At 71.2% G+C, this 52,902-nt stretch carries 42 protein-coding genes, 3 tRNA genes and 1 CRISPR repeat array (1 of these 46 cut by a window edge); of the genes, 17 read left to right on the top strand and 28 right to left on the bottom strand.

The genetic code is table 11. The features are described from left to right. Nucleotides 1–17 precede the first annotated feature (17 nt). From cas2e (ACIA5F_RS22895) to cas2e (ACIA5F_RS22855), 9 genes are all read right to left on the bottom strand, one after another. A complete protein-coding gene (gene cas2e, locus ACIA5F_RS22895; RefSeq protein ID WP_399355800.1) occupies nt 18–326 on the bottom strand; it encodes a type I-E CRISPR-associated endoribonuclease Cas2e in 309 nt (102 codons plus the stop codon). Continuing rightward, entirely contained in the window at nt 323–1,330 is a 1,008-nt protein-coding gene (gene cas1e, locus ACIA5F_RS22890) for a type I-E CRISPR-associated endonuclease Cas1e (protein ID WP_399355798.1), read from the bottom strand. Before cas1e ends, cas2e (ACIA5F_RS22895) begins: the two co-directional genes overlap by 4 nt. A 6-nt stretch (nt 1,331–1,336) precedes the next feature. Continuing rightward, nucleotides 1,337–2,089 (bottom strand): type I-E CRISPR-associated protein Cas6/Cse3/CasE, encoded by a 753-nt coding sequence (cas6e, locus tag ACIA5F_RS22885; protein ID WP_399355796.1) that lies wholly within the window; start codon nt 2,087–2,089, stop codon nt 1,337–1,339. Between the two features lie 5 nt (nt 2,090–2,094). Then, the gene (gene cas5e, locus ACIA5F_RS22880; protein ID WP_399355794.1) at nt 2,095–2,892 is read right to left on the bottom strand and encodes a type I-E CRISPR-associated protein Cas5/CasD; all 798 of its coding nucleotides are present in this window, start codon (nt 2,890–2,892) and stop codon (nt 2,095–2,097) included. Next, the gene (gene cas7e, locus ACIA5F_RS22875; protein WP_399355792.1) at nt 2,889–4,043 is read right to left on the bottom strand and encodes a type I-E CRISPR-associated protein Cas7/Cse4/CasC; all 1,155 of its coding nucleotides are present in this window, start codon (nt 4,041–4,043) and stop codon (nt 2,889–2,891) included. The genes cas5e and cas7e overlap by 4 nt, the downstream gene beginning before the upstream one ends. Nucleotides 4,044–4,190: 147 nt before the next feature. Then, complete coding sequence (gene casB, locus ACIA5F_RS22870) at nt 4,191–4,796, bottom strand: type I-E CRISPR-associated protein Cse2/CasB (protein WP_399355790.1); 606 nt, start codon at nt 4,794–4,796, stop codon at nt 4,191–4,193. A 129-nt stretch (nt 4,797–4,925) separates the two neighbouring features. Continuing rightward, entirely contained in the window at nt 4,926–6,632 is a 1,707-nt protein-coding gene (gene casA, locus ACIA5F_RS22865; protein ID WP_399355788.1) for a type I-E CRISPR-associated protein Cse1/CasA, read from the bottom strand. A gap of 293 nt (nt 6,633–6,925) precedes the next feature. Further along, nucleotides 6,926–9,814 carry a CRISPR-associated helicase Cas3' gene (gene cas3, locus ACIA5F_RS22860; protein ID WP_399355786.1) on the bottom strand — a complete coding sequence of 963 codons (2,889 nt, stop codon included), beginning with the start codon at nt 9,812–9,814 and terminating at the stop codon, nt 6,926–6,928. A 202-nt stretch (nt 9,815–10,016) separates the two neighbouring features. After that, nucleotides 10,017–11,205: a CRISPR direct-repeat array (repeat unit 28 nt; unit sequence GGACCATCCCCGCAGGTGCGGGGTCGAC). A gap of 18 nt (nt 11,206–11,223) precedes the next feature. Then, nucleotides 11,224–11,538, bottom strand: coding sequence for a type I-E CRISPR-associated endoribonuclease Cas2e (gene cas2e, locus ACIA5F_RS22855; protein WP_399355784.1), 315 nt, complete (start codon nt 11,536–11,538; stop codon nt 11,224–11,226). A gap of 982 nt (nt 11,539–12,520) precedes the next feature. Between cas2e (ACIA5F_RS22855) and aspS the strand changes: the two genes are divergently transcribed. Then, nucleotides 12,521–13,837, top strand: a complete 1,317-nt coding sequence (gene aspS / locus ACIA5F_RS22850) for an aspartate--tRNA(Asn) ligase (RefSeq protein ID WP_399355782.1) — start codon at nt 12,521–12,523, stop codon at nt 13,835–13,837. 61 nt (nt 13,838–13,898) lie between these two features. On the opposite strand, the gene ACIA5F_RS22845 is transcribed toward aspS, so the two are convergent. From ACIA5F_RS22845 to ACIA5F_RS22825, 5 genes are all read right to left on the bottom strand, one after another. Further along, complete coding sequence (locus tag ACIA5F_RS22845) at nt 13,899–14,681, bottom strand: hypothetical protein (protein WP_399355780.1); 783 nt, start codon at nt 14,679–14,681, stop codon at nt 13,899–13,901. Between the two features lie 14 nt (nt 14,682–14,695). Beyond that, entirely contained in the window at nt 14,696–15,574 is an 879-nt protein-coding gene (locus tag ACIA5F_RS22840) for a radical SAM protein (RefSeq protein ID WP_399355778.1), read from the bottom strand. Further along, on the bottom strand, nt 15,571–16,872 hold the full coding sequence (locus ACIA5F_RS22835; RefSeq protein ID WP_399355776.1) for a radical SAM protein: 1,302 nt from the start codon (nt 16,870–16,872) through the stop codon (nt 15,571–15,573). The genes ACIA5F_RS22840 and ACIA5F_RS22835 overlap by 4 nt, the downstream gene beginning before the upstream one ends. Nucleotides 16,873–16,876: 4 nt before the next feature. Beyond that, complete coding sequence (locus ACIA5F_RS22830; RefSeq protein WP_399355774.1) at nt 16,877–17,236, bottom strand: hypothetical protein; 360 nt, start codon at nt 17,234–17,236, stop codon at nt 16,877–16,879. A 437-nt stretch (nt 17,237–17,673) separates the two neighbouring features. Next, entirely contained in the window at nt 17,674–17,889 is a 216-nt protein-coding gene (locus ACIA5F_RS22825) for a hypothetical protein (RefSeq protein WP_399355772.1), read from the bottom strand. A 238-nt stretch (nt 17,890–18,127) separates the two neighbouring features. Here ACIA5F_RS22825 and ACIA5F_RS22820 point away from each other — a divergent pair, with 238 nt between their 5' ends. Then, nucleotides 18,128–19,450, top strand: a complete 1,323-nt coding sequence (locus ACIA5F_RS22820; protein WP_399355770.1) for a DNA-binding protein — start codon at nt 18,128–18,130, stop codon at nt 19,448–19,450. 23 nt (nt 19,451–19,473) lie between these two features. Here ACIA5F_RS22820 and ACIA5F_RS22815 read toward each other — a convergent pair whose 3' ends face one another. The 4 genes from ACIA5F_RS22815 to ACIA5F_RS22800 all read right to left on the bottom strand — a co-directional run bounded on the left by ACIA5F_RS22815 (nt 19,474) and on the right by ACIA5F_RS22800 (nt 21,273). Continuing rightward, entirely contained in the window at nt 19,474–20,484 is a 1,011-nt protein-coding gene (locus ACIA5F_RS22815) for an NAD-dependent epimerase/dehydratase family protein (RefSeq protein ID WP_399355768.1), read from the bottom strand. A gap of 381 nt (nt 20,485–20,865) precedes the next feature. Continuing rightward, nucleotides 20,866–20,939 (bottom strand) — tRNA-Ile (locus tag ACIA5F_RS22810). A gap of 183 nt (nt 20,940–21,122) precedes the next feature. After that, nucleotides 21,123–21,195, bottom strand: a tRNA-Asn gene (locus tag ACIA5F_RS22805). Nucleotides 21,196–21,200: 5 nt separating this feature from the next. Next, nucleotides 21,201–21,273 (bottom strand) — tRNA-Asn (locus tag ACIA5F_RS22800). Between the two features lie 145 nt (nt 21,274–21,418). Here ACIA5F_RS22800 and ACIA5F_RS22795 point away from each other — a divergent pair. The 4 genes from ACIA5F_RS22795 to ACIA5F_RS22780 all read left to right on the top strand — a co-directional run bounded on the left by ACIA5F_RS22795 (nt 21,419) and on the right by ACIA5F_RS22780 (nt 27,126). After that, nucleotides 21,419–21,718, top strand: coding sequence for a YtxH domain-containing protein (locus tag ACIA5F_RS22795; protein ID WP_399355766.1), 300 nt, complete (start codon nt 21,419–21,421; stop codon nt 21,716–21,718). A 94-nt stretch (nt 21,719–21,812) separates the two neighbouring features. Continuing rightward, complete coding sequence (locus ACIA5F_RS22790) at nt 21,813–23,276, top strand: FGGY family carbohydrate kinase (protein WP_399355764.1); 1,464 nt, start codon at nt 21,813–21,815, stop codon at nt 23,274–23,276. A 197-nt stretch (nt 23,277–23,473) separates the two neighbouring features. After that, nucleotides 23,474–25,207, top strand: coding sequence for an ABC transporter ATP-binding protein (locus ACIA5F_RS22785; RefSeq protein WP_399355762.1), 1,734 nt, complete (start codon nt 23,474–23,476; stop codon nt 25,205–25,207). Then, a complete protein-coding gene (locus ACIA5F_RS22780) occupies nt 25,204–27,126 on the top strand; it encodes an ABC transporter ATP-binding protein (protein WP_399355760.1) in 1,923 nt (640 codons plus the stop codon). Before ACIA5F_RS22785 ends, ACIA5F_RS22780 begins: the two co-directional genes overlap by 4 nt. Before the next feature lie 72 nt (nt 27,127–27,198). Here the strand turns inward: ACIA5F_RS22780 and ACIA5F_RS22775 are convergent, their stop codons facing one another. Together ACIA5F_RS22775 and ACIA5F_RS22770 are read right to left on the bottom strand one after the other, a co-directional pair. Continuing rightward, nucleotides 27,199–28,395 carry an RNA polymerase sigma factor gene (locus tag ACIA5F_RS22775; protein WP_399355808.1) on the bottom strand — a complete coding sequence of 399 codons (1,197 nt, stop codon included), beginning with the start codon at nt 28,393–28,395 and terminating at the stop codon, nt 27,199–27,201. Between the two features lie 133 nt (nt 28,396–28,528). Further along, nucleotides 28,529–29,236, bottom strand: a complete 708-nt coding sequence (locus ACIA5F_RS22770; RefSeq protein WP_399355758.1) for a vancomycin high temperature exclusion protein — start codon at nt 29,234–29,236, stop codon at nt 28,529–28,531. A 276-nt stretch (nt 29,237–29,512) separates the two neighbouring features. On the opposite strand from ACIA5F_RS22770, the gene ACIA5F_RS22765 reads away from it, so the two are divergent. The 3 genes from ACIA5F_RS22765 (at nt 29,513) to dnaG (ending at nt 34,125) form a co-directional block, all read left to right on the top strand. Beyond that, nucleotides 29,513–30,820, top strand: a complete 1,308-nt coding sequence (locus ACIA5F_RS22765; protein WP_399355806.1) for a deoxyguanosinetriphosphate triphosphohydrolase — start codon at nt 29,513–29,515, stop codon at nt 30,818–30,820. A 94-nt stretch (nt 30,821–30,914) separates the two neighbouring features. Beyond that, nucleotides 30,915–32,189, top strand: a complete 1,275-nt coding sequence (locus tag ACIA5F_RS22760) for an NAD(P)/FAD-dependent oxidoreductase (RefSeq protein WP_399355756.1) — start codon at nt 30,915–30,917, stop codon at nt 32,187–32,189. A gap of 34 nt (nt 32,190–32,223) precedes the next feature. Continuing rightward, nucleotides 32,224–34,125 carry a DNA primase gene (gene dnaG, locus ACIA5F_RS22755; RefSeq protein ID WP_399355755.1) on the top strand — a complete coding sequence of 634 codons (1,902 nt, stop codon included), beginning with the start codon at nt 32,224–32,226 and terminating at the stop codon, nt 34,123–34,125. 87 nt (nt 34,126–34,212) lie between these two features. Here the strand turns inward: dnaG and ACIA5F_RS22750 are convergent, their stop codons facing one another. Beyond that, nucleotides 34,213–34,656: a gamma-glutamylcyclotransferase family protein gene (locus tag ACIA5F_RS22750; protein WP_399355753.1), complete on the bottom strand. Its 444-nt coding sequence runs from the start codon at nt 34,654–34,656 to the stop codon at nt 34,213–34,215. Between the two features lie 311 nt (nt 34,657–34,967). Here ACIA5F_RS22750 and ACIA5F_RS22745 point away from each other — a divergent pair, with 311 nt between their 5' ends. Beyond that, entirely contained in the window at nt 34,968–35,498 is a 531-nt protein-coding gene (locus ACIA5F_RS22745; protein ID WP_399355751.1) for a hypothetical protein, read from the top strand. A 171-nt stretch (nt 35,499–35,669) separates the two neighbouring features. Here ACIA5F_RS22745 and ACIA5F_RS22740 read toward each other — a convergent pair whose 3' ends face one another. From ACIA5F_RS22740 to dusB, 5 genes are all read right to left on the bottom strand, one after another. Then, the gene (locus tag ACIA5F_RS22740) at nt 35,670–36,446 is read right to left on the bottom strand and encodes a sulfite exporter TauE/SafE family protein (protein WP_399355749.1); all 777 of its coding nucleotides are present in this window, start codon (nt 36,444–36,446) and stop codon (nt 35,670–35,672) included. Nucleotides 36,447–36,903: 457 nt separating this feature from the next. Further along, nucleotides 36,904–38,199, bottom strand: a complete 1,296-nt coding sequence (locus ACIA5F_RS22735; protein ID WP_399355747.1) for a ferric reductase-like transmembrane domain-containing protein — start codon at nt 38,197–38,199, stop codon at nt 36,904–36,906. A 240-nt stretch (nt 38,200–38,439) separates the two neighbouring features. Next, nucleotides 38,440–39,444 carry an ArsR/SmtB family transcription factor gene (locus ACIA5F_RS22730; protein WP_399355745.1) on the bottom strand — a complete coding sequence of 335 codons (1,005 nt, stop codon included), beginning with the start codon at nt 39,442–39,444 and terminating at the stop codon, nt 38,440–38,442. 375 nt (nt 39,445–39,819) lie between these two features. After that, complete coding sequence (ppdK, locus tag ACIA5F_RS22725) at nt 39,820–42,528, bottom strand: pyruvate, phosphate dikinase (protein ID WP_399355743.1); 2,709 nt, start codon at nt 42,526–42,528, stop codon at nt 39,820–39,822. 365 nt (nt 42,529–42,893) lie between these two features. Then, nucleotides 42,894–44,036, bottom strand: coding sequence for a tRNA dihydrouridine synthase DusB (gene dusB, locus ACIA5F_RS22720; protein ID WP_399355741.1), 1,143 nt, complete (start codon nt 44,034–44,036; stop codon nt 42,894–42,896). A 64-nt stretch (nt 44,037–44,100) separates the two neighbouring features. Here dusB and ACIA5F_RS22715 point away from each other — a divergent pair, with 64 nt between their 5' ends. The 3 genes from ACIA5F_RS22715 to ACIA5F_RS22705 all read left to right on the top strand — a co-directional run bounded on the left by ACIA5F_RS22715 (nt 44,101) and on the right by ACIA5F_RS22705 (nt 47,307). Further along, entirely contained in the window at nt 44,101–45,549 is a 1,449-nt protein-coding gene (locus ACIA5F_RS22715) for an MFS transporter (RefSeq protein WP_399355740.1), read from the top strand. Between the two features lie 90 nt (nt 45,550–45,639). Further along, on the top strand, nt 45,640–46,692 hold the full coding sequence (locus ACIA5F_RS22710) for an aldo/keto reductase (RefSeq protein ID WP_399355738.1): 1,053 nt from the start codon (nt 45,640–45,642) through the stop codon (nt 46,690–46,692). Nucleotides 46,693–46,713: 21 nt separating this feature from the next. Next, a complete protein-coding gene (locus ACIA5F_RS22705) occupies nt 46,714–47,307 on the top strand; it encodes a TetR family transcriptional regulator (RefSeq protein WP_399355737.1) in 594 nt (197 codons plus the stop codon). A 483-nt stretch (nt 47,308–47,790) separates the two neighbouring features. On the opposite strand, the gene ACIA5F_RS22700 is transcribed toward ACIA5F_RS22705, so the two are convergent. Then, nucleotides 47,791–49,173, bottom strand: coding sequence for a glycine--tRNA ligase (locus ACIA5F_RS22700; protein ID WP_399355735.1), 1,383 nt, complete (start codon nt 49,171–49,173; stop codon nt 47,791–47,793). A 153-nt stretch (nt 49,174–49,326) separates the two neighbouring features. Here ACIA5F_RS22700 and ACIA5F_RS22695 point away from each other — a divergent pair, with 153 nt between their 5' ends. The 4 genes from ACIA5F_RS22695 (at nt 49,327) to ACIA5F_RS22680 (ending at nt 52,736) form a co-directional block, all read left to right on the top strand. Next, nucleotides 49,327–50,349, top strand: coding sequence for a metal ABC transporter substrate-binding protein (locus ACIA5F_RS22695; protein ID WP_399355733.1), 1,023 nt, complete (start codon nt 49,327–49,329; stop codon nt 50,347–50,349). Between the two features lie 81 nt (nt 50,350–50,430). Continuing rightward, the gene (locus tag ACIA5F_RS22690) at nt 50,431–51,225 is read left to right on the top strand and encodes a metal ABC transporter ATP-binding protein (protein ID WP_399355731.1); all 795 of its coding nucleotides are present in this window, start codon (nt 50,431–50,433) and stop codon (nt 51,223–51,225) included. Next, nucleotides 51,225–52,088 carry a metal ABC transporter permease gene (locus tag ACIA5F_RS22685; protein WP_399355730.1) on the top strand — a complete coding sequence of 288 codons (864 nt, stop codon included), beginning with the start codon at nt 51,225–51,227 and terminating at the stop codon, nt 52,086–52,088. The genes ACIA5F_RS22690 and ACIA5F_RS22685 overlap by 1 nt, the downstream gene beginning before the upstream one ends. Nucleotides 52,089–52,328: 240 nt before the next feature. After that, nucleotides 52,329–52,736: a Fur family transcriptional regulator gene (locus ACIA5F_RS22680; RefSeq protein ID WP_399355804.1), complete on the top strand. Its 408-nt coding sequence runs from the start codon at nt 52,329–52,331 to the stop codon at nt 52,734–52,736. 76 nt (nt 52,737–52,812) lie between these two features. Here the strand turns inward: ACIA5F_RS22680 and ACIA5F_RS22675 are convergent, their stop codons facing one another. Further along, a protein-coding gene (locus ACIA5F_RS22675) for an isoprenyl transferase (protein WP_399355728.1) crosses the window boundary here: on the bottom strand, nt 52,813–52,902 show its 3' portion. It continues 732 nt past the right edge of the window; the window shows 90 of its 822 coding nt (coding positions 733–822); its start codon lies beyond the right edge, outside the window; its stop codon occupies nt 52,813–52,815.

The following is a 52,902-nucleotide window of genomic DNA, read 5'->3' as shown; positions in this document are numbered from 1 at the left end:
CTTGTTGAGCTGGGGGTTTACCGGGCAGGGGGGCTGTTTTCATTTAGTTGTTTCTTGGGGCGGGCCGAGAGGATCAGGCCGTCGAAGTCGACGGGCTGCCAGCGGTCGCGGCCTGCGGTGCGGGCGGCCCATCCCTGTTCGTTGGCGGCGGGTTCGATCAGGATTGCCTGGCCGTCGCCGATCCGGGTGGCCAGGAGTTCCCAGAGGCGGTCGCGGATTCGGCGGCTGGGGTTGCCGACGAACACGCCGGCGCTGGCCTCGACCATCCAGCGGGTGAGGTGTCCGCGGAGACCTTCCGGGGCGGCGATGAGGATGATGACGGTCATGGTGTGGGCTCGGTGTCGTTGATCTCGGGGCCGATGACCGCGATGTGGTTGTCGGTCATTCCGTGTGTCGAGAGGTCTGCTCGGCCGGCGTAGTTGGTGCCTCCCGGGACGGTGCCGAGGTGCTCGTCCCACAGGAGGTTGGCTTCGGAGTCGTCGAAGTCTGTTCCTTCGGGGGTGAGCAGGTTCTTGACGTCGGTCACGATGCGGCTGAGGAGTTTGTCGCGGGCGATGAGGTCACGGAGGCCGAGTCGTGCGTCGCGTTCTTCCGTGAGGCCTTGTGCGGCCAGGTCGAAGGCCAGCGGGATGGTGTATTCGGCCTTGTAGAGGTCGGCGATGTCCAGGACGAAGGATGTGGCCTTGCCGGTGTGGACGAAACCGAGTCCTGGGCTGGCACCGAGTCCGATGACGACGGCGTGGCAGATGCCGTACAAGGCGGCGTTGGCGGCGGACAGGAGGCGGTTGAGGTCGTCGCCTGCCGCGAAGGCGTCGCCGGCTTTGTAGACGCGGCCGTGCCAGGTGACTCCGGTGCGTTCTGCCTGGGCCCGGTAGAACTTGCGGATGCGTGTGCCTTCGCGGCCTCGGAGCTGCTGCATGGTGAGGGCGGAGACGTCCTCGCCGGGGAAACGCATGCGGTACATGGCGCGGGCGACGGCGAGGCGTTCCTTGGGCCGGGTGACGAGCCAGGCCTGGCGGTGAAGGAGGCCGGCGCCCCGGCTGGGGCCGAGACCGGCCGCGTACATGCGGACGCCTTGTTCGCCGACCCAGCACACGGTGGTTCCGGAGTCGGCGAGCAGGCGGATCGCGCCGTGGGTGACGCGGGTGCCGGGGCCGAGGAGCATGACGGCCACCATCGCCGCGGGGACCCGGACGGTCTGCTGCTTGTTGATGATGACGACGGCGTTCTCGTCGCGGTCCAGGTGGCTTCGCTCGACGTAGACGCTGGAGACGCGGTCGACGAGGCGGTGCAGGTCCTGGGGGTCGGCCTTCCACCAGATGTCAGGCACGGGTGTTCATGCCCTTTCGGTGAGCGGGGCGAGGGTGAGCAGGCCGCATCCGTAGGCCTTGGAGGGACCGATGCCGGACAGGAGGCGTTCGGTGAGGAGGGCGGAGTCGGTGACGCGCAGGTGTCCCTCGAACGTCACCGTGTTCATGACGACGTGGGCTTCCTTCGCGGTGACGGGTCCTTTGCCGAAGGAGCGGCGTTGGCGGGTGGTGATGCGGATGTCGCGGGGTGGCTCTCCGTCCGCGCCGTGGGTTTCGTCCAGGTTCGGGGCCACGGGGATGTCGAAACCCCAGCGCGCGGTGCGGGTGAGGAACCAGTCGAGCTGGGCCGCGGCCGTGCGGTGGCCGACGCGGAAGCTGCGTCGGTCTCCGGCGTCGATGCGTTCCTGTTGACGCTCGGTGGGCTTGTCGGGCCGGTTGGTGTTCTGGACGGGGTTGGCGGTGAGGCGGAAAGCGAAGCTGCGGCCCGGTGCCAGTTGGCGCAGGAGCGGCACGTAGTCGCGTACGGCGTAGTGCTCGCCGTCGGCGCCGGGCCAGCCTGCCCGTTCCACCAGGTGGGTCCAGTCCGGTTTTTCGGTGGTGAGGACGAACAACTGGGGGCGGTGGGGGTTGTCCGGGTCGAGCCGCCACAGGGTGCGTTCCTGTTCGGGCAGGCCGGGAAGGCCTCCTTCGACCGCGGCGTGCATGGCGCGAGGACTGGCGAGGAGTTTGCGGCTTTCGGCGCGCAGGGGGTTGATGCGGATGCGGGAGAGATAGGGCATGTGGATCACCAGCCCAGGAGGGCGAAGGGGTCGTGGCCGCCGGTGATCCGGGGCCGTGCGGGGTCAGGCGTGAGGCCGGTGGGGGCCGCGAGGTAGGTGTGCCGGGTACGGCGGGTGGTGAAGGTCCGGTTCGTGGGGGCGAAGGACAGGGGCACGTCGTCGCGGACTTCGTCTCCTGCCGGGTCTTCGAGAGTGGCGGGAAGGTCGATGTGGGCGGCATCGCCGTTCTCGCGCCCCCACCGCTTGCGTACCGCGGGGGCGGCCTGCCAGGGCTCCGCACGCAGCACGTCCTCAAGTGAGCCGGTGCGCGGGCCGAGGGCCAGGGGTTGCGCGGGTACACAGGACCGGCGGCCGAGGGCGAGCGGGAAGGCGGGGTGGCGTACGGCATGTCCGAGGGTGGCGATGAGCTCGCGGGGGCCTTCCACCGCCGCGAGGAAGACGGCGTCCTGGAGGTAGAAGCGCTGGGTGATGTGTGTGTGCTTGGCGGGTGAGGTGGGCTTCTGGAGGCCCTTGGCGGTCACGGCGGCGGACGGGAGCGGTCGGCTGCGGTAGTCGCTGACGGTGTGGTAGTCGCGCAGGATGCTGCCGGGCTGGTCGATGCGGATGCCGAGTCCGAGGTCCGCGAGGTCGTCCAGGGCCGCGTGGCGGGAGCGGCCCTCAGCGGCGGCGAGGAGGCCGATGATCCCGGATTTTGTGGGTTCGGGCCGGGTCTCACGGCGGTTGAAGACGCTGCGGTCGCCCCATGACTGGAGCGGGGCGGCGAGCCGTAGCAGGAGGACGGAGGTGCGGTCGGGGGCGGTCATGCCTGTTCCCCCAGGGCCGTGGCGATCCGAGCGCGCAAGGTGGTGCGCAGGTCGGCGAAGGTGACGGGTTCGCCGAAGGCCTGGGTGAGCGTTTCGGCGGTGTCCTTGGTCCGCAGGTCGCGGGTGGTGAACGTGTGGCTGGCCGCTCCGTAGAGGGGGGTGTCGCCCCATACCTGTGTGGCGGTGATGTGCTCCTCGGCCAGGCGGCGGGCGGAGTTCGCCTGGATGCCGGCTTCCGCCGCGACGGGCTCCTCGAAGGCGGAGACCAGGTTGACGGGCTGGTCGCTACGCACGACGACGGCGACGAGGCCGGGCCGGGTCCGGTGGGCGAAGGAGTTCTGGTAGCCCGTGGGTACGGACAGCGCGAAACTGTCGACGAACCGGTCGAGGGCGTCGAGGGCGGCTTCGGTGTCACCGCCGAGGTTGTCGGTGAGCTGGGCGAATCCGACGGTGGCGTAACGGTAGAGGGTGGCGGAGTTGAAGCCGATGGTGCCGATCATTCCGGCACCCGTCTCGTCCTGCTCGTTCTGGTCGTCGACGGCGGTGAAGTAGTCGAACTCGAGCTGCGTCTCATGGGTGGAGAGCGCGTGGGCCACTTGCACGGCCGCGTCGACGTTGAGCTTGGGGATGTCGGCGACCATCCGGCCGAACAGTGCGACGCCCACGGGGTGTCCGGTCCTGAAGCTCTCCGCGACGGGCAGTTCCTTGACCGCTTCGGTGAGCGCCTTCTCGTCCAGGGCCACGAAGTCGGCGACGCGGTCTGTGACGAGTGCGGCCACGGCGTCGAGCTGGGCGTTGCCGTAGAAGAGCAGGTACGCGGTGTCTCCGGCCTTCTTGCCCTGGCTCAGGCCGAGCTGGGCGAGCAGGGCGGCGGCGATCCGGCCGGCGTCCTCGCGGTCCAGGCCGGTGGGCCGCGAGATCCGGGTGGCCAGCTCGCTGGTGATGCGCTTGGTGCGGGTGGCGCGGTCGTGCTCGGGGGCCTGAGCGTCGAAGTGCCGCCGGGACGCCCGCTTCCACGCCTGGGAGGAAACACGAGAACGGCGGACGCCGCCGTAGACGGCCTCCTTGGGGTTGCCCTGGTCGTCCCGGTTGAGGTTGGCGGGCGGGACGGTCTGGACGACGTGCACATCGATGTAGAGGCGCTGGGTCATCGGGATTGCTCCAGGTCGTATGGGTGAGCGGTACTCAGCCGGTCTGCGGGCGGATACGCGGAAGCGGGAGGAGGCGGACGCCGACGGCGGGCGGACGTATGCGGCAGGCAGGCGTCTACGGCGGGCGGACGCCGGGCTTGCTGTCGGTCAGCGGCCGAGTCGCGGAGATGCCGATCTCTGGGTCCAGCCGTAGTAGTCCAGGCCCCAGCGGCGGCGCACCCGGGAGCGGGACTCGGGCCGGTGCCAGTCACGGATGTCGGAGGCCAGGCGGTCGTAGTCGAGGGGCTGCTTGATGTCCTTGAGCTGGGTGACCAGGCCGCGCAGCCGGAGCTGGAGCGCCGGTGTCGACGTTGCGGAGAACGCCTGCTGGAAGCGTGAGTCGACGGCCTCGTCACTGGTGCGGTCGTGGCGCCGCAGCTCAAGCACGGCCCGGCCGAGGCCGGCTCCGTCACGGTGCATCGGCCGGTCCTGGCTCTGCTGGTGCAGCCCGTAGAGGGCGAGCGCCATGTGCTCGGCCTCCTGGTCGTCCGAGACCTCACCGCGCCGGGCGGCGAAGTCGTCGACCGGACAGGTGTAGAACGGGAACATCTCCAGCACGGTCCCGGCGGGACGGCCCAGCCCGCGGCGCAGAACGGCGAGGTCCTCCCCCGGCGGGCGCTGCATGGCCGCGTTGTCGTTCTTGCTGCGCCAGGTACCGTCCGCGGCGATGTAGCGGTGCCAGATTCTCTGCTTCGTGAGGTCTTCTTCGGTCATGACCGTGTCCAGACGTGATGAGGGACGCTGTGCCGCACCAGGGCGGGCCGGCACGCGCCGGTTGGGCATGGCCGGATCGCCCGGCCGGGGCATGGCGCGTGTACGGCACTTCAGAAGGTGCCTTGGCGCCTACTTGTGGTCGGGGTTGCTGCTGTCGCGCCGAACGGCGTCGGCCCGGTGGAGGATCTCCGCCCGTCGCCTGAGGAAGGACGCCTCGGCGAGCGGGACGCGATGCGTACGCTCCGGCTTCCCCTCCCCCGGGGAGATGCTCCTCCCCACGAAGGCTCCTACGGGTACCGCCTGCAGGAGGCGGTCGGCGATCTCCCAGCTCCGGCGCCAGGCAAGCTGTTCCCAGGCGAGCTGACCGGCTTCGATGCGCTCCAGGTCGTCCAGCCCGCGCATCCCTGTCAACAACCGCCGCACCAGAGGGTCCAGGGCGTGCAGGACGAGTTCACCGGGGCGCTGGCCCTTGTCCCACGGGATCGGTTCGGCGCCCAGCGCACGCCGCAGGTCAGCCGAGAGATGGTTGACCGCTGTGGCCAACTGCTCGGCCTGCTCGGCCACTTCCAGGAGTGCGGAGCGGATGTCGCTGTCGGCGCCAAGGGCGGCGAGCGGGAGGGGCAACGCATCGAACATGACGTCGTCGATGACGGCCGACTGGTTGCCGTACGCGACACCGGAGAGCTCCACGCGCAACGGATAGGCCTCGCCGAGTTCAGACACCAGGCCACCGGCCTGGTCCAGCAGCTTGCTCGTGGCGAATCCGCTCGTCCTCTCCCCGGCGTCCCGGGACTGTCGCTCGGGTGCCAGGAGCGCGTCGAGCCCGCGCCAGGCAGCCTTCCCGGGCTGGAGGCGCAGCGGACGGCGTGGCGGCGCGGTGCCGCCCCTGCTTCCTCCCGGGTTCCGGCGGCCGGTCGGCTCCACGCGCCACATGGTGTGGGGCTCGGTCTCGGGCGTATGAGGCATCCGGTCCCCCGCGGCGACCAGTACGCGGGTCACCCGCAGACCTTCATCGGTCGTTTCCGGAAAGAGCCGGGTCCGGCGGGACTGCCACGTCCACAGGTCCAGGAGCCCCTCGGGTACCCGCACCTGCCACTGGGGGGTGCCTGCCGACCGTGGGTCTGCGGGCTCTCGCCTCCTCCACTGCGGCAGGTCGGTCGATGTCGGCGGGGCTCCGGCCGGGAGGTTCAGCAGCAGCGTCTCGAACAGCGTCGTGCCGACCAGCAGAGTGACGCCCATCTGCCCGAGCGGCCCGGTCGGGTTTCCGGTGGTCTTGCCCGCCTTCGCCTGCGGGTCGCCCACGACACCCGTCTTGATCGCTGCGGTGTCCCAGCACTGCGTGTGCAGCAGCCAGTGCACCGCCTGCGCCGGAGTCAGCAAGAAGGGATCGCCCTCCGTACGCGAAGCAAAGATCGGCACGTTGTTGCCGGTGGCGGCGGTCGCAACGATCAGTCCGGCGCTCTTGGTCTCTCCCTTCGCGGTACGCAGGCCGGCGACCTGGCCGAAGGGATGCACCGGATCGAAGAGGTCGAACATCCCGCGGTGCGCGTCCAGATACGCCTCAAGCCTCAGACGTTGCTCCTGCGACCACTGCCCCGTGGAGTACCAGCTCGTCCACTCGCGCTCATCGGCCGGACGGCCCAGGGCGTCGAAGATCACGGGCAGCAGGACCTGCCGGAACACAGCCGGTCTCTGTGTGGGGATCTCCGTCACCAGGTCGCCGAACTCGTGCGCCTCCAGCAACGCCGTACGCAGGGAGCGTTCCTGTGCGGGTCCCCCCGCGGCCGACGGTAAGAGCAGCCAGGGATCGTCCGTCAGGGAAAAGCCATGAACCATCGGTGCCCCTCAATGGAATCTTCTGTGTTTAACGCTAGCGTGACTCTCAGGCATGCACACGCCTTCTCCACAACCAGGTGCAACAATCCGGCCATTGACCCCGTCTCCGGGTCTGACGTCCCGGAGACGGGGATGATCCCCTTCTTTGTTTGCACGGCAGATCGGGAATCACGTCGTCCCCGTGCGGTGCGGGGTGCCGAGCCGCCGGACGCCAGTCCGGCGGCCCACCGGCCCCGTTGGACCCGCTGCAAGCGCAACCGCAACCGCAACCGCAACCGCAACCGGCCGAGTCTCTACAGCTGCCGGAGACCGAGATCGTCGTCGTACGACACGGTGAACTCGCCCAAACGGGCCGTGCGCGACGCATCCAGCACCAGGGCACGGCTCCGGCGCAACCACGGATGCCCGTGCCAGCCGGGCAGCGGCCCCAGCTCCAGCGCTGGTTGCGTGAACTTCGACGGCAGCCGCACCGCCGAGCCCAGCACCTCGTCCAGCACATCCGGTGCCACATCTCCGTTGACGCTCAAGGCGCGCCCCGCCAGGGTCCGGAAGACCGCGTCCCGCTCGTCCCGGACCACCAGGACGACCTCGACCGATTCATCACCGTCGCGCACCGCCGCCCGCAGCGAATCCTCATTGCTGCCCGCAGTGGACCCGCCGTAGTGCAGGCCCGCCAGCGTCCGGCGCTCGTGCTCACCGTGCGGAGTCAGCAGGAACTGCCGCGCCTCTTCGGCACGGGCACGGTTCCGGTCCCCCTGCTGCCGGCAGGCCACCTCACCGGCCTCCTGCCACTCCTGGGGCAGCAGCGCCGCATCCGCCCCGTACACCTTCTCCACCAAGCCGGGCACGTCTCCCGGGATCGACCACGTCTCGCCCGTACCGGGCAGCACGGCAGCGGTCCGCAGCAGCAGATGACGCCCGTAGATCATCTCGCTGGCGAACGCGCAGGCCGGCTCACGGCCCTCACGCGGCTCGAAACCGGTGACGAACACCTGCGGCACGCGCAGCCGGTCCGGGCGCCACGTGTTCGCGTGCCGGTGCAGCCGTCCGACGCGTTGCAGCAGGAGATCGACGGGGGCCAGATCCGTGACCAGCACGTCGGCATCGACGTCGAAGGACTGCTCGGCGAGCTGGGTCGCCACCAGGATCAACCGGCTTCCCCGGGGCCGCGGCGTCCGCGGCCCCAGCAGACGCAGGCTCTCCTCCGTCAGATCGGCACGCCGGGCCACCGTGAAACGGGCGTGCAGAAGGCGCACTTCGTCATCACCGAACCGCCCGCGCAGCTCCTCGTAGAGACTCTGCGCCCGCGCGACGGAGTTGCGGATGACGAGCGCGGTCCCCCCGTCGACGAGTTCCCTCGCCAGCACATCGCCTACACCGGCATCCGCCTCCGCCTGCAACAGCTCCCGTTCCGCACGTGTGGATCGCGCCCCGGGCACGGTCTCCGGCACCACTCGCACCGCCACGTCGAGGTCCTCGCGCCAGCTGTCCGTCGCGTCCACATGGAACTGGGCCTCCCCGGAGGCCGGCAACCATGCTGCCGTGACGCTCGGATAGCCCTGCGGAACCGGAATGTCCGCCCGGAACTCCTCCCGTGACGCCGCACCCGCGAGATACGCCTCGAACAGCGCCTGCCGCTGAGCGGGGGAAAGCGTCGCCGAGAGAACGACCACGGGCACTCCCGCCTGGCCCAGCCAGCGCAGCGCCTCCGTCAGGAACTGGCTCATGTACACATCGCACGCGTGGACCTCGTCCAGCACCACGACCTTGCCCGCAAGCCCCGCCATCCGCAGCATCACATGGCGCGTGCGGGTGGCCGCGTACAGGAGCTGATCGACCGTGCCGACGACGAACGGAGCCAGCAGCCCGCGCTTCGACCCGAGGAACCAGTCCGCCGGGGCCTTGCGCTCATGCCCTCCGCACCCTTCGGACTCGACCCCGTAGGGGTCCTCGTCCATCCCGAACTCGTCGACTCCTCGAAACGCCTCGTCCACGGATGTCCCCGCGTTCCCCAGCAGAGCTTTCCACTCACGGTTGAAGGCCCTCTTGCCGTGCAGCAGCACCACCCGGGACGCCAGATCACCGTCGATGGCCTCCACCCACCGCCGGGTGCGGGTGAACATGGGATCGCTGGTCGCCTGCGTCGGCATCCCCACGAAAACGCCGTCCGCCCCGAATCTGGCCGCCAGGACTTCCGTCGCCGCCTGAGCGGCCTCCGTCTTGCCCTCCCCCATGGGCGCCTCGATCACCATCAGCCCCGGGCCGCCCATCCTGCGGGCCGCTTCGACCACCATGACCTGCGAAGGGCGTGGCGCGTACCCGAACCGGTCCCGGAACGCTTCGGGCGCCGGAACGGTGAGGGCACCCCAGCCCCGCTGGAGACCCAGGGCCTTCCACGCCGACGCCGCCCGTTCACGGGAAGCGTCCAGACTCACCGGCCGCAGCTCATCCATGCCGGTGAAGAAGCGCTCGTCACTCGCGATCCAGTCCGCCATGACCACCAGACCACTGAGCTGCAACTGCAACGCCCTGGACGGAACCGTCACGGGCTGCAGCTCACCGAGGCCCCCGAACCCGAGTTCCCAGGTGAACACGTCCAGAACCGCCTGCTGAACCTGACGCCACCGTCCCCTCCCCCGCAACTGCCCCTTCGCCTGATTGGGCTCCTGAACGTCCCGCAGCGAAGGAAACGCACCATGGTGCCCGGCCACCAACGGCCACACCCAGTCCACCTGCTCCGGGCCCCAGCCGGCCGAGGCCAGCAGCTCACGCACCATCAGCCCACCGGCCCAGTCGTGCCGCCAGCGCTTCTTGCTCTTCACCCCCGCCACAGCAGCCGACTCGACCCAGGTCAGCCCCGACCGGCGCACCGCCTCCGCGCCCTCGGGCCACAGACGCTGATGCACCGGTGTCGCCTTCCCGCAGTCATGGAGCCCGCACAACCAGGCGAACAACCCCCGCCCCCGCCCCGGCCCGCCGGCGATCCGATCCAGCGCCGAACGTGTCGAACGCGCAAGGAAGCCGTCCCACAACAGCTCCGCGACCGCGGCAGTGTCCAGGAGGTGCGCCATCAGAAGGTTCGTGGTGCCACCCGCCCGCTCCCGCGACTTTCCCCATAACACCTCCAACCCATGCACCACAAAAGGTTCATAACGCTTACTCAGCTGCTGTACATCCACCATGCCCCCACGTACTCACCCGAAGACCACCAGAGCCTAGGGGCCACCACTGACAACACGACTTGAACTGCGGAAACCAACACCCCTGAACCCGGAAGAGGCCCAACACCACCACCACCGCCGAACGACAGCCCGCCATCCGGAAGCACGGGGTTATGGGCACGAGGTCGACCATGACCGACCCCGGTGCCACGCGGCCCTCGTTGGACCATCCCCGCGAGTGCGGGGTCGACGAAGAGACCCGGGACCCCGACATACGGAGCATCGGACCATCCCCGCGGGTGCGGGGTCGACGGTTGTGGTAGCGAAAACCTCCTCGTTCTCCGAGGACCATCCCCGCAGGTGCGGGGTCGACCCGGGACTCGGCATCGGCGAACTCAGGGAAGCCGGACCATCCCCGCGGGTGCGGGGTCGACCCACAGAGCCCCCGCTGGAAACCCTGCGGGGGCGGACCATCCCCGCGGGTGTGGGGTCGACCGTCAGCCCGTCCGCGACCATCCGCAGCACCTCGGACCATCCCCGCGGGTGCGGGGTCGACCGGTTGACGCGGATCATGTCCCCGGCGTGGCCCGGACCATCCCCGCGGGTGCGGGGTCGACTTCCTTGGTGAAGCTGACGCCAAAGCGGTTGATCGGACCATCCCCGCAGGTGCGGGGTCGACGGGTTGGCTTCCAGGATGTCCAGGGCGTCCCGGGGACCATCCCCGCAGGTGCGGGGTCGACCTCGGCGCGGTCCCAGTGCCGTTCCGCATTGCCCGGACCATCCCCGCAGGTGCGGGGTCGACCCTCCGGGGGGTGTGGGGGGGAGCCCGTTCCACGGACCATCCCCGCAGGTGCGGGGTCGACTGCACGGGACCCCACGGCCCCCGGGAGTTCCTGGGACCATCCCCGCAGGTGCGGGGTCGACGCCACCATCACCGCCGCGTAGTACACGCCCGCCGGACCATCCCCGCAGGTGCGGGGTCGACGTTCTCACCGCACCCGCAGAAACAGCCGCGACCGGACCATCCCCGCAGGTGCGGGGTCGACGCGTCGACGGGAAGCGCGGCGGCGGTCAGGACCGGACCATCCCCGCAGGTGCGGGGTCGACCCCCTCCTGGACGTTGAAGGGCGATCCGCTCGCGGACCATCCCCGCAGGTGCGGGGTCGACGACCGGCGGGGGCGGCGCCGGCAGCGGCGTGTAGGACCATCCCTGCAGGTGCGGGGTCGACCACGGCCGGGCGCACGCGCAGGCGCCGGCGGACGGACCATCCCCGCAGGTGCGGGGTCGACGCGACCGCGCTGGCCACCGGCGCCGGGCTCGTGGGACCATCCCCGCAGGTGCGGGGTCGACTCCCGGATCCGCGCCCGTGCCATCGACGCCGCCGGACCATCCCCGCAGGTGCGGGGTCGACACTTGTTGAGCTGGGACTTTACCGGGCGGAGGGGCTGTTTTCATTTAGTTGTTTCTTGGGGCGGGCCGAGAGGATCAGGCCGTCGAAGTCGACGGGATGCCAGCGGTCACGGCCCGCGGTACGGACGGCCCACCCCTGTTCGCTGGCAGCCCGTTCGGTCAGGATCACCTGAACATCGCCGATCCGGGTGGCCAGAACTTCCCAGAGACGGTCACGGACCCTGCGGCCGGTTTTACCGACGAACACACCGGCGCTGGCCTCGACCATCCGGCGGGTGAAGTGCCCGCGAAGACCCTCCGGGACGGCGGAGACGACGGGGCCCCACGCGTACATGCCGGATTGCGGGCGGGAGGCCTTCGAACACCGCTCTCGTCGCTCCTCGCGGAACGGCCCGCTCGGGTGGAGGCAGCTCGATCCCGAACGCGTCCCATGTCTCCCGCCCCCCTCCACGGCTCCACGAGCGCCGACCGCCCCGCGTCCGCCAAGTGTCCACCGGATCGCGGTCCGAGCACATGACCGGGGACCGCCATGTGGAGCCAGGGTCAACGCTACGTCAGCCGCTGAACTCGTCGACCGAAGCCCAGGCAGGTGGGACAGTTCTCGACGCTCCCATGGACGTGCCACGACAAGAGCCCAGGTCACAGCTGCCCAAGACTCATCTGCGGCACGCGAAGACTCGCGTTCGCCACACCGCCATTAGGCGCCCGAAAATGAGTTTCCCAGGTCAGAACGACTCTTCCTGGGATTTCTCTGTGGGGCGGGTGGGACTCGAACCCACGGCCGAGACGACGTGATCAGACGACACACCCAGGCTCTCGCGCAGGGGATTCCCCCATACCGATCACATTGATGCGCGGTCCGGCGGGTCACGGCAGTGACGCTCCCCTCAGTAAGACGGCGGAGGAATAAGGCGGGCCAGTGCGGAAACCGTTGCCGCCGTCGGTGCACCTGCACCGACCTGTTCGTGATCATGCACGCCATCCAGTCAAGTCTTGCGTCATCCCGCTGATTGCGTTGCAGGAGCCTGATGGGGTCCCTATCCTCGTGACCAACGCGTCGACGGAGACGAGTAGCCACGGATCACGCGAGCAGAGAGAGCCGCCGGCAGCTGTGAAGGCGGACTCGCACCCGTGGTGAAGACCCTCCCGAGCGCGGGGAGGAAAGGCCCTCGGGCCTAATGCCCCGCCGGTTTGCCCCCGTCATCGGGCTGAATGAGGCCGCCGCTGTCTGGCGGTGGCAAAGGCGTGGTGGCACCGCGAGTACCCTTCTCGCCCACGCTTCCAAGGGATCATGACGACGCCCCTGGAGGGCTGCGATGATCCACACCACTAGCCGCGTACTGGTTTCCGACCTACGCGCGCACCTCGACCAGACCGTCACCGTATCCGGCTGGGTGAACGCACTCCGGCTACAGCGCAAGATGCAGTTCGTCATCCTGCGGGACCACTCCGGCATGGCCCAGGTGACCCACAAGCGCGACGGCGGCCAGCTCGAAGCCGTCATCGAATCGCTTACCCCCGAGTCCGCCGTCCGGATCACCGGACGCGTCGTAGAGGCGGCCCAGGTCAACCTGGGTGGCCTGGAGATCGTCCCCGAGACGATCGAGGTGCTGAACCGGGCGGAGACACCGCTGCCGATCGACGAGCACACCGGCCCCGAGCACCGGCTCGACTGGCGGTTCCTCGACGTACGCAAGCGGGCCACCGCGCAGATGGTGTTCGCCGCGCAGACGACCCTGGAGCAGGGGCTGCGCGAGTACGCCATGCGGAACGGCTGCACGGAGATGCACACGCCGAAGCTGATGGGCACCGCCTCGGAGTCCGGAGCGGAGGTGTTCAAGCTCGGGTACTTCGACCGGTCGGCCTACCTCGCGCAGTCGCCGCAGTTCTACAAGCAGATGGCCGTGGCCGCCGGCATCGACCGGGTCTTCGAGATCGGGCCTGTCTTCCGGGCCGAGCCGTCGTACACCTCCCGGCACGCGACCGAGTTCACCGGCGTGGACGTCGAGCTGTCGTGGATCGACGACGTCGAGGACGTGATGGCGTTCGAGGAGCGGATGCTCGCTCACGCCATCGCGAAGGTCGCCGAGGTCCACGGTGAGGCGATCCGGGAGGTCTTCGGTCTCGAGGTCGTCGTGCCGGAGGCTCCGTTCCCCAGGGTCACGATGGCCGAGGCGCAGGAGATCCTGCGGGCCGGTGGGTGGGACCCGGAGGGGGTCAAGGAGGACCTGGACCCGGAGGGTGAGCGCACCATCGCCGCCCACATGAAGCGGCTCACGGGGCACGAGTTCGTGTTCATCACGCACTACCCGGCGAGTATCCGGCCCTTCTACCACATGCGTCCGGCGGACCGGCCGGACCTCACGCTCAGCTTCGACCTGCTCTGGAAGGGCCTGGAGATCACCACCGGGGCCCAGCGTGAGCACCGCTCCGACGTGCTGCTCAAGCAGGCGGAGGAGAAGAGCATGGACACCGAGCCGATGCAGGACTACATGAACATCTTCCGCTTCGGCTGCCCGCCCCACGGCGGCCTCGGCGCCGGCCTGGGCCGGATCCTGATGGTCATGCTCGGCCTGGACTCGATCCGCGAGGCCGCGTTCCTGTTCCGGGGACCGAACCGCCTCACCCCCTGAGCCAGGGGTACACGCACTGCTGCCCCACCGCCTGTCTGGCGGTGGGGCAGCTGGGGCTCGCTCAGTAACGGGTGTGGCCGAGGTCGAGCGTCCACGCCTCGGCAGGGTTCTTGTCCCAGTGGTCGCGCAGCGCCAGCTCGCGGTCGGCGTATCGGCCGCGGCGGGACAGGCCGCCGTGGGAGAGGGTGACGCTGAGCGCGAGCGGCGATTCGGTGGTGACCCAGTGCGGTGTCAGGGCGTGGCTCCACAGCTGGTCGCCTGGCTGCATCGTCACCGACTGCCGCTGCGCCTCGTCGTGCGGTGGGGGATCTTCGGCGGTGGTCTCACCGAGGACCGCGGCTTCGGGAGACAGGTGCTTGTCGGGGTTGTGGTAGCTGTGGAAGGTCTTGACCCCCTGGACCTGCCACACCAGACCATGCGAGTTGTCGTTGTGGTAGGTCGAGGCCGCGCCTTCGGTGGACAGAAACAGGATGGGCGCGCACCGCTGCCACGTGAATCCCTGCGACGACAGATAGGTGCGCCAAGGCACCATGACCTCGTCCTGGAAGCCGGCCAGGATCTCGCTGTAGAACCGGGTCAGGTTGAAGTGCACCAGACGGAACGGCCACGTGGCGATCTCCTCGACCGGGGCCGTCCGGAACGCGGCCGTGCGCCCCATGCGCACCGCCCAGTCATCCTCGCCGAGGACCGTGAACCGCACCTCCTCGTCCCGGCGGACGTGGTCGAGGATGTCGATCGCCGGTAGGAACAGGTAGTCGAACGGGACCTGCATGCGGAAGTTCGGCGGCTGCCTCCAGTGGCTGTTGAAGTCGTTGGGATCGGTGACGGAGACCGACGGGTGCACGTGGACCCCCAAGGTCAGGCCGCCGCGCAGTCGCGGGACGCGGGGCGGCAGATGGCGGCGCAGTCGGGTCCGACGCGGTCCGTGGCCGGCGCGTCGAGGAAGGCTCGTATCTCGGTACGTGGGGCGTGGACACTGACCTCGGATGCTCCGTAGGGGCAGTGCCGCACCTCGCCGTCGGCCGACATGTAGAGGGTGGCCGACCGACAGGGGTGACTCTCCTCCTTGGACAGCTGTAGCTGCCGCAGGTCGTCGAGGTAGGACCGGTATCCGTTGGACAGGCGGAAGTACTGGTCGAGTGCCGCCGTGTCGCGCGCCCTCTGGACCAGGGAGTCCTGGAGTGATCGGTTATCCCGGCGCAGGGCGGCTTCGGAGAGGAGGACGGGACTCAGCTGGACGTCGATCCCCGTTCCCGCTACGAGGTCGGCGAGCTGCGCGGCTTCGTCGTCGTCCACATCCCAGTAGGTGAGGTGAAGGACTTTCGAGGGGGTGTCGACGGCGTCCAGCGTCGCGACCGCTGAGGCCGCACTCCGGGTGGTGCGGCCGAGTGTCATCGCGCCCTGCGAGTCTGCGGAGACGGTCACATTGGTCAGAAGGTGGCCGACCTCCGCGAGGGCGGTGACCTCAGCCTCCGAGCGGGCCGAGGTCACCATGGACACAGTCATGCCGAACTGGAGGGCCAGGCGGACGAGCTGCCGGAGGTCCGGGTGGTGGGTCGGCTCACCGCCCGTGAGGCACACGCCCTCGACCCCGTTCTCCTTCAGCCGCGACAGGGCGCGCGTGTACGTGGCGGTGGTGAGGAAGCCGCGGGCGCGGTCGGCCCGGAAGCAGAAACTGCACGCGACCTCGCAGTGCCCCGCCGTCGAGACCAGTGCTGTACGGACCGGGGTGCTCATTGCACCCCCGTGTTGTCCCATACCGCGATGGCCACGGTGTTGGTGTAGAAGGCGCACATCTGCGGGTCGGGCGTGCTGCCGCCGATGAGGGCCTGCTCGTTGCGGGACGGGCCGCCGCAGATGGCCAGCGCCGGGCAGTCGCCGCACGCGGGGATCGGCGCGACCTTCTTCGTAGCCCTTGTGAGGCGGCTGGGGTCCGACCGCAGCTCGTCGAGTGTGTGGAGGAACTCGGGCTCGGTGAAGTTGATGTCGCACACGCTGACCCGGTTGCCGGGCAACAGGGCGGCGTTGAGGCTGCGGTCGCCCTGCATGTGGTCGAACAGCATCGGCCGGCGGGTGTCGAGGGCCTGGAAGGCCCGGTCGAGGACGGAGAAGAGCATCCCGCCCTTCCCGAGCGCGGTCAGGCGGGCCTCGTAGAGCTCCCGGGCCAGGTCCGCGCCGTTAACCCGCCACTTGCCCCCGGTGGGGATGGGCGTGTTGACGTAGATGAACTTGAGGCCGAGGTCGTCGATGATCCACTGCACGCTCTCAGCGAGGCGCCCGATGTTCGATGCCGTCGGGGTGAGGTTGCAGCCAACGTGCAGGCCCTTCGCCTCGACCAGGCGCCGGACGTTGCGGCGGATGCGGTCGTCGGCGGGCTGGCCGCCGAGGAGGAGCCGGTTCGCCGAGTTGATCCCTGGTGGGCCATCGATGGAGATGCCCACCCCGTACTCGCGCTGTACGAAGTGGTCGAGGGCCTCGTCCGTCAGCCGGGCGCCGTTGGTGACGACCGTGCGCCGTACCCGCTGGACGCCGTAGCGGGCGGCGAGGGTGTCGGCGAGTTCGTCGCCATACTGCATGAGGTCGAAGCGGATGGTCGGCTCGCCGCCGAACCACTGGATCGAGACCTCCTCCTGCCCGGCGTTCTGCTCGAACAGGAACTCAAGGCCGGCGGCGAGCTCCTGCTCCGTCATGTCCGGCTTGCCGCTGTTGGTGTCGACGAAGCAGTACGTGCAGGCCATGTTGCAGCGGTCGGTGAGCACCACCCGAAGGCCGCTGATCCTGCGAGGCGTCGGGTCGATGCCCAGGGTGTGGAGGCGGTGGTGGAGTGCTTCACGGCGGTCGGCCGCGGGGCCGTCCTTGGTGAAGCCGAGCCCGGCGAGGGCTAAGTGGGTCGCGGTCGGGGGGACCCCGGCGAGGTCAGAGACCTCGCCGGGGTCGAGAAGCACACTCTCCAGCGTGACCGGGTCGAGGAGGACAGCCTCGCCGTCCCGGTCGTACTGGAAGTATTTCCCCCACAGCAGCTGGGGAGTGGCCACTGGGTCAGGCCGCCGTTTCCTCTTCGGCGATGCCCAGCTCGGCCATGACGGCGCGGACCTTGTCCTCGGCGTCGGTCTGGAGCCGGGCGGAGGCCGCGGGGGAGCCACCGTCGGAGAGGACGATCACGCCGGGGAGCGTCGGGTTCGGCGCGATCACCGTGAGACCGGCCGGCTCGGTGCTGATGACCATGACCGCGCCCTCCAGACTGACCCAGTCGGTGCGGTCCTTCAGGGCTTCCAGGATGCGGCCCTGCTTGTCGCGGAAGGAGGCACGCTCTCCCATCCACACGCCCGCCTTGGACTTGGAGTCCACGACGTCCGCGTAGATGAGGTGGTTCTGCTTATCTTTCCTGGGCTTCGGCATAGCTGATCTCCTTGGTGGAAGGGTGACTGCCCGGGGAGGGCAGCTTGGATCCGCTCTGGTGCCGCCGGTCTGGTGCCGTACGGCACCTCGCCGGCTTCGTGCATGGCGCCCGGGGGCGCCGTCCCCGCCCGGTGTCGACTGCTGGGTCAGCACTGGTGGGAAGCCTGTTCAGCCCTTCGCGCCTCTGGGCTGTGCCGAGTGGGTGATCGGCTGGAGCAGCTGGAGAGCGTCCGGATCGGCGGTCCATTCCCGACCCGAGTGGTCCAGCGGGCGCATGTGAGCCACCTTCCTGACCGGCCTATCGTTGAGTTTCGATACGTAGACCAGGACCGCGCCCACAGTTCCGCGACGTCCGCTGGCGAGGTGGGCGACGTCTTGGCCGAGGAGCCGGTGCCCGGTGTCCTCCGTGACCCAGACGTTCGCCTCCGTGGGCGTGCTCACTGGGCTCCCCCGAGGCCGAGGAAGGCGTCGAACTGGGCGGAGCTCCAGGTGGAGGGATCGCCGTTCCTGCTACGGAACGCCTCGGCCGCCCGGGGCAGACCGCGGCGCTCCGGCGGGGTGCCGGCGTCCGTCTCCATGTACGGGGCCACGACGGCCTCGTAGCGAGTGCTGGTCGCGCCGGGGGTTCGTCGGGGAAGGCGGGGGCCACTCACGTTTCACTCCCTTTCGCCGGGGGTCTTCGAGGTGGCGTAAGAGTCCTCTTGGTGCGGGTGTCACGGCCACGACGCGGTTGGTGTCATCTGGCGCTCGCCAGGGTGACCGGGGTGTCATGGAGGTGGCACCGCGATGTCATCTGCACGGATTCCATTGCGCAGTAGGGATGTTGAGCAGTAGGCACGAAGTGGAGCGGGGCGCGATGTGGCCCGCCTCCCGACCTTGAGGGAGCGACCGATGGACGATCCGACGACGCTGCTGCGCGTGTTAGTCCAGCAACGGCATTGGCGTTACAGGGACTTCGTCACGGCGTTCGAGCGCGCGGCCGTACAAGCCGGCGTGCAGGGCATGTCGGTGTCGGAGGCACAGTTCCGGCGGTGGACGTCGGGCCGGATCAAGACCATGCCGGGACCGGACACGTGCCGGGCGCTGGAGCAGCTCTTCGGCGTGGACGCCGCGGCGCTGTTCGGGCCACCGCCCGTGCTGTCGGCCCCGGCATCGGTGACCCCCACTACGTACGACCTCGAAAGTGAAATCGCCATGACCGCACGTGACGCCGCTGATGAGGCGGGGGCTGCCGCCGCGCAGTCCGTATCCGACACGACCATCGACCAGCTCCGTGACGACGCCCTGTCCCTCGCCCGCTCGTACGGCGCCGCGAGCGCCTTCGAGGTGTTCCGGCGGGCCAGGGTCCTCCGCTCGGAGGCGGAGCATCAACGTGGACTCACCAAGGTGCCTGTGCAGCAGCAGGACCTGCTGATCGTGGCGGGACAGGCGTGCGCGCTGCTGTCGACCGCCGCGTTCGACCTCGGCGCCCTGGACGACTCGGCACGCCTCGCCCGGTCGGCGGCCCTGTACGGGGAGATGGCCCGGTTCGATCCGCTACGGGCCTATGCCACCGGGTCCTTGGCGATCTGCGCGTACTTCACAGGCCGTCCCTCGGAGGCCGTACGGCATGCGCGGACTGCTCTGGCCTACGCAGGATTGGGCGACACGGCCAGGCGGCGGCTGCTGTCCATCGAGGCCCGCGCTCACGGACACCTCGGGGACCGGGAACGGGCCACCCAGGCGCTCGTCGCGTCCACACGTCAGGACAGCGGCGAGCGGGACGCCCTGCACGACGACGACGGCGGTGAGTTCGCCTTCAACGAGGAGCGGCTGCTGATGTCCAACGGCACCACCGCCCTGCTCGTCGGCGACGGGGCAGGCGCCGAGGTGACTGCGCAGCGGGCGCTGGACCTGGTCGCGTCCCGGCCGCCGGCCCGGCAGTCGGTAGCGGTACGGGGCAAGGCCGCGGCCGACCTCGCCGCGGCGCAGGTGCTCCGGGGCGACCTGGGCGCGGCGGCGGCGACGCTGGAGATGGTGTGGGTGATCCCAGCGGAACAGCGTGTGGCGGGACTCTTGGAGCGCACTGGAGGCTTGCGGCGGGCCCTGACGGCCCCCGCGTTCAGGGGGACGCGGGTGGCTGCCAGCCTCGGCGAACAGATCGAGGAATTTGGGCGCCTCTCGGCGCCGAGGCAGCTGGGTACGGCGAGCGGACTCCTCACCATCGAGCCCTGACGCTGCCCCGCCCGCCCCTGTTCCTACGAGTGGCCGAGGGCGGCGAGGATCTTGGCTTCCTTGACCGGGTCCACTCCGTGCTCGTCCCACCGCGGGTGTTCGACCGGCTGGCCGTCTGCCTGCATCCACGCCCAGGTGTCGGCAATGGTGTCGGCGAGCGGACGGCAGCGGAGCCCGACCGCCGCGGCACGAGAGGCGTCGACGGACCACACCCCGCGGTGGGTGCGCCACAGCGGAAGCTCCGTCCACTGCTTCACACCGTGCGCGGCGAGCGTCGCCGCGTCGGCCCACACCGGGCTGCCGGTGCTGCCGGTCACGGTCAGGCACTCGGCAATGAAGTCGGCCCAGCTGATGCCCTCGGGGTGGGCGATGTTGAACGCCCGGCCAGGGCCATCGGCGCCAGCGGCCTGATCGACGGCGAAGGCGGCGACGTCCCGTACGTCCACGGGCTGGATCATCTGAGTGTCCGGCGCCGGGACGAGGATCGGCCCGCCGCGCTGGGCACGCGTGAGCCACCAGGGGAGGCGACCGACATACTCGCCCGGCCCCAAGATCACTCCGGGCCGCAGGAACACCGCGTCGTCCCCGAAGGCGGCGCGCACGGCAGCCTCTCCGCCTGCCTTCTGGAACCCGTACTTCGTTGGACTGCCATCGGCGCCCGTGTGCCCGAACGACTCATCGGCGTCCGGCGGGCACTCCAGCAGCGGGGAGTCCTCGGTGAGCGGGTGGTGCGGCCACCCCTCATAGACGGAGACCGTGGAGACGTGCACCCACCGGGCTGCGGCCGGCCGCAGGAGGTCGGTGGCGAGGAGCACGTCACGGGGCGGGAACTCGCTGCTGGACGTGTCGATCACGGCATCCCACGGTCCTCGTGAGGCCAACCGCTTCAGATCATCGGCACTCGTCCGGTCACCCCGGACGGTGTCGGAACCCTCGACCGCACCGGAGCGGCCCCGGTTGAACGTCGTTACCTCCCAGCCGCGTCGAAGCGCGTCGTCAACGATCGCCCGACCAAGGAACCAGGTGCCGCCCATCACCAAAATCCGCATGGGGGCGACCCTGCCACGAACCGCAACGCGACACCATCCCGGCTCTGATGTCGAGCTGTCGAGCCTGGCGGCACTTCGGGTCCGCAGTGAACTCCGCGGAGCTTTCCCGGCTCGCCCGGACCGTGCAGCGAGTGGCCCTCGCAGGTCCAGCCCGAGACCCCGGCCCCCGCCTGCCCGTGCTGCTCTCGGCAGGGCACCTCGCCGTCGCCGCTGGGACCGGCGGCGCCTGGAACTGGACGGGCTTCGTCCCCTGGGCGTCCCCTGGGACGCGAAAGGCGGCCCCGAAGGGCCGCCAAGGATCACCGTAGTGGCTCGCGCCGCCAGCAAAGATGCTGGTCAGATCGTTTCTGCACACGTGGCTCGCAGTGGGGCGGGTGGGACTCGAACCCACGGCCGACGGATTATGAGTCCGCTGCTCTAACCGGCTGAGCTACCGCCCCTTCGCGGCGTGGCGCGTACATGTGTGCGCGCTGTCTGCCGCAGCATAGCCGCTCATACGATCTCCTGCCTCGGGCGCCTCGCATGATCGGCTTCGCCTGCCCAGAGAGACCGCTTCGAGGGCTGCGCGGTTCCAGGATCAGGGCAAAAAAGAAGAGGACCCTCCCGGGCCCTCTCCTTCGTCGCTCCCCCGGCTGGACTCGAACCAGCAACCCTCCGGTTAACAGCCGAATGCTCTGCCAATTGAGCTACAGGGGATCGCGCTCCCCCGACTGGACTCGAACCAGTAACCTGCCGGTTAACAGCCGGCTGCTCTGCCAATTGAGCTACAGGGGATTGCTGCGGTGCGCCGAACAGCCCACCTCCGGCCTTGCCGGGGGGCGAGTGCCCGTTGCGAGTCATAGATTAGCGCAAGCAGGGGGGTGCTCCGCCAATCGGTATCGACAGCAGGCCGGGCACCACAAGACGAAGGGTGACAGGCATGCGGTACAAGGTCACGTTCGCGGTCGGACTGGCCCTCGGGTACGTGCTCGGGACCAGGGCCGGGCGCGAGCGGTACGAGCAGTTGAAGAAGTCCGCGCGGGAGCTGGCGCAGAACCCGGTGGTGCGCAACGCCGCCGAGACCGCCGGACAGAGCGGGCGCCAGTTCGCGGGGAAGGCGTTCGTCGTGGTGAGCGAGCGGGTCGGCGACGTCGTGCCCGAATCGCTGGCCGCGCGGGTACGGGGGCTGTGCGGGCGGCGGCGCGGCGCCGAGGACGAGTGGGGCACCAGCAACACCTGACCCCCGTCGGTTCCACCGCCCCGTAGGCCCTCGCCGCCCGGGGCGGTGGCGGCCCCGGGCGGGGAGGGGCGGCGCGTGCGGCAGAATTCTCCGCATGGGGATAGTCGCCGGGCTGGACAGCTCTTCCACCTTCACTCGCATCGTCGTGTGTGACACCGACACGGGCGCCGTGCTGCGCCAGGGGTATGCCCCCCATCCACAGCCGACCGGGGACCCCGGTGTCACCGGCCCCCACGAGACCGATCCGCAGGCGTGGCTGCTCTCGCTCGGCGAGGCCGCGGGCGGCGGGCTCCTCGAAGGGGTCCAGGCCATCGGCGTCTCCGCGCAGCAGCAGGCCGTGCTGCCGCTGGACGCCCAGGGCGGGCTCGTACGTCCCGCCCTCGTCGGCAACGACAAGCGCGGCCAGGTCGCCGCGGCCGATCTCGTCGAGGCGCTCGGCGGCCGGCACGCCTGGGCGGAGGCCGTGGGTTCGGTCCCGCACTCCGCGCAGCCGCTGGCCAAGCTGGCCTGGCTGGCCCGTACCGAGCCGGAGGCGGCGCGGCGGGTGGCCGTGCTGATGTCCCCGCACGACTGGCTGGTGTGGCAGCTCCTGGGCCGCCCGGCGCGGCGGACCACCGACCGGGGCGGCGCCTCCGGCACCGGGTACTGGTCGGCGGCCACCGGCTCCTACCGCCCCGACCTGGTCGAGCTGGCGCTCGGGCACCGGGCGCTGCTGCCCGAGGTGCTCGGGCCCGCCGACGGGGCCGGGACCACGCCCGAGGGGCTGCTGATCTCCGCCGGGACCGGGGAGACCATGGCCGCCGCGCTCGGGCTGGGGCTGGGCCCCGGTGACGCGGTGGTCTCGCTGGGGGCATCCGGGTCGGTGATGGCCGTCCATCACGAGGCGCTGTCGGAGCCCACCGGGCTGATCACCTCCCTGGCCGACGCCAGCGGCATGCACCTGCCGGTGGTGAACACCTCCAACGCCGTACGGGCCCTGCGCGGCACCGCCGAGCTGCTGGGCACCGACCTGGAGGGGCTCTCCGCGCTCGCGCTGGAGTCGACGCCGGGCGCGCACGGCCTCGTCCTCCTGCCCTATCTGGAGGGTGAGCGGACGCCGGACCTGCCGCACACCGCCGGGACCCTGTCCGGGCTGCGGCGGGACTCGATGAAGCGGGAGCACCTGGCGCGGGCCGCCTTCGAGGGCATGCTGTGCGGGCTGGTGGACGCGCTGGACGTGCTGCGTTCGCGCGGAGCCGGGGTCCGGCGGGTCTTCCTGCTGGGCGCGGCGGCCGGGCTGCCCGCCGTACGGGCCGCCGCGCCGGGACTGTTCGGTGCGCAGATCGTCGTACCGGCGCCGGCGGACTACGCGGCGCTGGGCGCGGCGCGTCAGGCGGCGTGGGCGCTCGGGGCGGCGCAGGGCACGCTGGCCCCGCACACCCCGCCGGTCTGGCCCGCCCCGGCGGCGCAGGTCTTCGAGCCGGGCGAGGACCTCCCGGCCTGGCAGGCGGTGCGCCAGCAGTACATCGCGACACGCGAACAGGTCCACCCGGGCGCCTTCCGCGCGGCCGGGAACTGACCCGGGCCGGACGTGCGGCCCCCTGGCCGGGACCGGCCAGCGGGCCGGGTCCGCAAGGGGGGCGGCGGGGGCCGGGTCGAGAGACGCAGGAGACCTCCTCCTTTTGACCGGCCTTTGCGAAAAACAGTGGGGCCCGGAGCGCCGGTTGGCCCAAGATGGAGTGAACCCCCCTCGATCTTGCCGACCGGAGCCTGCGCGTGCTCATACGACTTCTGCGGACCCATCTGGGTCCGTACCGGAAACCGATCGCCCTCCTGGTCCTGCTGCAGCTGCTGCAGACCAGCGCGAGCCTCTACCTCCCCACCCTGAACGCGGACATCATCGACAAGGGCGTCGTCAACGGCGACACCGACTACATCCTGCGCTTCGGCGCGCTGATGCTCGCCGTCTCGCTCGTCCAGCTCGTCTGCAACATCGGCGCCGTCTACTACAGCGCCCGCACCGCGGCGGCCCTCGGCCGGGACGTCCGCGCCGCCGTCTTCGACCGGGTGCAGAGCTTCTCCGCGCGGGAGCTCAGCCAGTTCGGCGCCCCGTCCCTGATCACCCGCAGCACCAATGACGTGCAGCAGATCCAGATGCTGGTGCTGATGACCTTCACCCTGATGGTCTCCGCGCCGATCATGTGCGTCGGCGGTATCGCCATGGCGCTCTCCCTCGACGTGAAGCTCTCGGGCGTCCTGCTCGCCGTCGTCCCCGTCCTCGGTGTCTCGGTCGGCCTGATCGTCCACCGGACGCGACCGCTGTTCCGGGAGATGCAGACGCGTCTGGACACCGTCAACCGGGTCCTGCGCGAGCAGATCACCGGCAACCGGGTGATCCGCGCCTTCGTCCGCGACGCGTACGAGAAGGACCGCTTCCGGGAGGCCAACGCCGATCTGACGGGCGTCTCGCTGGCCGCGGGCAAGCTGCTGGCGCTGATGTTCCCCGCCGTCATCGTGATCGTGAACCTCTCCAGCGTCGCCGTCATCTGGTTCGGTGCGATGCGCATCGACAGCGGCGGCATGGAGATCGGCCAGCTCACGGCCTTCCTCGCCTACCTGATGCAGATCGTCATGGCCGTGATGATGGCCACCTTCATGTTCATGATGGTGCCGCGCGCCGAGGTCTGCGCCGAGCGCGTGCAGGAGGTCCTGGACACCGAATCCAGCGTCGTCCCGCCCACCGATCCGGTGCGCGAACTCGTCCGGCACGGGCTGCTGGAGCTGCGCGGCGCCGACTTCCGCTACCCGGGCGCCGAGGTTCCGGTCCTGCGCGGGGTGGACCTGGTGGCGCGCCCCGGCGAGACCACCGCGGTGATCGGCTCCACCGGGAGCGGCAAGTCCACGCTGCTCGGGCTGGTGCCGCGGCTCTTCGACGCGACCGGTGGCGAGGTGCTGGTCGACGGGGTGGACGTGCGGCGGCTCGATCCGGATCTGCTGGCCAGGACGGTCGGAATGGTCCCGCAGAAGCCGTACCTGTTCTCCGGGACCGTCGCCTCCAACCTGCGTTACGGGCGTCCCGACGCCTCGGACGAGGAACTCTGGCAGGCGCTGGAGGTCGCGCAGGCCAAGGAGTTCGTCGCCGAGCTGGACGGTGGCCTGGAGGCCGCCGTCTCCCAGGGCGGAACCAATGTCTCCGGCGGCCAGCGCCAGCGTCTGGCCATCGCCCGCACGCTCGTGCAGCGTCCGGAGATCTACCTGTTCGACGATTCCTTCTCGGCCCTGGACTACGCGACGGACGCGGCGCTGCGCGCGGCGCTCGCACGGGAGACCGAGGACGCGACGGTGGTCATCGTCGCGCAGCGGGTCTCCACGATCCGCGACGCCGACCGGATCATCGTGCTGGACGAGGGCCAGGTGGTGGGCGAGGGGCTCCACCACGAGCTGATGGCCGGCAACAGTACCTACCGGGAGATCGTGCTCTCCCAGCTGACGGAGGCGGAGGCCGCATGAGCGGGCCCGGAGGACGCATGATGACGGGACCGGTCCAGCAGTCCACGGACTTCAAGGACTCGGGCAAGCGGCTGCTGGGGGAGCTCGCCCGGGAACGGGGCAGGCTGTGGGGGATGGTCGTCGCCGTCTTCGGCAGCGTCGCCTTCTCGGTGATCGGCCCGAAGATCCTGGGCGAGGCCACCGACCTGGTCTTCGCGGGGATCGTGGGACGGGAGATGCCGAAGGGGATCACCAAGCAGCAGGCGCTGGACGGGCTGCGCGCCGAGGGCCGGGGCGGCATGGCGGACATGCTGTCCGGCACCGACTTCACCCCGGGCCAGGGCATCGACTTCGGCGCGGTCGGGGTCGTGGCGGTCTGGGCGCTGGTGGTGTTCACCCTCGCGGGCCTGCTGATGCTGGTCGCGACGCGGCTGTCGAACCACGTCATGAACGGCACCGTGTACCGGATGCGCGAGGCGCTCCAGGGGAAGCTGTCGCGGCTGCCGCTGTCCTACTTCGACCAGCAGAAGCGTGGCGAGGTGCTCAGCCGGGCCACCAACGACATCGACAACATCGGGCAGACGCTCCAGCAGACGATGGGGCAGCTGCTCAACTCGTTGCTGACGATCGTCGGTGTGCTGGCGATGATGTTCTGGATCTCGCCGCTGCTGGCGCTGGTCGCGCTGGTGACCGTGCCGGTCTCGGTCCTCGTCGCGGCGAGGATCGGCAAGAAGTCGCAGCCGCAGTTCGTGGCGCAGTGGAAGCGGACGGGCACGCTCAACGCCCACATCGAGGAGATGTACTCGGGCCACACCCTGGTGAAGGTCTTCGGGCGGCAGCGGGAGTCCGCGGCCCTCTTCGCCGAGCAGAACGAGGCGCTCTACCGGGCCTCGTTCAAGGCGCAGCTGGTCAGCGGCATCATGCAGCCGGTGATGTTCTTCATCTCGAACATCAACTACGTGCTGATCGCGGTCGTCGGCGGCCTGCGGGTCGCCTCGGGCTCGCTGTCGATCGGTGACGTGCAGGCGTTCATCCAGTACTCGCGCCAGTTCTCGATGCCGTTGACGCAGCTCGCGTCGATGGCGAACCTCGTGCAGTCGGGTGTGGCCTCGGCGGAGCGGGTCTACGAGCTGCTGGACGCGCGGGAGCAGGAGCCGGACACCGAGGTTCCGGAGCGTCCGCAGGAGCTGCGCGGCCAGGTCACCCTCGACCGGGTGGCCTTCCGCTACGAGCCGGACAAGCCGCTGATCGAGAACCTCTCGCTGACGGTCGAGCCCGGTCACACGGTCGCGATCGTCGGCCCGACGGGCGCCGGCAAGACCACGCTCGTCAACCTGCTGATGCGGTTCTACGAGGTCACGGGCGGCCTGATAGCCCTCGACGGCGTGGACATCGCGAAGATGACGCGCGAGGAGCTGCGCGGCGGCATCGGCATGGTGCTCCAGGACACCTGGCTGTTCGGCGGCACCATCGCGGAGAACATCGCCTACGGCGCCTCGCGCGAGGTCACCCGCGCCGAGGTCGAGGAGGCGGCGCGGGCGGCGCACGCGGACCGTTTCGTCCGGACCCTGCCGGACGGCTACGACACCGTGCTGGACGACGAGGGCGCGGGGGTGAGCGCGGGCGAGAAGCAGCTGATCACCATCGCGCGGGCGTTCCTTTCGGACCCGGTGATCCTCGTGCTCGACGAGGCGACGAGCTCGGTGGACACCCGTACCGAGGTCCTGATCCAGAAGGCGATGGCGCGGCTCGCGCACGGCCGTACGTCCTTCGTGATCGCGCACCGGCTGTCCACGATCCGGGACGCGGACGTGATCCTGGTGATGGAGAGCGGTTCGATCGTGGAGCAGGGCACGCACGAGGAACTGCTGGCGTCGGGCGGCGCGTACGCGCGGCTGTACGCGGCGCAGTTCGCGCAGGCGGTGGCCGAGGTCGACTGACCCGGCACCCCGGTGAGCGGGAAACCGCCGCTCACCGGGGGCCTGTTCCGGGGCGGGGCCTTGGTACGCGGCTCAGTCGAGGTAGCCCCGGAGCTGATCGGCGAAGGCGTGGTCGCGCAGTTTGTTGAGGGTCTTGGACTCGATCTGGCGAATCCGCTCACGCGTCACGCCGAAGATCCGGCCGATCTCCTCCAGGGTGCGGGGGCGTCCGTCGACCAGGCCGTACCGGAGCTGGACGACCTTCCGCTCCCGCTCCGCCAGGGTCGACAGGACGGCTTCCAGGTGCTCGCGGAGCAGGAAGAACGCGGCGGACTCCATGGGGGAGGCCGCGTCACCGTCCTCGATCAGGTCGCCGAGTGCCACGTCGTCCTCCTCGCCCACCGGTGCGTGGAGCGAGACCGGTTCCTGGGCGAGGCGCAGGACCTCCATGACCCGCTCGGGGGTCAGCTCCAGATGGACGGCGACCTCTTCGGCGGTGGGCTCGTACCCGCGCTCCTGGAGCATGCGGCGCTGTACGCGGACGACGCGGTTGATCAGTTCCACGACGTGGACGGGCACGCGGATGGTCCGGGCCTGGTCGGCGAGGGCCCGGGACATCGCCTGCCGAATCCACCAGGTGGCGTAGGTGGAGAACTTGTACCCGCGGGCGTAGTCGAACTTCTCGACGGCCCTGATCAGTCCGAGGTTGCCCTCCTGCACCAGGTCGAGCATGGTGAGCCCGCGGCCGACGTACCGTTTGGCGACGGAGACGACGAGCCGCAGGTTCGACTCGATGAGACGGCGTTTGGCCATCCGCCCCATGACGACGAGCTTGTCGAGATCGAGGGCGAGCCGCGAGTCGAGGTCCGGGGTGGTGCCGAGTTTCTCCTCGGCGAAGAGCCCCGCCTCCACGCGGCGCGCGAGATCGACCTCCTCCGCGGCCGTGAGCAGTGAGATCCTGCCTATCTCGCGCAGGTACTGCCGGAACAGGTCGGCGGACGGGCCCGCGCCACTCCCGGCGCTGCGCCTGCGCTGCTCCGGCACCTGCTCGATCAGCTCCAGCACCTCGGGCTCGTCGTCCACGGCCTCGGCCTCGGAATCGGCCTCGCCCGGTTCGGCGGTGTCGGCGGCGGCGACGGGGCGGCTCACGTTCACGGTCAGGGTCCGGGTCTGCACGGGGGCGACCTCCAGGGCTCCGAGGACGGGGGCACCGGACCTCAGTGTGGGGTACGGCACATCACCGCCACGAGGGGCGTGCGAGCATTTTCTGAGACCGGTGCGTGACCGGATGGTTACCCCTCGGCGGGAAACCCGATGCCGTCCGGACGGATGTACGAGGAGCCCGGCACCCGGCCCGCAGACCGGCGGCGCCCCTGACGCACCCGCCCTCGCACCCCCAGCCGCACCCCCACCCCCAGCCGTCTCAGCCCGCCGGAGCGGCCAGAGCCCGTGACACCCCCGGCTCTTCGGGCCCGAGGAAACGGGGCTCGGGCGTGAACACCACGTCGAGCGCCGCCTTGCCCGAGGCGAGGACCTCACGTGCGCCGCCGTAGTACCAGGAGGCGTCGTGCTCGTCACCCACCCCGACCCCGTGCGCGTCCAGCCCGGCCGCCCGGCACAGGGTGACGGCCCGGCGTATGTGGAAGCCCTGGGTGATCAGCACGGCCTGGTCGACCCCGAAGATCCGGCGGGCCCGTACGCACGAGTCCCAGGTGTCGAAGCCGGCGTGGTCGCTGACGATCCGCTCGTCCGGCACCCCGTGCCCGGTGAGGTAGGCGCGCATCGCGGCGGGTTCGTCGTGGTCGGCGCGGCTGTTGTCCCCGGTGACCAGGACGACCTTGACCTTGCCGGCCCGGTACAGCCCCACGGCCGTGTCCAGCCGGCGGGCCAGGTACGGGGTGGGTCCGCCCTCCCACAGACCCGCCCCGAAGACCACGGCCACCTCCGCGGCGGGCACGTCGTCCGTGGTCCGCAGCCGGTCGGCGGCGACCGCGTGCGTCCACGCCGAGGGCAGCAGCGCCAGGGCGCACACGGCCGTCACCACCCGCACGGCCCGCCGCCGCCCCCGTACCCCGCGCGGTGGCGCCGGCAACCGCCCCACCGCCTTCTTCACCCAGCCCGGCATCCTCATGACCGCCCCCTGATGTCCCGTTCCTGTGCCCTGTGCCCTGTGCCCTGTGCTCCGCGCTCCGTCCGCGGCTCACGTGCCGTTCGTATGCAGGGACGAACCGGGCCCGGACCCCAGTTCCGCCGCCCGCGCCTTTCACTCGTACGAATGAGCGATCCGCGGACCCGGCACCCCGGGCCGGGGCTCCTGGTGCGCGGTCCGCGGGGAACCGGCCACCTCGCCGGGGCCCCGGCCGCCCTGATCGCCCCGGTTGTCGGTGCCTGCGGTTACGGTCTGAGCATGGAAGGCATCGACCCGAACGACCCGTACGATCCCACCGCCACCGAACGCTGGGCCACCGAACCGGACAAACGGCCCGGCCGTACCGCCTTCCAGCGCGACCGCGCCCGCGTGCTGCACTCCGCCTCGCTGCGCCGTCTCGCGGGCAAGACCCAGGTCGTCACCCCCGGCACCCGCTCGTACGACTGGGACGCGAGCCCCCGGACGCGGCTGACGCACTCCCTGGAGTGCGCCCAGGTCGGCCGTGAGCTGGGCGCGGCCCTCGGCTGCGATCCGGATCTCGTCGAGGCCGCCTGCCTCTCGCACGACATGGGCCACCCGCCCTTCGGCCACAACGGCGAGGAGGCGCTCAACGAGTTCGCCGCGGACTGCGGCGGCTTCGAGGGGAACGCCCAGTCGCTGCGGCTGCTGACCCGGCTGGAGCCCAAGCGGTTCGTCCCCGACCCCGTGAGCGGCGAGCTGGTCAGCGTGGGCCTCAACCTCACCCGGGCCTGCCTGGACGCCGCCACCAAGTACCCCTGGGCCCGCGGTGACCACCCCACCGACCCCGCCTCGGTGAAGTTCGGCGCCTACGAGGACGACCTGCCGGTCTTCGCCTGGCTGCGCCGCGGTGCGCCCGCGGACCGCAAGTGCTTCGAGGCCCAGGTCATGGACTGGGCGGACGACGTCGCGTACTCCGTCCACGACTTCGAGGACGGGCTGCACGCGGGCCATCTCGATCCCGGCCTCCTCTCCTGCGAGCCCGAGCGCACCGCGATCTGGAAGGTCGCGATCGGCCGGTACGTCCCGGCCGGCACCGATCCGGAGGAGCTGCGCGAGGCCCTGGACCGGCTGATGGAACAGGAGTGGTGGCCGCACGGGTACGACGGCTCGGCCATCGCCCAGGCCCGGCTGAAGGACGCCACCAGCCAGCTGATCGGCCGGTTCTGCCTGGCCGCCGAGGGGGCCACCCGTGAGGCGTACGGCTCCGGCAGACTGACCCGGTACACCGCCGAGCTGGTGGTCCCGCGCGAGGCGCGCAACGAATGCGCGGTCCTCAAGGCCGTCGCCGACCTGTACGTGATGCAGCGCGACGAGCAGGAACGGCTCCGCGCCGACCAGCGCATCGTCCTGGCCGAACTCGCCGAGGCCCTCAGCGCCCGCGCCCCCGAGGGTCTGGACCCGCAGTTCCGGGCGATCTTCGACTCCGCGCCGGACGACAAGGCCCGTAAACGCGCGGTCATCGACCAGATCGCCTCGCTCACGGACGCGTCCGCCCGCTCCCTGCACGACCGTCTCACCGGACGGCCGCGACGCGCCGGGGGGTGATCCGTTCGGGCCATCCCCCCTTCACGCGGCGGGCTCGGTGCGGGACGCTCGCATGTGGTCGCATGTGGCGGAGAGAAACACGAGGAGGCATCAGGTGGTCGACGCACACCGGACGTTCATCATCGTCGGCGCGGGGCTGGCCGGGGCGAAGGCCGCCGAAACGCTGAGGTCGGAGGGGTTCACGGGGCGGGTGATCCTGATCGGTGACGAGCGCGACCACCCCTACGAGCGGCCTCCGCTCTCCAAGGGGTACCTGGTGGGCAAGGAGAGCCGGGAGAGCGTCTTCGTCCACGAGCCGGCCTGGTACGCGGGCGCCGACGTCGAGCTGCACCTCGGCCAGCCCGCGGTCCACCTGGACCGCGGGGCCAAGGCGGTGCGCCTGGGCGACGGCGCCCTGCTCCACTACGACAAGCTGCTGCTGGCCACCGGGTCCGAGCCGCGTCGGCTCGACGTCCCGGGCACGGGCCTGGCCGGTGTCTACCACCTGCGCCGGCTCGCCCACGCGGAGCGGCTGCGCAACGCGCTGGCCGGTCTCGGCCGGGACAACGGCCATCTGCTGATCGCGGGGGCGGGCTGGATCGGCCTGGAGGTCGCGGCGGCGGCCCGGGGGTACGGGGCCGAGGTCACCGTGGTCGAGCCGGAGGCCACCCCGCTGCACGCGGTGCTCGGCCCCGAGCTCGGCCAGTTCTTCACCGAGCTGCACGCCGGGCACGGGGTCCGCTTCCACTTCGGGGCCCGGCTGACCGAGATCGTGGGCCACGACGGGATGGTGCTGGCCGCCCGTACGGACGACGGGGAGGAGCACCCGGCGCACGCGGTGCTCGCCGCGATCGGGGCCGCGCCGCGCACGGCGCTGGCCGAGACCTCCGGGCTGGCCCTGGTCGACCGGGCGCACGGCGGCGGGATCGCCGTGGACGCGTCCCTGCGGACCTCCGACCCGGACGTCTTCGCCGCCGGGGACGTGGCGGCGGCCCACCATCCGACGCTCGGGACCCGGCTGCGGGTGGAGCACTGGGCCAACGCCCTCAACGGCGGACCGGCCGCGGCGCGGGCGATGCTGGGCCAGGAGGTCTCCTACGACCGGGTGCCCTACTTCTTCTCCGACCAGTACGACGTGGGCCTGGAGTACTCGGGGTACGCGCCGCCCGGCGGCTACGACCAGGTGCTGGTCCGCGGGGACGTGGGCAAGCGGGAGTTCATCGCCTTCTGGCTCTCCGGGGGCCGGGTCCTCGCCGGGATGAACGTGAACGTGTGGGACGTCACCGAGGACATCCAGGCCCTGATCAGGTCGAAGGCTCCGGTCGATCCCGAGGCACTGGCGGACCCGACGGTTCCGCTCTCCTCCTTCACCGGGGCGGAGGGCACCTGACAGGTTTGCCTCCGTCCGGCCGTAGACTTCACGCGTGGCAGGACGGATCAACGACGACGACGTGAAGGCGGTACGGGACGCGGTCCCGATCGACGCCGTGGTCTCCGACTACCTCCAGTTGCGCAGCGCGGGCGGCGGCAACCTCAAGGGCCTCTGCCCCTTCCACGACGAGAAGTCCCCGTCCTTCCAGGTCAGCCCCAGCAAGGGCCTCTACCACTGCTTCGGCTGCCAGGCGGGCGGGGACACCCTCGACTTCATCATGAAGATCGACCACCTCTCCTTCTCGGAGGCGGTCGAGCGGCTGGCCGGCCAGGCCGGCATCACCCTGCGGTACGAGGAGGGCGGCTACACCGCCGGCACCAGCGGGCGCGGCGAGCGCATCCGGCTGGTCGAGGCGCACAAGGCCGCCGCCCTGTTCTACGTCGAGCAGCTGGACAGCCCCGAGGCGGAGATCGGCCGCACGTTCCTGGCCGAGCGCGGCTTCGACCAGGCCGCCGCCGCCCACTTCAGCGTGGGGTACAGCCCGGCCGGGTGGGACCACCTGACGCGTTTCCTGCGCGGCAAGGGGTTCACCGACAAGGAGCTGATCCTCTCCGGGCTGGCCCAGGACAGCCGCAGCGGCAAGCCCATCGACCGCTTCCGCGGCCGGCTCATGTGGCCGATCCGGGACATCACGGGCGAGGTCGTCGGCTTCGGCGCGCGCAAGCTGCGGGACGACGACAACGGGCCGAAGTACCTGAACACCCCCGAGACCTCGATCTACAAGAAGTCCCAGGTGCTGTACGGCATCGACCTGGCGAAGAAGGAGATCGCGAAGACCTCGCGGGCCGTGGTGGTCGAGGGCTACACGGACGTGATGGCCTGCCACGTCGCGGGGGTCACCACCGCGATCGCGACCTGTGGCACGGCCTTCGGCGGCGACCACATCAAGATCCTCCGACGGCTGCTCATGGACAACGCCACGGCCGAGGTGATCTTCACCTTCGACGGTGACGCGGCGGGCCAGAAGGCGGCGCTGCGGGCCTTCGAGGACGACCAGAAGTTCGCCGCGGAGACCTCGATCGCGATCACCCCGGGCGGCATGGACCCGTGCGACCTGCGGCTCGCGCAGGGCGACGCGGCGGTCGCCGGGCTGGTGGAGTCCCGCACGCCGCTCTTCGAGTTCGCGCTGCGCCACCTCGTGGCCCGGCACAACCTGGAGAACCCGGCGGGCCGGGCGGCGGCGCTGGACGAGGCGGCCCCGGTCGTCGCCCACATCAAGAACATCGCGATCCAGCACGAGTCCGCGGTCCAGCTGGCCGGGATGCTCGGCATCCGGGACGAGCAGTTCGTGGTCAAGCGGGTCGCGCAGCTCGCCCGGTGGGCGCGTGAGCGCGGCGGCCAGCCGCAGCAGGGCCGGGGCTCCAACCGGTCCTACGAGACGGCGCCCGCGCCCTCCGCCCAGCCCGCGGGCGGCCCGGCCCTGAACCTGCGCAGCCCGGCGCACCGCACCGAGCGCGAGCTGCTGAAGCTGGCCCTCCAGCACCCGGGCCTGGTCTCCCCGGCCTTCGACGCGTACGGGGCGGACGAGTTCACCGCGCCGCCCTACGCCGCCGTGCGCCAGGCGGTCCAGGACGCGGGCGGCACCTCGCTCGGCACCGAGGACTACCTGGCCCGGGTCCGCGAGGCCGCGCCGAACGACACCGTCCGCGCGCTCGTCACGGAGCTGGCGGTCGAGGCCGTCCACACGAAGACGGTGGACGAGATCTACGCCGGGGGCCAGCTGGTCCAGGTCCGTCTGCGGGCGGTCGACCGCCGGGTCCACGAGATCCAGGGCACCCTGTCCCGGCTGGGGCAGCAGGCCCCGCCGGAGCAGCTGGCCGCGGTCCAGGAGGAGCTGTGGGTCCTCCAGCAGTACGGGCGGAGCCTGCGCAACCGCGGTGCCGAGGGCCTGTAGCCGTCCCTTTCGGATCTTGCCCCGGAGGCGCCACCGGGGCTCCCGGCACGGCGGCCCGGACGGGTCCGCCGCGCGGGGCCGGTCGGCCTACCGCCCGAACCAGTCGCCGCCCGGTATCGCGGTGCCCGACTCCTCCAGGTCACGGGCCAGGAGCGGAGAGGCCAGGTAGACCCAGGCCCGGACCGGGGTGCCGTCGGGGCGCAGGACCTCGCGGACGGTCCGGTCGTAGAGGTTCCCGGGGCGCCCCGGCCCCTCGTACTCCTCCAGCTCGTCCAGCGCGGCCAGCAGTTCCCCGTACGCGCCGGGCTCCGGGGCGATCAGTTCCCCGACGACGGCGGAGCCCGCGCGGGGGACCGCGTACGGGTATCCGGGGCCGTCGTAGAGCGCCGCGTCCGGGAGGCGGGCCGGTTCCTCGGCGACCGTACGGCCGCGCAGGAAGAGCCGGTGGTTGACCTCGCCGGGCCGCAGGGTCCCGTAGACGAAGAAGGGCAGCGGGGCGGGCGGTTCCGGTGTCCGGCCTACCGGTGTCACGGGTCCTCCTCGGGCGGATCGGAGCGGAGCGGACGCCCCGGTGCGCGGTGGTGCGCGGGCCGGGCCGGAGCGTGCGGGAAGCCCGCACCACCCCACCGTACGTACCGCCGCCCCACCGCCCCACAGCGGGCGGGAGCCGGCGGGTCACCCGGACGGAGCCGTTCCCCGCCCGGCCGGGGAACGGCTCCGACCTGCGAGGACGGTCCCCGTACGGGGCTGCGGCGCGCGGCACCGGCGCCTCGCCGACATGCGGGCCCGTGGCAGTCCGGGTTAGCTCGGGGGCACGACCCCGTGTCCTCAGGAGATCCCGCATGCGCCGACGCACCGCCCACGTGCTCACCGCCGCCGTGCTGACCGCCGCCGTGTTCACCGGCCCGGTCGTCGGCGCGGTCGCCGCCGCGGCGGGCCTCGCGCCCGGTGACTTCTCCCCCCTGGAGGTGGCGCCGAGGTCCGCCGGGCCGGGCGCCACCGTCACGGTGAACACCGCGGCCTGCGGTCGCGGCGGCCGTGCCGAGGGCGATGCCAGCACGGTCGGCGGCGGCCGGTTCACGCTGGTCCCCGGGGACCACGGGGAGGCGGTCGCGGGGCGGTTCCGGATCGCCCCCCACGTCCACCCCGGCACCTACGGCATCGGCGCGACCTGCGCGGACGGCACGTTCGCCACGGGCGACCTGGTCGTCACCGCACACGGCCCGCAGGGGCCCGTACGGGCCGGGGCGGTCGGGGGGACGGCCACCGGCGCCGACCCCGCCAAGATCGCGGCGGGAGCGGCCCTGCTGGCCGCGACCGCCGTCGGCGGTACCTGGTTCCTGCGTCGCCGGGCGAGCGGCACGCGGAACTGACGGACGCCCACCACGGCTACGGCCGTGGTCCGACCGGTACCGTCACCCGCCGCCCGGCCCCGCGAAGGTCCCCCCCGTTCTCGGGGCCGGGCGACGGTCACCCACCCGGCCGCGCGCCCGCACCGGGTGCCGGGGCCCTTCACGGACCTCACCGGGGTGCGTCGGAGGGGCTCAGCCCCACTGTTCGAAGCCGAGTTTGACCACCAGCGCGGCCACCACCGTCAGCAGCACCCCGCGGACGAAGCCGCTGCCCTTCTTGAGCGCCATACGGGCCCCGGTCATGGCTCCGGCCAGGTTGAACAGGGCCATCAGCGCGGCCAGCTGCCACAGCACCATGCCCTGGTGGGCGAACATCGCGAGCGCCCCGGCGTTGGTGCAGGTGTTGATGATCTTGGCGGTCGCGGACGCGGTGACCAGGTCGAGATGGAGCAGCGCGGTGAGGGCGAGGACCAGGAAGGTGCCGGTGCCGGGACCGATCAGGCCGTCGTAGAAGCCGATGCCCAGACCGGCGAGGCCGATGGCCAGCAGCACCCGCCCACGGCTGACGGGCGAGGCGCCCGGGGCGGTGCCGAAGGCGGGCCGGAAGAGGACGAAGGCGCCGACGACGACGAGCACCACCATGATCATCGGGCGGAGGGCGTCCTTGCTGATCCCGCCGGCGAGCGCGGCCCCGCCCATCGAACCGGCGAGGGCGGCCAGCCCGATCCGGACGGCGAGCCTCACGTCCACCGGGGTCTTGCGGAGGTAGGTCACGGCCGCGCCGGCGGTGCCGACGATGGCCACCGCCTTGTTGGTGCCGAGGACGGTGCCCGCAGGGGTGTTCGGCAGGCCGAGCAGCAGGGCGGGCAGGAGCAGCAGGCCGCCGCCGCCCACCACCGCGTCGATCCAGCCGGCCGCCGCGGCGGCCACGCAGAGCACGATGATCGTGGTTGTCGATATCTCAGGCACGGCCCTGACCTTATGGAGCGTATGGCTGTAGCAGCCATCAGTCTCCGGAAACTTGCGCAAACGTTGAGCTTTGCCGGGGCGGCACCCGGTCCGGGGCCACCGGAGCCGCCGGGTCCACGACCGCCGTGAGCACGCTCGCCGCCACCGCACTGGCCAGCCCCAGCCCGGCCGCCAGCCGCCGCGCGGGCGGTACGGAGGCCAGGACGGCCGCCCCGGTCCGCAGCGCGGGGGGCCGACGGGGCCTGCGGTGCCGGGCGGCGCGGGCGGGCCCGACCGCCGGCACCGCAGGGCCCCCCGGGACGGGGACGGGGACGGGCAGGGCGGGGGCGGGCGGGGCCGGGTGCGGCGGACAGCTCATGGCGCGGTGGCCTCTCGGGGAAGGGGAGCGAGGGGGCGGGGACATCGAGGGGCAGAGGGGCAGGAGGGGCTAAGGGAGGCAGAGGGGGCGGGGGTGCGCTCAGAGGCTGAAGCATTCGGAATGGATACGTCCGGCCGGTACCCCGGCCCGGAGCAGCGCCGCCCGGGTCGCCCCGGCCATCCCCGGCGGCCCGCACAGGTACACGTCGTGCTCGGCCAGGTCCGGCACCAGCGCGGCCAGCGCCTGCGGGGCGAGCGGATCGTACGCGGCGCCGGACGGGCCGAGGAGGTAGTGCAGCGCGGCCCGCCGCTCGGCGGCGATCGCCTCCAGCTCGCGGCGCAGGACCAGGTGTTCCTCGGCCCCGGCCCGGTAGAGCAGGGTGAGGTCCCCGGGGGCGCCGGGCAGGGTCTCGAACAGGGCCCGCAGCGGGGTGATCCCGACCCCGCCGGCGATCAGCAGCACCTTGGGCCGGGTCCGCCGGGCCGCGGTGAGGGCCCCGAACGGGCCGGTGGCGACGACCCGGGTGCCGGGGCGGAGCCGGCGAATCCGGCGGGAGTGGCCGCCCAGCGCCTTGACGGTGATCCGCAGGGTGTCCCCGCGGACCGGCGCGGAGAGGGAGAACGGCAGGGCCGTGTGCCACAGCCTCCGTTGCAGGAACCGCCAGCGCAGGAACTGGCCCGGCTCCGCGCGCAGCTCCGCGAGGTGCTCCCCGGAGATCACGACGGAGACCACCCCGGGCCCCTCGGCCCGGACCTCGGTGACCCGCAGCGCGTGCCGCAGGGCCTGCCGTACGGGGACCACCGCGCGGTACCAGAGCAGCAGGACGGCGACCACGGTGTGGGCGAGCGTCCAGAACCAGGCGGCCGCGGCGAGATCGGGGCCGGCGAGCTGGTGGCCGAAGGCCAGGGCGGCGGCGAGGTAGACCAGCAGGTGTATCCCGCGCCAGGTTTCGTGCGGGACCCGGCGGCGTACCGCCCGTACGGAGGTGGCCCCGACGGCGGCCAGCAAGGCCGTGCCGGCCACGGCGGCGGCGAGCGCGGGGTACCCGAGCAGCTCCCGGACGGCGGCCAGGACGTCGACCCCTTCGTGGACGGCGTACCCGAGGACCGCGAGGAGGCCGTGGGCGAGGCAGAGGAGCAGGACGTGGCGCCCGCCCAGCGCGTGCCAGCGGGCGAGGCGGTCGGCGCCGACCCCGTGTTCGACGGCGGGCACCCGGGCCATCAGGAACAGCACCACCAGCACCCCGTACCCGGCGAGCAGGCCGGTCAGGTGGGCGGCGGTGGCGAAGAGCGCGTCGGGCCGGGCGGAGGGGCGCACCTGCACCGCCCACAGCAGGACGACCGCCACCGCGCCGCCCAGCATCCCGCACCTGACCCGCACCGCCGCATCTCGCATACGGATCACGCTAAGGGCCGCACCGACGGCTCCGGCGGCGCTTAAGCCGGAGTTGAGGATGGCCTCACCGGCCCTTAACCCGGGGCTGTGACCTGGGACGCCGCCCCGTGCGGCGGGTACCCCGGACCGGGGTCCGGACCCGGAGGACCGCCGGGTCCCTCCCCAGGGACTCCCCAGGGACTCTCCGGACTCTCCGGGGCAGGAAGTCCCGCGGTACCCACCCCGTGGGGCCCGGAGGTCTCACGAGGCCACCGCGCCGCCCTTGAGCAGGGCGGCCCCCAGCGGGGTCACCGTGTGCAGGACGGCGTTGCCGTGGCGCAAGGTGGTGACCAGCCCCGCTTCGCGCATCACACAGGCGTGCTGGCTCGCGGAGGCCAGTGAGACCCCCGCCCGGCGGGCCAGCTCGCTCGTGGTCGCCCCGTCGCCGATGGCCCGCAGCACCACCGAGCGGGTGTGCCCGACGAGTTTGCCCAGCGTGCGCTGGCGCTCCTCCTCGGCGGGCCGGGCCGTGTCGCGCCCGCCGGGCGCCGAGGCCAGCTGCGCGGCGGCCGGGTAGACCAGCACCGGTGGCAGCTCCGGGTCCTGCAGGGTCACCGCGGTGCGGCGGCAGAAGAAGGACGGCTGGAGCAACAGCCCGCGTCCCCGCAGCCGGACGTCCCGGTCCACCGGGTAGTCGCACTCCAGCACCGGGGCGCGCCAGCGGAGCATCGGCGGGAGCGAGGCCAGCAGTTCGTCGGCGCCGCCGTCCAGCAGGGCCCTGCCCCGGGCGGCCCGTTCCGCCTCGATCTGGGCCTGGATGTGGGTCCAGTACGGTTCCACGGCCACCCGGTGGTAGCCGCGCAGCTCGCCCAGCAGGCGCGGCAGCAGGGTGACACCGCACTCCATGAGTTCCCGGAGCCGGGGCGGGACCACCGGCCCGGCGCCCGCGCCCAGCAGGGCGAGTTCGCGCCGCAGGCGCTCGGGGCGGATGCCGCGCAGGGCATCGAGACCCGTGTCCCACCCGTACCGGCCCTCCACCGGGGTCAGGAAATCGGGGAAATATCCGCGGCTCGGTATGAGCGCGCCGAGCACACGTGTTTCACTGTTCAACCTGCTCCGGGTTTCCGTCCGCCAATCGCCGAACAGTCGGACATCACGCCGGTCCCTTAAGCGGTGGAAGCTCAGAATCGTTTCCCACAACGCATCGGGACGCCCTGCCATCCGTACGCGTGCCAGGTCCACTCCAGTGAAATGGATACGCAGCACCAAACCCCCACATGTGCAACCGCAATCCCCCCGCCCCATGAGTATGCATGCCGTCACACGTGGTCACCACGCCCTTTCGGCCACAGTTGAAACCCCTTTCGGCAGGGGCGTGACAAGCGAAATCCTGTACTCCGCCGGACACAGTCCGGTGCGACCGAAACGCTCCGTGAAGGCCGTGGGGGGCTTTGCGGGGCCTGGCGGTCGGTCGCACCGGGAAGCGCCGACGTGCCCGGCAGAATGACAGCGGCGGTGGACGGGTGGGGATCCGTCCACCGCCTGCTGGCGTAAAGATTTGGCGAACAGCAAAAGGGGCGCCCGCCCCGGTGGCCGGGCGGCCGGGGCGGGCGCGGTGAGGGCCCCTTACCGGGGCCGGGGTCAACGGCTGTCACTGCCCTTCGATTCGGCGGCGGCGCGGCCCGCCTCCAGGCGCGCCACCGGAATCCGGAAGGGCGAGCAGGAGACGTAGTCGAGGCCGACTTCGTGGAAGAAGTGGACGGACTCCGGGTCCCCGCCGTGCTCGCCGCAGACGCCGAGCTTGAGGTCGGGCCGGGTGGCCCGGCCGGCCTGGACGGCGCTGCGGACCAGCGCGCCGACGCCGTCCCTGTCGATGGTCTCGAACGGCGAGACCCCGAAGATCCCCTTCTCCAGGTACGCGGTGAAGAAGCTCGCCTCCACGTCGTCCCGCGAGAAGCCCCAGACGGTCTGGGTGAGGTCGTTCGTCCCGAAGGAGAAGAACTGCGCGGCCTCGGCGAGCTGTCCGGCCGTCAGGGCGGCGCGCGGCAGTTCGATCATGGTGCCGATGGTCAGCTTGAGGCGGGTGCCGGTGGCGGCCTCGACCTCGGCGACGACCCGGTCGGCCTCCTCACGGACGATCTCCAGCTCCTGGACGGTGCCGACGAGCGGGATCATGATCTCGGGGCGCGGGTCGCCCTTGGCGTTCTTGCGCGCGGCGGCGGCCTCGGCGATGGCCCGTACCTGCATGGCGAACAGGCCGGGGATGACGAGACCGAGGCGGACCCCGCGCAGGCCCAGCATCGGGTTCTGCTCGTGGAGCTTGTGCACGGCCTGGAGCAGGCGCAGGTCGTTCTCGTTGTGGTCCTCGCGGGCCTCGGCGAGGGCGACGCGCACCGACAGTTCGGTGATGTCGGGCAGGAACTCGTGCAGCGGCGGGTCGAGGAGCCGGACGGTGACGGGCAGCCCGTCCATCGCCTCGAACAGCTCGATGAAGTCCTTCTTCTGGAGCGGCAGGAGGACGCTGAGCGCCTCCTCGCGCTCGGTGTCGGTGTCGGCGAGGATCAGCCGCTCGACCATCTCGCGGCGCTCGCCGAGGAACATGTGCTCGGTGCGGCACAGGCCGATGCCCTGGGCGCCGAAGCGGCGGGCGCGCAGCGCGTCCTCGGCGTTGTCGGCGTTGGCGCGCACGCGCAGCCGGCGGCGCCGGTCGGCGTAGGCCATGATCCGGTGGACGGCCTCGACCAGTTCGTCGGCGTCGTCGGCGCCGGCGTGCATGCGGCCCTCGAAGTACTCGACGACCGGGGAGGGCACGACGGGCACCTCGCCGAGGTAGACCTTGCCGTTGGAGCCGTCGATGGAGACGACGTCACCCTCCTCGACGACCCTCCCGCCCACGGTCATCCGGCGGCGCTTGGTGTCGACGTCGAGGTCCTCGGCGCCGCAGACGCAGGTCTTGCCCATGCCGCGGGCGACGACGGCGGCGTGCGAGGTCTTGCCGCCGCGCGAGGTCAGGATGCCCTCGGAGGCGATCATTCCGTCGAGGTCGTCCGGGTTGGTCTCACGGCGGATCAGGATGACCTTCTCGCCGGAGCGGGACCACTTGACGGCGGTGTACGAGTCGAAGACGGCCTTGCCGACGGCCGCGCCCGGGGAGGCGGCGATGCCGCGGCCGAGCAGCTCGGCGGGGGCCTCCTCGTCGAAGCGCGGGAACATCAGCTGCGCGAGCTGGGCGCCGTTGACCCGCTGGAGGGCCTCGGCCTCGTCGATCAGGCCCTGGTCGACGAGCTGGGTGGCGATCCGGAAGGCGGCGCCCGCGGTGCGCTTGCCGACGCGGGTCTGGAGCATCCACAGCTGACCGCGCTCGATGGTGAACTCGATGTCGCAGAGGTCCTTGTAGTGGGTCTCCAGCGTCTGCATGATCGTCATCAGCCGGTCGTACGAGGTCTTGTCGATCGACTCCAGCTCCGCCAGCGGGACCGTGTTGCGGATGCCCGCGACCACGTCCTCGCCCTGGGCGTTCTGGAGGTAGTCGCCGTAGACGCCCTGGTGGCCGCTGGCGGGGTCGCGGGTGAAGGCGACGCCGGTGCCGGAGTCGGGGCCGAGGTTGCCGAAGACCATGGAGCAGATGTTGACGGCGGTGCCCAGGTCGCCGGGGATGCGCTCCTGGCGGCGGTAGAGCTTGGCGCGGTCGGTGTTCCACGAGTTGAAGACCGCTTCGACGGCGAGGTCCATCTGCTCGCGGGCGTCCTGCGGGAACTCGCGGCCGGCCTCCTTCGCCACGGTCTTCTTGAACTGCTTGACCAGCTTCCTCAGGTCGGCGGCGTCGAGGTCGGTGTCGACGGTGACCTTCTTGGCGGCCTTGGCCTGGTCGAGGGCGTCCTCGAAGAGCTCGCCCCCGACGCCGAGCACGGTCTTGCCGAACATCTGGATGAGGCGGCGGTAAGAGTCCCACGCGAAGCGCTCGTCACCGGACTGGGCGGCGAGACCGGCGACCGAGGCGTCGGAGAGCCCGATGTTGAGGACGGTGTCCATCATGCCGGGCATCGAGAACTTGGCGCCGGAGCGTACGGAGACCAGGAGCGGGTCGTCCGCCTGGCCTAGCCTCTTGCCCGCCTTCGCCTCAAGGGCGGCCAGATGGGCGCCGACCTCGTCGCGCAGCGCGGCGGGGGCCTCGCCGCTGCCGAGGTAGACCTTGCACGCCTCGGTGGTGATCGTGAAGCCGGGAGGGACCGGCAGGCCCAGATTGGTCATCTCGGCGAGGTTGGCCCCCTTACCGCCGAGAAGGTCCTTGAGGTCGCGATTGCCCTCGGTGAAGTCGTAGACGAACTTCTGATCTTTGTTTTCCGACACGGGTCTCGACTCCTCGAGGACTCGGTGGCTGCCCTGACGGCGAGGAACATACCCAGATCGAAGGCTCATGGGTACGTCCACTTGGCGGTCATGTGGCTGTAACCACCCATGCGCCAGGAGATCGAAAGTAACTCGCGGGTAGAGGGAGTGGATCGACCGCCTTCACCTCCCGAAGGATGCGGGGGCCGGCGAAGCCTGACCGCGCTCGGATGAGCGACAGTCTGTACATCTGTATTCATGCGTTGAACGAACAAAGGGTGGCACTGGGTGCCACCCTTTGAGAGTCTTAGCCGCGCTTTCGCCGCTCATGTGAGCATGACCCCACCCATGGGTGTCGTATGTCACGCCGCCGACGGCATAGTTTGTCAGCCCCCGGACGTGTCCAGTTCGGCTTCCTCGCTCACACCCGCACAGTCGTAGGGGTCCTTCAGCCAGCCCTCCGGCAGGACAACCCGGTTGTTTCCGGACGTGCGCCCGCGCGGGCCGTCCGCACCCTCGGGCCACGCCTGGTCCAGGTCCAGCTCGCTCAGATGAGCGTCCAGCTCGGAAAGTGACGAGATGACGGCCAGTTTCTTGCGCATCTCGGAACCGACCGAGAAGCCCTTGAGGTACCAGGCCACGTGCTTACGGAAGTCGATCACCCCGCGCGTCTCGTCGCCGATCCACTCCCCCAGCAGCTGCGCGTGCCGGTGCATGGTGCCCGCGACCTCGCGCAGCGTGGGCCGGTGGAAGTCCTCCGGGCGCCCCTCGAAGGCCGCCACCAGGTCGTTGAAGAGCCAGGGCCGGCCCAGGCAGCCGCGGCCCACGACCACGCCGTCGCAGCCCGTCTCGCGGACCATGCGCAGCGCGTCCTCGGCGCACCAGATGTCGCCGTTGCCCAGCACCGGGATCTCCGGCACGTGCTCCTTGAGCCGCGCGACGGCCTCCCAGTCGGCGGTGCCGCCGTAGTGCTGGGCGGCGGTGCGCCCGTGCAGGGCGATGGCCGTGACCCCCTCCTCGACGGCGATCCGGCCCGCGTCGAGATAGGTGAGGTGGTCGTCGTCGATGCCCTTGCGCATCTTCATGGTCACCGGCAGGTCGCCGGCGCCCGCGACGGCCTCGCGCAGGATCGCGCGCAGCAGGTTCCGCTTGTACGGGAGGGCCGAGCCGCCGCCCTTGCGGGTGACCTTGGGGACCGGGCAGCCGAAGTTGAGGTCGATGTGGTCGGCGCGGTCCTCCTCGACGATCATGCGGACCGCCTTGCCGACCGTCGCGGGGTCGACCCCGTACAGCTGGATCGAGCGGGGCGTCTCCGTCGCGTCGAAGTGGATCATCTGCATGGTCTTCTCGTTGCGCTCGACCAGGGCGCGCGTCGTGATCATCTCGCTCACGAACAGCCCCTTGCCGCCCGAGAACTCACGGCAGAGGGTACGGAACGGGGCATTGGTGATGCCGGCCATCGGCGCGAGCACCACCGGCGGCTGCACGGTGTGCGGGCCTATCGCGAGAGGCGGGGGAAGCGTGGTCATCCCCCCATTGTCACGCACGCGCCCACCTCTCCGCAGGTCGTTAGTTAGGCGTACTATCATCAATATGCCCGATCTGAGTCCTCGGCGGCGGCTGCTCGTCCTGGCGATCTGCTGCATGAGCCTGCTCATCGTCAGCCTGGACAGCACCGTCCTGAACGTGGCCCTCCCCTCGATGCGCCGCGAGTTCGACGCCTCCGTCTCCGGACTCCAGTGGACTCTGGACGCGTACACGCTGGTCCTGGCCTCGCTCCTGATGCTGGCGGGCTCCACGGCCGACCGGATCGGGCGCCGCAAGGTCTTCACCGCGGGCCTGGTCCTCTTCACGGCCGGGTCGCTGCTGTGCTCACTGGCGCCGAGCCTGGAGTGGCTGATCGTCTTCCGGATGATCCAGGCCGTGGGCGGCTCGATGCTGAACCCGGTCGCCATGTCGATCATCACCAACACCTTCACCGACCCGGGGGAACGCGCCCGCGCCATCGGCGCCTGGGGCGCGGTGGTGGGCGTCTCGATGGCCGCCGGGCCGCTGATCGGCGGAGCGCTGGTGGACTCGGTCGGCTGGCGCTCCATCTTCTGGGTGAACCTGCCGATCGGCCTGGCCGCCCTCGCGCTGACCCTGCGCTACGTCCCGGAGTCGCGGGCCGCCCGGCCCCGCCGCGCCGACCCGGTCGGCCAGTTGCTGGTCATGACCCTGCTCACCACGGTGACGTACGGAATCATCGAGGCCCCGTCCAAGGGCTGGACCTCGCCGCTGATCCTCGGCTGCGCGGGGCTGGCCGTCGCCGCGCTGGTGGGGCTGCTGGTCCACGAGCCCCGGCGGGCGGAGCCGCTGATCGACCCGCGGTTCTTCCGCAGCGCCCCCTTCAGCGGGGCGACGGTGATCGCGGTCAGCGCCTTCGCCGCGCTCTCCGGGTTCCTCTTCCTGAACACCCTGTACCTCCAGGACGTACGGGGCCTCGACGCGCTGCACGCCGGGCTCTACATGCTGCCGATGGCGGCCCTGACCTTCATCTTCGCCCCCCTGTCGGGACGGCTCGTCGGCAGCCGGGGGCCGCGCCTGCCCCTGCTGATCGCGGGGGTGACGATGGCGGCGAGCGGAGTGCTGTTCGCGGCGTTCTCGGCGGAGAGCTCGACCCCGCTGCTGTTCACCGGGTACGTGCTCTTCGGGCTCGGCTTCGGCATGGTCAACGCGCCGATCACCAACACGGCGGTCTCCGGGATGCCGCGCTCCCAGGCCGGTGTCGCGGCGGCGGTGGCCTCCACCAGCCGGCAGACCGGCGGCACCCTGGGCGTCGCCGTGATCGGCGCGGTGCTGGCGGCCGGCACGGCGGGCGGCGGCGACTTCACCGGGGCGGCCCGGCCGGCCTGGTGGGTCATCACGGGCTGCGGCCTGGTGGTGCTCGTGGTGGGCGCGGCGACGAGCGGCCCCTGGGCCCTGGCGACGGCCGACCGCACCGCCCGCACCCTGGAGGCCCACCCCGGCCCCGCCCGGCAGCCCGCCTCCCGGAAGCGCTGAGCACGGGCGCCGGGCGGACCCGCGCCACCGCCTTCACACTGACGGGTGACAGATATTGAAATCTGTCACCCGTCATGCCAGTCTCGTTTCATGACCACGAACGAGAACACCACCGGTACCGCTACCGGTACCGACACCGGCACCCGCCGCTCGCTCGGTACCACCGGGCCCTCCGTCTTCCCGCTCGGCCTCGGCTGCATGGGCATGTCCGCCCTGTACGGCGAGGCCGACCGCGCCGAGTCCCTCGCCACCGTCCACGCCGCCCTGGAGGCCGGGGTCACCCTGCTCGACACCGGCGACTTCTACGGCATGGGACACAACGAGCTGCTGATCAACGAAGCCCTGCGCACCGCGCCCGCCGCGGCCCGCGAGCAGGCGCTGACCAGCGTCAAGTTCGGCGCGCTGCGCACGGTCGAGGGCGCCTTCAGCGGCTACGACGGCCGGCCGGCGGCCGTCAAGAACTTCCTGGCCTACTCGCTCCAGCGGCTCGGCCGGGACCACATCGACATCTACCGGATCGCCCGTGTCGATCCGGACGTGCCGATCGAGGAGACGGTCGGGGCCATCGCCGAGGCCGTCCAGGCCGGGCACGTCCGGCACATCGGCCTCTCCGAGGTGGGCGCGGACACCCTGCGCCGGGCAGCCGCCGTGGCCCCGATCTCCGACCTCCAGATCGAGTACTCGCTGCTCTCCCGCGGCATCGAGGAGGAGATCCTGCCGACCGCCCGCGAGCTCGGCATCGGCATCACGGCGTACGGGGTGCTCTCCCGCGGCCTGATCAGCGGCCACTTCTCCAGAGACCGCGCGCTCGACCCCGGGGACTTCCGCAGAACGAGCCCCCGCTTCCAGGGGGACAACCTCGACCGGAACCTCGATCTGGTGGACGCCCTGCGCGAGATCGCGGAGAGCAAGGGCGTGAGCGTCGCCCAGACCGCCATCGCCTGGGTGCTCTCGCGCGGCGAGGACATCGTGCCGCTGGTGGGCGCCCGCCGCCGGGACCGGCTCGCCGAGGCCCTGGGCGCCCTGGAGGTGCGGCTCACCGCCGCCGATCTGGCCGCCATCGAGAAGGCCGTGCCCGCCGGAGCCGCCGCGGGCGAGCGGTACCCGGCCCCCCAGATGGCCCACCTCGACAGCGAGCACTGAGCTGGCGGTACGGTCGTACTCATGCCCCCCGCTGCTGCCGAGCCCCTGACACCTGAGCGCATCCTCGAAACCACCGAGGAGGTGCTGCGCCGCTTCGGCCCCACCAAGGCGACCGTGGTGGACGTGGCACGGGCCCTGGGCGTCAGCCACGGCAGCGTGTACCGGCACTTCCCGTCGAAGGCGGCGCTGCGCGAGGCCGTCACGGACCGCTGGCTCACCAGGAGCGTCGTCCTGCTGGAGGAGATCGCCTCGGCCCCCGCCGAGCCCGCCCCCTCGAAGCTGGAGACGTGGCTGGAGGCGCTGTTCGCGGCCAAGCGGCACAAGGCGGGTGACGACCCTGAACTGTTCGCCACCTACACCGTGCTGCTCTCCGAGAACAGCGGTGTGGTGGACGCGCACCTGGCCGAGCTGATCGCGCAGCTGACCCGGATCATCGCCGAGGGGGTCGCGGCGGGCTCGCTCGCCGCCGCCGACGTGCCGACCGCCGCCCGAGCGGTCTTCGACGCCACCGGCCGCTTCCACGATCCGCAGTACGCCGCCGACTGGCTCTCGCCCACGATCATCACGGAGTTCGAGGCGGTCACCGCCCTGGTGGTCCGGGGGCTGCGCGCCTGAGGGCCGCCGGCGCCGCCCCGGACCGCCGGCCGGGCGCGGTGCCACCGCGGTCACCGTACGCGGAGCAGCGGGCCCGGTGGCGGCGCCGGGGCGCGGTGGACCCGTCGGCGACGGCCCTCGGTGCGGCGGGGGCACCGCTCCGCGGGGTGAGCGGTCCCGGACGCACCGGTGGCCCGGTGCGCGCACCGGGCCACCGGCCGTCAGGACTCCGGCCAGGCCAGGCCCTGACGGCAGTACCTGAAGTCCCGCCCGCCTGCCGCGCCGTGGCGGGCAGGGCCCGCCCGCAGGGGGCGGAGGGCGGTCCTTCGAGGTGACGACCTAGTGCTGTGACCGGAAAGGTTTGCCGGTAGGCCCGCGGCGTCCGGTGCGGTGGATCGCAAGGCGGAGGGCCACGGCTTGTACTGGACGTACTTGCGTGGTCCGACAACGCGGCGAGGCGCCGTGCCGGGCGTCGAGGGCCGGTGAACCTTTCCGGTCACAGCACTAGCAGCCGAGCAGGCGGCTGCCGAGGTAGCTCTGGATCTGGTCCAGGGAGACGCGCTCCTGCTTCATGGTGTCGCGCTCGCGCACGGTCACCGCGTTGTCGTCCAGGGTGTCGAAGTCGACGGTGACGCAGAACGGCGTACCGATCTCGTCCTGGCGGCGGTAGCGGCGGCCGATGGCGCCCGCGTCGTCGAACTCGATGTTCCAGTTCTTGCGCAGGTCGGCGGCGAGGCCCTTGGCCTTCGGCGACAGCTGCGGGTTGCGGGACAGCGGCAGCACGGCGACCTTGATCGGGGCCAGGCGCGGGTCGAGGCGCATCACGGTGCGCTTCTCCATGACGCCCTTGGCGTTGGGGGCCTCGTCCTCGTTGTACGCGTCGAGCATGAAGGCGAGCATGGCGCGGTTGACACCGGCCGCCGGCTCGATGACGTACGGGGTGTACCGCTCGCCGGCCTCCTGGTCGAAGTAGGTGAGGTCCTGGCCGGAGGCGGCGGAGTGGGCCTTGAGGTCGAAGTCGGTGCGGTTGGCGACGCCTTCGAGCTCGGAGAACTCGTTGCCACCGAAGTTGAAGCGGTACTCGATGTCAGCGGTGCGCTTCGAGTAGTGGGACAGCTTCTCCTTCGGGTGGTCGTACCAGCGGATGTTCTCCTCGCGGATGCCGAGGTCGCGGTACCAGTTCCACCGCTCGGCCATCCAGTACTCCTGCCACTGCTCGTCCTCGCCCGGCTTGACGAAGAACTCCATCTCCATCTGCTCGAACTCGCGCGTGCGGAAGATGAAGTTGCCCGGAGTGATCTCGTTCCGGAAGGACTTGCCCATCTGCGCGATGCCGAAGGGCGGCTTCTTGCGCGAAGTGGTCTGCACGTGGGCGAAGTTGGTGAAGATGCCCTGGGCGGTCTCGGGGCGCAGGTACGCCTTGGAGCCGGTGTCCTGGGTCGGGCCGAGGTGGGTCTCCAGCATGCCGGAGAACTGCTTGGGCTCGGTGAACTGGCCCTTCACGCCGCAGTGGGGGCAGTTGATGTCGGCGAGGCCGTTCACCGGCGGACGGCCGTGCTTGGCCTCGTACGCCTCTTCCAGGTGGTCGGCACGCTGGCGCTTGTGGCAGGAGGTGCACTCGGTGAGCGGGTCGGAGAAAGTGGCGACGTGACCGGAGGCCACCCAGACCTCGGGGGCCAGGATCACGGACGAGTCGAGACCGACGACGTCCTCACGCCCGGTGACCATCGCCTTCCACCACTGGCGCTTGATGTTCTCCTTGAGCTCGACACCCAGCGGACCGTAGTCCCAGGCAGCCCTGGAGCCGCCGTAGATGTCACTGCACGGGAAAACGAAGCCACGGCGCTTGCTCAGGCTGACGATGGTGTCGATCTTGTCGGCGGCCACGGTGCTCTCTTCATTACGAGGACGAACGGCGAAGCCTTAAGGTTACCGGCGCCCGCGCCCTCCCTTTCAAATCGGTTCCCCCTCCAAGGCTCCGGAGCCCCTCCCCACCTGGCTTTTTGACAATCGTTTCCATTTTTGATGAAAATGGATGTCATGAACGTACGTCGCCTGATACCCACCGCCGCCCTCGCCGGAGCCGTCGCCCTCGGCGCCACGGCCCTCACCGCCTGCTCCGGAGCGGGCGGCTCCTCGGACGGCGCCGGCACCTCGGCGACGCCCGGCACCGGTGCCTCCGGTACGCCCGGGGCCGCGGCGGACAAGGTGGACGTGGTGGCGTCGTTCTACCCGATGCAGTTCCTCGCCGAGCAGATAGGCAAGGAGCACGTGGCCGTCTCCACCCTGACCAAGCCGGGTGTCGAGCCGCACGACCTGGAGATCACCCCGAAGCAGACCGGCCGGCTCGGCGAGGCCGATGTCGTCCTCTACCTCAAGAGCCTGCAGCCCGCCGTCGACAAGGCCGTCGCCCAGTCCGGCGTGAAGAACGTCGTCGACGCCGCCACCCTCACCACGCTGGAGACCCACACCGCCTCCGGCCACGACGACCACGGCCACGGCGCCGCCGGGTCCGAGGAGGGCCACAGCCACGGCGAGGCGGGCCAGGACCCGCACGTCTGGCTCGACCCCACCAAGTACGCGCAGATCGCCAAGGGCGTCGGCGCGGCCCTGGAGAAGGCCGACCCGGCCCACGCGGCGGACTACAGGAAGAACACCGACGAGCTGGTGACCAAGCTGACCGTGCTGGACACCGAGTTCACGGACGGCCTCAGGAACACGGCCTCCAGGACCTTCATCACCACCCACTCCGCCTTCGGGTACCTCGCCGAGCGCTACGGCCTGGACCAGGAGGGCATCTCCGGCGTCGACCCCGAGTCCGAGCCGAGCCCGGCCCGGATGAAGGAACTCCAGACCGTCGCGAAGAAGGACAAGGTGTCCACCGTGTTCTTCGAGACGCTGGCCAGCGACAAGACGGCCAAAACCCTCGCCCAGGACACCGGCCTGAAGACCGACGTCCTCGACCCTCTTGAGGGAATCACCGACACGTCCCAGGGCGCTGACTACTTCGAGGTCATGCGGTCCAACCTGAAGAACCTCCAGAAGGCCCTCGGGAGCAAGTAGCAGGTTCCCCGGAGCGCGCATCCTGGGCGCGAATCCGGTCCGGGGCACGAAGACGACGAGCAGTAACGAAAGGCGCGAGTCATGGAGTCCGCGAAAGCCGCCGCGGCGGCCGGGCAGCCCGTCATATCCCTGCGCGGAGCCACGGCCTCGCTCGGCTCTCGCCCCGTGCTGCGCGGGGTCGACCTCACCGTCCATCGCGGTGAGGTCGTCGCCCTCCTCGGCGCCAACGGCTCCGGAAAGTCCACCGCCGTCCGCGCCGTGGTCGGCCAGGTCCCGCTGACCGACGGCGAGCTGTCCCTCTTCGGCACCGACTTCAAGCGCTTCCGCGAGTGGGCGCGCATCGGGTACGTCCCGCAGCGCACCACCGCCGCCAGCGGGGTCCCGGCCACCGTCCGCGAGGTCGTCTCCTCCGGCCGCCTGGCCCGCTCCCGGTTCGGCATCCCGCGCAAGGCCGACCGGGCCGCCGTCGAGCGCGCCATGGCCCTGGTGGACATGGACGCGTACGCGGACGCCTCGGTGAACGCCCTCTCCGGCGGCCAGCACCAGCGGGTCCTGATCGCCCGCGCGCTCGCCGTCGAACCCGAGCTCCTGATCATGGACGAGCCGATGGCGGGCGTGGACCTGGCCAACCAGGAGGTCCTGGCCGGCGCCCTGCGCACCCAGGTCGCCGCCGGGGCCACCGTCATGCTCGTCCTGCACGAGCTCGGGCCGCTGGAGCCGCTGATCGACCGGGCCGTCGTCCTGCGCGACGGCTGCGTCGTCCACGACGGCCCGCCCCCGGAGGCCGTGGGCCAGCACGCCCTGCCCGGTCACGACCACGTACACCCCCACGCGGCGCACGGCGCCGAGCCCCTGCGGACGGGACTGCTGAGCTGATGGACCTCCTCGACTACCCCTTCATGGTGCGGGCCCTGATCGCCGCCGCCCTGGTCGGGATCACCGCGCCCGCGATCGGCACGTACCTCGTCCAGCGCCGCCAGGCGCTCATGGGCGACGGCCTCGGCCACGTCGCGATGACCGGTGTCGCGCTCGGCTTCGTGCTCAGCACCAGCCCGGTGTGGATGGCCACCCTGGTCACCGTCGTCGGCGCGGTCGGCATGGAGCTGATCCGCTCGCGCGGCAGGACCAGCGGTGACGTCGCGCTCGCCATGCTCTTCTACGGCGGCCTGGCCGGCGGCGTCATGATCATCAATGTGGGCGGCGGCTCCACGGCCATGCTGCTCGGCTCCATGTTCGGCTCGATCACCACGGTCGCGGCCGAGGACGTGATCGCCATGGCGATCCTCGCCGCCTTCGTCCTGGCCGTCACCATCGGCCTGCGCCGGCAGCTCTTCGCCGTCTGCCAGGACGAGGAGTTCGCCCGCGTCACCGGCCTGCCGGTGCGCGCGCTGAACCTGCTGATCGCCGTCACCGCCGCCGTGACCGTGACCGTGGCGATGCGCATCGTCGGCCTGCTGCTGGTCAGCGCCATGCTGGTGATCCCCGTCGCCGCGGCCCAGCGGCTCACCCGCGGCTTCGCCACCACACTGGGGCTGGCCATCGCGATCAGCCTCGGCATCTCACTGACCGGCACCGCGGCGACGTACTACATCGACGTACCCTCGGGTGCGACGATCGTGCTGCTCGCCATCGGCGTCTTCCTCGTCCTGTCCCTGCTGTCCGCGCCACTGGCCCGGCGGCGGGCGAAGGCCGCCCGAGCGGCCGAAGAGGTGTGCACGCGCGACGATGTGAAGGTCTAGGCCCTGTCGTCAAAGTCCTGCCTGGCCCGCGACGCCCGGCACCGCACCTCGCCGTGTTGTCGGAGCCCCCAAGTACGTCCAGTACTACGGGCGCCCCTCCGCCTTGCGATGCGCGGCACCGGATGCCGCGGGCCTTACCGGCATCACTTCGACGACAGGACCTAGGACGGCCGGCCGCCTGGCACAATGGGCGGCCGAGCCCGAAACAAGGAGGAACCGGTGGCGACTGCGCCTGGCGAGATGAATACCGCGCCAGTACGAGGACGGTCCACCCGGCAGCGGGCCGCCGTGGCGGCGGCGCTGGACGAGGTGGACGAGTTCCGCAGCGCCCAGGAACTCCACGACATGCTCAAGCACCGCGGTGACTCCGTGGGCCTGACCACCGTGTACCGCACCCTCCAGTCCCTCGCCGACGCGGGCGAGGTCGACGTGCTGCGCACCAGCGACGGCGAGTCCGTCTACCGGCGCTGCTCCACCGGCGACCACCATCACCACCTGGTGTGCCGCAAGTGCGGCAAGGCGGTCGAGGTGGAGGGCCCGGCGGTGGAGAAGTGGGCGGACGCCATCGCGGCCGAGCACGGCTTCGTGAACGTCGCCCACACCGTGGAGATCTTCGGCACCTGCGCCGACTGCGCCGCCGCGGGCTGACCCGCACCCCGCCCCTCCCCGGCCCGGTGCCCCCGGGTCCGGTGCGGGCCGGGCGGGCCCGCACCGGCCGCGCGGATCAGCCCTGGGCGCTCTCCGCCTGGTTCGGGACGGCCCCGCCGAAGCGGCGGTCGCGCTGCGCGTACTCCAGGCAGGCCCGCCACAGGTC

Source organism: Streptomyces sp. NPDC051567, from assembly GCF_044454165.1.
Taxonomy (GTDB): Bacteria; Actinomycetota; Actinomycetes; order Streptomycetales; family Streptomycetaceae; genus Streptomyces.
The sequence above is the reverse complement of the archived record's forward strand: the minus strand, read 5'-3'. Positions and strand labels throughout refer to the sequence as shown.

Bases quoted from the DNA above. Each gene is read 5' to 3' on its own strand.
- ACIA5F_RS22685 (WP_399355730.1), top strand. From the start codon at position 51,225: ATGGACCTCCTCGACTACCCCTTCATGGTGCGGGCCCTGATCGCCGCC.
- casA (WP_399355788.1), bottom strand. From the start codon at position 6,632: ATGGTTCATGGCTTTTCCCTGACGGACGATCCCTGGCTGCTCTTACCG.
- ACIA5F_RS22745 (WP_399355751.1), top strand. From the start codon at position 34,968: ATGCGCCGACGCACCGCCCACGTGCTCACCGCCGCCGTGCTGACCGCC.
- casB (WP_399355790.1), bottom strand. From the start codon at position 4,796: ATGACCGAAGAAGACCTCACGAAGCAGAGAATCTGGCACCGCTACATC.
- aspS (WP_399355782.1), top strand. From the start codon at position 12,521: ATGATCCACACCACTAGCCGCGTACTGGTTTCCGACCTACGCGCGCAC.
- ACIA5F_RS22715 (WP_399355740.1), top strand. From the start codon at position 44,101: ATGCCCGATCTGAGTCCTCGGCGGCGGCTGCTCGTCCTGGCGATCTGC.
- cas3 (WP_399355786.1), bottom strand. From the start codon at position 9,814: ATGGTGGATGTACAGCAGCTGAGTAAGCGTTATGAACCTTTTGTGGTG.
- ACIA5F_RS22765 (WP_399355806.1), top strand. From the start codon at position 29,513: ATGGAAGGCATCGACCCGAACGACCCGTACGATCCCACCGCCACCGAA.
- ACIA5F_RS22710 (WP_399355738.1), top strand. From the start codon at position 45,640: ATGACCACGAACGAGAACACCACCGGTACCGCTACCGGTACCGACACC.
- ACIA5F_RS22815 (WP_399355768.1), bottom strand. From the start codon at position 20,484: ATGGGCGGCACCTGGTTCCTTGGTCGGGCGATCGTTGACGACGCGCTT.
- cas2e (WP_399355784.1), bottom strand. From the start codon at position 11,538: ATGTACGCGTGGGGCCCCGTCGTCTCCGCCGTCCCGGAGGGTCTTCGC.
- ACIA5F_RS22695 (WP_399355733.1), top strand. From the start codon at position 49,327: ATGAACGTACGTCGCCTGATACCCACCGCCGCCCTCGCCGGAGCCGTC.
- ACIA5F_RS22795 (WP_399355766.1), top strand. From the start codon at position 21,419: ATGCGGTACAAGGTCACGTTCGCGGTCGGACTGGCCCTCGGGTACGTG.
- ACIA5F_RS22830 (WP_399355774.1), bottom strand. From the start codon at position 17,236: ATGCCGAAGCCCAGGAAAGATAAGCAGAACCACCTCATCTACGCGGAC.
- ACIA5F_RS22780 (WP_399355760.1), top strand. From the start codon at position 25,204: ATGAGCGGGCCCGGAGGACGCATGATGACGGGACCGGTCCAGCAGTCC.
- ACIA5F_RS22820 (WP_399355770.1), top strand. From the start codon at position 18,128: ATGGACGATCCGACGACGCTGCTGCGCGTGTTAGTCCAGCAACGGCAT.
- ACIA5F_RS22680 (WP_399355804.1), top strand. From the start codon at position 52,329: ATGAATACCGCGCCAGTACGAGGACGGTCCACCCGGCAGCGGGCCGCC.
- ACIA5F_RS22705 (WP_399355737.1), top strand. From the start codon at position 46,714: ATGCCCCCCGCTGCTGCCGAGCCCCTGACACCTGAGCGCATCCTCGAA.
- cas7e (WP_399355792.1), bottom strand. From the start codon at position 4,043: ATGACCCAGCGCCTCTACATCGATGTGCACGTCGTCCAGACCGTCCCG.
- ACIA5F_RS22735 (WP_399355747.1), bottom strand. From the start codon at position 38,199: ATGCGAGATGCGGCGGTGCGGGTCAGGTGCGGGATGCTGGGCGGCGCG.
- cas5e (WP_399355794.1), bottom strand. From the start codon at position 2,892: ATGACCGCCCCCGACCGCACCTCCGTCCTCCTGCTACGGCTCGCCGCC.
- ACIA5F_RS22840 (WP_399355778.1), bottom strand. From the start codon at position 15,574: ATGAGCACCCCGGTCCGTACAGCACTGGTCTCGACGGCGGGGCACTGC.
- dusB (WP_399355741.1), bottom strand. From the start codon at position 44,036: ATGACCACGCTTCCCCCGCCTCTCGCGATAGGCCCGCACACCGTGCAG.
- cas6e (WP_399355796.1), bottom strand. From the start codon at position 2,089: ATGCCCTATCTCTCCCGCATCCGCATCAACCCCCTGCGCGCCGAAAGC.
- cas2e (WP_399355800.1), bottom strand. From the start codon at position 326: ATGACCGTCATCATCCTCATCGCCGCCCCGGAAGGTCTCCGCGGACAC.
- ACIA5F_RS22790 (WP_399355764.1), top strand. From the start codon at position 21,813: ATGGGGATAGTCGCCGGGCTGGACAGCTCTTCCACCTTCACTCGCATC.
- ACIA5F_RS22770 (WP_399355758.1), bottom strand. From the start codon at position 29,236: ATGAGGATGCCGGGCTGGGTGAAGAAGGCGGTGGGGCGGTTGCCGGCG.
- ACIA5F_RS22690 (WP_399355731.1), top strand. From the start codon at position 50,431: ATGGAGTCCGCGAAAGCCGCCGCGGCGGCCGGGCAGCCCGTCATATCC.